The organism is Microcoleus sp. Aus8_D2, assembly GCF_036702665.1.
Lineage (GTDB): Bacteria > Cyanobacteriota > Cyanobacteriia > Cyanobacteriales > Microcoleaceae > Microcoleus.
Genome location: NZ_JAUBUN010000003.1, coordinates 118,622 through 176,292, shown reverse-complemented (window position 1 = coordinate 176,292; position 57,671 = coordinate 118,622). Strand labels below are relative to the sequence as shown.

At 44.8% G+C, this 57,671-nt stretch carries 48 protein-coding genes (1 of these 48 cut by a window edge); 17 read left to right on the top strand and 31 right to left on the bottom strand.

Annotated features, from left to right (window positions below; all coding sequences use genetic code 11):
• Positions 1-605: the final stretch of a hybrid sensor histidine kinase/response regulator gene (locus QUB64_RS03880; protein ID WP_333267802.1), read on the top strand. The gene continues 739 nt to the left of window position 1, outside the view; only the last 605 of its 1,344 coding nucleotides appear in the window; the start codon falls outside the window, past its left edge; the stop codon is at positions 603-605.
• Positions 606-913: 308 nt separating this feature from the next.
• Here QUB64_RS03880 and QUB64_RS03875 read toward each other — a convergent pair whose 3' ends face one another.
• Positions 914-1,453, bottom strand: coding sequence for a GIY-YIG nuclease family protein (locus tag QUB64_RS03875; RefSeq protein ID WP_333267689.1), 540 nt, complete (start codon positions 1,451-1,453; stop codon positions 914-916).
• 84 nt (positions 1,454-1,537) lie between these two features.
• Between QUB64_RS03875 and QUB64_RS03870 the strand changes: the two genes are divergently transcribed.
• Positions 1,538-1,714 carry a hypothetical protein gene (locus QUB64_RS03870; protein WP_333325205.1) on the top strand — a complete coding sequence of 59 codons (177 nt, stop codon included), beginning with the start codon at positions 1,538-1,540 and terminating at the stop codon, positions 1,712-1,714.
• On the opposite strand, the gene QUB64_RS03865 is transcribed toward QUB64_RS03870, so the two are convergent.
• The 3 genes from QUB64_RS03865 to QUB64_RS03855 all read right to left on the bottom strand — a co-directional run bounded on the left by QUB64_RS03865 (position 1,711) and on the right by QUB64_RS03855 (position 9,584).
• Positions 1,711-2,037: a hypothetical protein gene (locus QUB64_RS03865; protein ID WP_333267684.1), complete on the bottom strand. Its 327-nt coding sequence runs from the start codon at positions 2,035-2,037 to the stop codon at positions 1,711-1,713. The genes QUB64_RS03870 and QUB64_RS03865 overlap by 4 nt on opposite strands.
• Positions 2,038-2,116: 79 nt before the next feature.
• Positions 2,117-3,364 (bottom strand): hybrid sensor histidine kinase/response regulator, encoded by a 1,248-nt coding sequence (locus QUB64_RS03860; RefSeq protein WP_333267683.1) that lies wholly within the window; start codon positions 3,362-3,364, stop codon positions 2,117-2,119.
• A gap of 229 nt (positions 3,365-3,593) precedes the next feature.
• Positions 3,594-9,584 (bottom strand): protein kinase domain-containing protein, encoded by a 5,991-nt coding sequence (locus tag QUB64_RS03855; RefSeq protein WP_333267681.1) that lies wholly within the window; start codon positions 9,582-9,584, stop codon positions 3,594-3,596.
• Between the two features lie 83 nt (positions 9,585-9,667).
• Here QUB64_RS03855 and QUB64_RS03850 point away from each other — a divergent pair, with 83 nt between their 5' ends.
• Entirely contained in the window at positions 9,668-10,465 is a 798-nt protein-coding gene (locus QUB64_RS03850; RefSeq protein WP_333267679.1) for a hypothetical protein, read from the top strand.
• Between the two features lie 343 nt (positions 10,466-10,808).
• Here the strand turns inward: QUB64_RS03850 and QUB64_RS03845 are convergent, their stop codons facing one another.
• Both QUB64_RS03845 and QUB64_RS03840 read right to left on the bottom strand, forming a co-directional pair.
• Complete coding sequence (locus QUB64_RS03845) at positions 10,809-11,648, bottom strand: sulfite exporter TauE/SafE family protein (RefSeq protein ID WP_333267677.1); 840 nt, start codon at positions 11,646-11,648, stop codon at positions 10,809-10,811.
• A 109-nt stretch (positions 11,649-11,757) separates the two neighbouring features.
• On the bottom strand, positions 11,758-12,600 hold the full coding sequence (locus QUB64_RS03840; RefSeq protein ID WP_333267675.1) for a pentapeptide repeat-containing protein: 843 nt from the start codon (positions 12,598-12,600) through the stop codon (positions 11,758-11,760).
• 615 nt (positions 12,601-13,215) lie between these two features.
• On the opposite strand from QUB64_RS03840, the gene ilvD reads away from it, so the two are divergent.
• The 3 genes from ilvD (at position 13,216) to QUB64_RS03825 (ending at position 18,854) form a co-directional block, all read left to right on the top strand.
• Positions 13,216-14,901, top strand: a complete 1,686-nt coding sequence (gene ilvD, locus QUB64_RS03835; protein WP_333267673.1) for a dihydroxy-acid dehydratase — start codon at positions 13,216-13,218, stop codon at positions 14,899-14,901.
• A 436-nt stretch (positions 14,902-15,337) separates the two neighbouring features.
• Positions 15,338-16,348: an AAA family ATPase gene (locus QUB64_RS03830; RefSeq protein WP_333267671.1), complete on the top strand. Its 1,011-nt coding sequence runs from the start codon at positions 15,338-15,340 to the stop codon at positions 16,346-16,348.
• A 19-nt stretch (positions 16,349-16,367) separates the two neighbouring features.
• Positions 16,368-18,854, top strand: a complete 2,487-nt coding sequence (locus QUB64_RS03825) for a S8 family peptidase (protein ID WP_333267669.1) — start codon at positions 16,368-16,370, stop codon at positions 18,852-18,854.
• Between the two features lie 155 nt (positions 18,855-19,009).
• On the opposite strand, the gene QUB64_RS03820 is transcribed toward QUB64_RS03825, so the two are convergent.
• Complete coding sequence (locus QUB64_RS03820; protein ID WP_333267667.1) at positions 19,010-19,537, bottom strand: hypothetical protein; 528 nt, start codon at positions 19,535-19,537, stop codon at positions 19,010-19,012.
• A 150-nt stretch (positions 19,538-19,687) separates the two neighbouring features.
• Positions 19,688-21,619: a sensor histidine kinase gene (locus tag QUB64_RS03815; protein ID WP_333267665.1), complete on the bottom strand. Its 1,932-nt coding sequence runs from the start codon at positions 21,617-21,619 to the stop codon at positions 19,688-19,690.
• Positions 21,620-22,279: 660 nt separating this feature from the next.
• Between QUB64_RS03815 and QUB64_RS03810 the strand changes: the two genes are divergently transcribed.
• Complete coding sequence (locus QUB64_RS03810) at positions 22,280-23,911, top strand: YcjF family protein (protein ID WP_333267663.1); 1,632 nt, start codon at positions 22,280-22,282, stop codon at positions 23,909-23,911.
• A 404-nt stretch (positions 23,912-24,315) separates the two neighbouring features.
• Here QUB64_RS03810 and QUB64_RS03805 read toward each other — a convergent pair whose 3' ends face one another.
• Positions 24,316-25,449: an adenylate/guanylate cyclase domain-containing protein gene (locus QUB64_RS03805; RefSeq protein ID WP_333267661.1), complete on the bottom strand. Its 1,134-nt coding sequence runs from the start codon at positions 25,447-25,449 to the stop codon at positions 24,316-24,318.
• A 253-nt stretch (positions 25,450-25,702) separates the two neighbouring features.
• Positions 25,703-25,852, bottom strand: coding sequence for a hypothetical protein (locus QUB64_RS03800; RefSeq protein ID WP_333267659.1), 150 nt, complete (start codon positions 25,850-25,852; stop codon positions 25,703-25,705).
• A gap of 289 nt (positions 25,853-26,141) precedes the next feature.
• Between QUB64_RS03800 and QUB64_RS03795 the strand changes: the two genes are divergently transcribed.
• Positions 26,142-27,071: a phosphoribulokinase gene (locus QUB64_RS03795; RefSeq protein ID WP_333267657.1), complete on the top strand. Its 930-nt coding sequence runs from the start codon at positions 26,142-26,144 to the stop codon at positions 27,069-27,071.
• A gap of 146 nt (positions 27,072-27,217) precedes the next feature.
• On the opposite strand, the gene QUB64_RS03790 is transcribed toward QUB64_RS03795, so the two are convergent.
• Positions 27,218-27,733 (bottom strand): ARC6/PARC6 family protein, encoded by a 516-nt coding sequence (locus QUB64_RS03790; protein WP_333267655.1) that lies wholly within the window; start codon positions 27,731-27,733, stop codon positions 27,218-27,220.
• 190 nt (positions 27,734-27,923) lie between these two features.
• Entirely contained in the window at positions 27,924-28,139 is a 216-nt protein-coding gene (locus QUB64_RS03785; RefSeq protein WP_333267653.1) for a hypothetical protein, read from the bottom strand.
• A gap of 281 nt (positions 28,140-28,420) precedes the next feature.
• On the opposite strand from QUB64_RS03785, the gene QUB64_RS03780 reads away from it, so the two are divergent.
• Positions 28,421-29,401: an ABC transporter ATP-binding protein gene (locus tag QUB64_RS03780; RefSeq protein WP_333267800.1), complete on the top strand. Its 981-nt coding sequence runs from the start codon at positions 28,421-28,423 to the stop codon at positions 29,399-29,401.
• Between the two features lie 555 nt (positions 29,402-29,956).
• Here QUB64_RS03780 and QUB64_RS03775 read toward each other — a convergent pair.
• Complete coding sequence (locus QUB64_RS03775) at positions 29,957-30,655, bottom strand: hypothetical protein (RefSeq protein WP_333267651.1); 699 nt, start codon at positions 30,653-30,655, stop codon at positions 29,957-29,959.
• Complete coding sequence (locus tag QUB64_RS03770; RefSeq protein ID WP_333267649.1) at positions 30,656-31,621, bottom strand: ATP-binding protein; 966 nt, start codon at positions 31,619-31,621, stop codon at positions 30,656-30,658.
• A 396-nt stretch (positions 31,622-32,017) separates the two neighbouring features.
• Here QUB64_RS03770 and QUB64_RS03765 point away from each other — a divergent pair, with 396 nt between their 5' ends.
• Positions 32,018-37,072 (top strand): lipase family protein, encoded by a 5,055-nt coding sequence (locus QUB64_RS03765; protein WP_333267647.1) that lies wholly within the window; start codon positions 32,018-32,020, stop codon positions 37,070-37,072.
• 289 nt (positions 37,073-37,361) lie between these two features.
• Here QUB64_RS03765 and QUB64_RS03760 read toward each other — a convergent pair whose 3' ends face one another.
• From QUB64_RS03760 to QUB64_RS03740, 5 genes are all read right to left on the bottom strand, one after another.
• On the bottom strand, positions 37,362-37,760 hold the full coding sequence (locus QUB64_RS03760; protein ID WP_333267645.1) for a type II toxin-antitoxin system VapC family toxin: 399 nt from the start codon (positions 37,758-37,760) through the stop codon (positions 37,362-37,364).
• On the bottom strand, positions 37,751-37,951 hold the full coding sequence (locus QUB64_RS03755; RefSeq protein WP_333267643.1) for a hypothetical protein: 201 nt from the start codon (positions 37,949-37,951) through the stop codon (positions 37,751-37,753). The genes QUB64_RS03760 and QUB64_RS03755 overlap by 10 nt, the downstream gene beginning before the upstream one ends.
• A 445-nt stretch (positions 37,952-38,396) precedes the next feature.
• Entirely contained in the window at positions 38,397-38,579 is a 183-nt protein-coding gene (locus tag QUB64_RS03750) for a hypothetical protein (RefSeq protein WP_333267641.1), read from the bottom strand.
• Between the two features lie 9 nt (positions 38,580-38,588).
• Positions 38,589-38,840, bottom strand: coding sequence for a DUF2281 domain-containing protein (locus QUB64_RS03745; RefSeq protein WP_333267639.1), 252 nt, complete (start codon positions 38,838-38,840; stop codon positions 38,589-38,591).
• A 393-nt stretch (positions 38,841-39,233) separates the two neighbouring features.
• Entirely contained in the window at positions 39,234-40,250 is a 1,017-nt protein-coding gene (locus QUB64_RS03740) for an adenosine kinase (protein ID WP_333267637.1), read from the bottom strand.
• A 199-nt stretch (positions 40,251-40,449) separates the two neighbouring features.
• Between QUB64_RS03740 and QUB64_RS03735 the strand changes: the two genes are divergently transcribed.
• The 4 genes from QUB64_RS03735 (at position 40,450) to QUB64_RS03720 (ending at position 44,364) form a co-directional block, all read left to right on the top strand.
• Positions 40,450-42,009 (top strand): bifunctional aminoglycoside phosphotransferase/ATP-binding protein, encoded by a 1,560-nt coding sequence (locus tag QUB64_RS03735; RefSeq protein ID WP_333267635.1) that lies wholly within the window; start codon positions 40,450-40,452, stop codon positions 42,007-42,009.
• A 29-nt stretch (positions 42,010-42,038) separates the two neighbouring features.
• On the top strand, positions 42,039-42,419 hold the full coding sequence (locus tag QUB64_RS03730; protein ID WP_333267633.1) for a hypothetical protein: 381 nt from the start codon (positions 42,039-42,041) through the stop codon (positions 42,417-42,419).
• A gap of 472 nt (positions 42,420-42,891) precedes the next feature.
• Positions 42,892-43,686: a YdcF family protein gene (locus QUB64_RS03725; RefSeq protein WP_333267631.1), complete on the top strand. Its 795-nt coding sequence runs from the start codon at positions 42,892-42,894 to the stop codon at positions 43,684-43,686.
• A gap of 444 nt (positions 43,687-44,130) precedes the next feature.
• Positions 44,131-44,364: a hypothetical protein gene (locus tag QUB64_RS03720; RefSeq protein ID WP_333267629.1), complete on the top strand. Its 234-nt coding sequence runs from the start codon at positions 44,131-44,133 to the stop codon at positions 44,362-44,364.
• Positions 44,365-44,623: 259 nt separating this feature from the next.
• Here QUB64_RS03720 and QUB64_RS03715 read toward each other — a convergent pair whose 3' ends face one another.
• On the bottom strand, positions 44,624-44,857 hold the full coding sequence (locus QUB64_RS03715) for a ferredoxin-thioredoxin reductase variable chain (RefSeq protein ID WP_333267626.1): 234 nt from the start codon (positions 44,855-44,857) through the stop codon (positions 44,624-44,626).
• Positions 44,858-44,904: 47 nt separating this feature from the next.
• Here QUB64_RS03715 and QUB64_RS03710 point away from each other — a divergent pair, with 47 nt between their 5' ends.
• Positions 44,905-45,111: a hypothetical protein gene (locus QUB64_RS03710; protein WP_333267624.1), complete on the top strand. Its 207-nt coding sequence runs from the start codon at positions 44,905-44,907 to the stop codon at positions 45,109-45,111.
• Here the strand turns inward: QUB64_RS03710 and QUB64_RS03705 are convergent.
• From QUB64_RS03705 to QUB64_RS03695, 3 genes are all read right to left on the bottom strand, one after another.
• Positions 45,108-47,891: a DUF3536 domain-containing protein gene (locus tag QUB64_RS03705; RefSeq protein ID WP_333267623.1), complete on the bottom strand. Its 2,784-nt coding sequence runs from the start codon at positions 47,889-47,891 to the stop codon at positions 45,108-45,110. The genes QUB64_RS03710 and QUB64_RS03705 overlap by 4 nt on opposite strands.
• A gap of 534 nt (positions 47,892-48,425) precedes the next feature.
• Entirely contained in the window at positions 48,426-48,911 is a 486-nt protein-coding gene (locus QUB64_RS03700; RefSeq protein ID WP_333267621.1) for an ester cyclase, read from the bottom strand.
• Between the two features lie 61 nt (positions 48,912-48,972).
• A complete protein-coding gene (locus tag QUB64_RS03695; protein WP_333267619.1) occupies positions 48,973-49,767 on the bottom strand; it encodes an SDR family NAD(P)-dependent oxidoreductase in 795 nt (264 codons plus the stop codon).
• Between the two features lie 257 nt (positions 49,768-50,024).
• Between QUB64_RS03695 and QUB64_RS03690 the strand changes: the two genes are divergently transcribed.
• Positions 50,025-50,243, top strand: coding sequence for a hypothetical protein (locus QUB64_RS03690; protein ID WP_333267617.1), 219 nt, complete (start codon positions 50,025-50,027; stop codon positions 50,241-50,243).
• Between the two features lie 443 nt (positions 50,244-50,686).
• On the opposite strand, the gene QUB64_RS03685 is transcribed toward QUB64_RS03690, so the two are convergent.
• The 8 genes from QUB64_RS03685 to QUB64_RS03650 form a co-directional block, all read right to left on the bottom strand.
• Positions 50,687-51,628 (bottom strand): GNAT family N-acetyltransferase, encoded by a 942-nt coding sequence (locus QUB64_RS03685; RefSeq protein WP_333267615.1) that lies wholly within the window; start codon positions 51,626-51,628, stop codon positions 50,687-50,689.
• Positions 51,629-51,842: 214 nt separating this feature from the next.
• Positions 51,843-52,325 carry a hypothetical protein gene (locus tag QUB64_RS03680; protein WP_333267613.1) on the bottom strand — a complete coding sequence of 161 codons (483 nt, stop codon included), beginning with the start codon at positions 52,323-52,325 and terminating at the stop codon, positions 51,843-51,845.
• A 216-nt stretch (positions 52,326-52,541) separates the two neighbouring features.
• Positions 52,542-52,958, bottom strand: coding sequence for a VOC family protein (locus QUB64_RS03675; protein WP_333267611.1), 417 nt, complete (start codon positions 52,956-52,958; stop codon positions 52,542-52,544).
• Positions 52,959-53,108: 150 nt separating this feature from the next.
• Positions 53,109-53,399: an antibiotic biosynthesis monooxygenase family protein gene (locus tag QUB64_RS03670; protein WP_333267609.1), complete on the bottom strand. Its 291-nt coding sequence runs from the start codon at positions 53,397-53,399 to the stop codon at positions 53,109-53,111.
• A 4-nt stretch (positions 53,400-53,403) separates the two neighbouring features.
• Positions 53,404-53,943 (bottom strand): GrpB family protein, encoded by a 540-nt coding sequence (locus tag QUB64_RS03665; protein WP_333267607.1) that lies wholly within the window; start codon positions 53,941-53,943, stop codon positions 53,404-53,406.
• Between the two features lie 82 nt (positions 53,944-54,025).
• Complete coding sequence (locus QUB64_RS03660; RefSeq protein WP_333267605.1) at positions 54,026-54,571, bottom strand: GNAT family N-acetyltransferase; 546 nt, start codon at positions 54,569-54,571, stop codon at positions 54,026-54,028.
• 466 nt (positions 54,572-55,037) lie between these two features.
• Positions 55,038-55,751, bottom strand: a complete 714-nt coding sequence (gene nuoB, locus QUB64_RS03655) for an NADH-quinone oxidoreductase subunit NuoB (RefSeq protein WP_333267603.1) — start codon at positions 55,749-55,751, stop codon at positions 55,038-55,040.
• Between the two features lie 276 nt (positions 55,752-56,027).
• Positions 56,028-56,156 (bottom strand): hypothetical protein, encoded by a 129-nt coding sequence (locus tag QUB64_RS03650; protein ID WP_333267602.1) that lies wholly within the window; start codon positions 56,154-56,156, stop codon positions 56,028-56,030.
• 72 nt (positions 56,157-56,228) lie between these two features.
• On the opposite strand from QUB64_RS03650, the gene cax reads away from it, so the two are divergent.
• Complete coding sequence (cax, locus tag QUB64_RS03645) at positions 56,229-57,338, top strand: calcium/proton exchanger (protein WP_333267600.1); 1,110 nt, start codon at positions 56,229-56,231, stop codon at positions 57,336-57,338.
• Positions 57,339-57,671: the final 333 nt, after the last annotated feature.

The window sequence follows — 57,671 nt, the reverse complement described above, 5'->3', positions numbered from 1 at the left end:
TTAGCGAGATTGTGCTGTCTTTTCGCAACTTCTCCCGCCTGGGCGAAGAAAAGTACAAGCCCGTGGATATTCATGAAGGCATTGACAATACTTTAGTTATTTTGCAACACCGGCTCAAGGGAGCAAACAATGGCCGTGAGATTGAGGTGATCAAATACTACAGTCAACTGCCAAAAGTCACCTGTTACGCCAGTCAGTTAAATCAGGTGTTCATGAACCTGCTCACTAATGCTATTGATGCCGTGGAAACTCAACCGTCTCCCCGAAAAATTACGATCAGCACTTCAGTAAGTTCTGAGTCAGAACTTGCGCTGCACAATCCAGATTCAAAATTTGTAACTCAAAACTATGAATCCGTGGTGATTCTAATTGCCGATAACGGTTGTGGGATGAGCGAGGAAGTGCGCCACCAGATATTTGACCCATTTTTTACTACGAAGCCTGTGGGCCGCGGTACTGGATTGGGTTTGGCCATCAGTCACGATATTGTAGTGGAAAAACATGGAGGTCAAATCAGTTGTATTTCTGATCCAGACAGAGGGACAGAGTTTATTTTGCAGATTCCGATATCTGTTCAATGTGACTTATTAAATGTTAACATTTAAAGATGAAATATCTTAGGGAAACGGCACTACCTTTCGTGGTATCAACTTAAGTTCAAACGTACTCACAGACTACTGTCTGGCGATTAGGCCAGCTCCCCCCTAACCCCCCTTAACAAGGGGGGAACCGGAATTGATCGAAGTCCCCCAACAATCAGGGGGATGCGAGGGGGATCTAGACTCGGCTGTGAACCAGATATAAAAGGCTTTCAGTCTTAAGTTGATACTCCTTGGGAATTGCCGTTTCCCCGCAGGAATTGCGGGGGGGGGAATTGGCGTTTCCTCGCGGTTCGCAGTCAGGATTATTGTAGTTACTTTAAATCCAGCAATCCGCTAGTTTTTAGCTTAGGATTAAACCGGATTTCTTCAGTTACACCACGAGATTTGAGCAGCGCTAAAATTTCATTTTCTACGCGGCGAGCTACATTTTTCAACAATTTATCTTTGGCAAGTTCATCGGCGACGATACCTTCATAATTTGCCACTTCTTGCGCAGTCATCACAGTTTTGGTGTCAATAGGATCGTTCCACTTGGTGGCATCCGCACCGTTGCCCTGGGGCTGCGCACCGTTTTCGGCAATCCAACTCGATCGGATGCTTTCTAGTATAGTGCGGCTGGGCTTCTCGATAGTTTGGACTTTCAGCCAGTAGCAATGTTCGGGTTGGCGTACTAAATGCTGTTTGAGGCTGAGGTAAGTATCGCGAGAATAGCCGACAAATTGCAGCACTTTCTCGCTGTCAAAAATCGCGTAAACGCCAATTTTTCCCTGGAAAAATTCGGGCAATTTTCCCTCGGAGTCAATGTAAGGAATGAATTCTAAGCTGGTGAGAGGGTGAATGTCTTCTGTCATTGTTTGTTTGAATTATCTATCGTTAGTTTTCCTGACGTTTTCCTGATTTTTAAGTAAATCTACTTGATTGAAGGTAAAACACGGATGGCTAAAAAGCTTGCTGTGTATTTTTTCTTGCTTCTGTCAAGCGGTCAACTGCTTTCCTGTCAACTGCTTTCCTGTCAACTGCTTTCCTGTCAACTGCTTTCCTGTCAACTGTCAACTGCTTTCCTGTCAACTGCCAACTGCCAACTGCCAACTGTCAAGCGGCCAATTAACTAATTCTTGAAAACGCGATAAACGGCACAGAGGCGGCTGGGTTTAAATATTTTGGCTTGAAACATGAAATTAGGCGGGACGTTGACGATCGCAAAATCGCTCGATTCGTGATACTTTTCAAATTCCGCAGGCATTCCCTTTGGCGTCTCGCTGCTGTAAGGTACCGGCTGAAAAAGCAATTCTGTAAACTCCAGGCGCGAGCACTGCAATTGCAATGCTATTTGTTGCAGAAAGCTGTCACCAGTTAATAAACTCATCAGTACAGCTTTAGCCTCTGGTTCGAGGACAAAACTGCTGTCGTAGCTTTCGATAATCTTCAGACCCATTTGCTGTATCTCTGACAATTGACCTATCCTAAATTTTACCTTGCTGCGGCGCGATCGAGCTTGCGGTCGATCGACTGCTTCATACCGGCAGGGCGATGGTAAACTCCGTACCCTCTCCCAACACCGAATCGCAACTCAAACTCCCCCCATGCAGTTCTTCTACTATTTTACGACTGATGGATAATCCTAAACCAGTACCCTTTCCTAAAGGTTTAGTTGTGAATAAATGGTCAAAAATTTGCGGTTTCACATTTTGGGAAATCCCACCAGCGTTATCTTTAATTTTAACCGCATTTTGATTGCTTTCCGAGTTTAGAGTAGTAATCGTAATGACATATTCTTTGGCTGGTTTTGCCGCCAACATAAACCTTTTATTTTCTTCTTCACAAGCATCTATAGCATTAGCAAGCAAATTCATAAACACTTGATTTAATTTTCCAGAAAAGCAGTCTATTCGCGGCAGTTCTCCATAATTTTTGACTATTTTAATTCCCGCAGAATCATTGCTATATTTGAGGCGGTAGTGTAAAATCACCAAGGTACTATCGATACCTTGATGGATATCGCACAAGACCTTAGAAAGGGGAACATCGTAGGAAAAAACTTGCAGCGACCTGCCCAGATGAATCAGCCTATCTGCGCTTAAACTTATTCCCGAAATCATGTTCAGTAAATTATTTAAAATATTTTCTATCCTGAGCTTTTCAGCTTCGGTGTCGATTTCCCCTAGAGACGCAGTTTTTTCTCCGTCTTGTTGTACGTAATCCATCAAATCCTGCACCATGAGACTCAACAGACTAGAATAGCCGGAAATACAGGTAACAGGGTTATTGATTTCGTGACCGACTCCAGCAACTAATTGACCGAGAGTTGCCATTTTTTCCTGGTGTATGAGTTGCAACTGTGTCTGTTGCAACTGAGCGATATTTTCTCGAATTTCTTTGACATATTTCAGAGTTTTGTCGATCGTAATTGATAAATCTTCAAAATTAATCGGCTTGGTCAGGAAGTCAAAAGCACCAGCATTCATGGCTTTCCTAATATTGTTCATATCCCCGTAGGCTGACAGCACTACTGCTTTGAGGTTGGGGTATACTTCGCCCATTTTTCCCAGCAAAGTCAGCCCATCCATCTCTGGCATATTGATATCAGTAAGTACCATATCTATATCTCTAGCGCGATTTTTTGACAATATTTCTAACGCTTCATTGCCGTTGTGAGCAAAAACAAATTCAAGTTCTTTGGCATGGATTTGTTTCCTAAATCGCATTTTTAGCAGTCGCTCTAACTCTACTTCATCATCCACAACTAAAATTTGTGCTGGCATCGTCTTAACTCTCCTAAACTTCTACAAGTTCCCTGGACTTATTCAATAAGGTCGATCCCCTTAGGAGGTGTTTTCTCTCCCCAGAGATCCCCCCTAGCCCCCCGATCGAAGGGGGGAACTGGAGCCTTCTCAAAGTCCCCCTTTTTACCCCCTTGGGGGGGCTGGGGGGGGTGGGGATTTAGGGGGATCTAGACTTCAATACAAACGAAAGAGACAGAGGGTTTTTGTCTTAAGACGACCATTTTTGCGGCAACCGGATGATAAATTCGGTATAAACTCCCGGTTCAGTTTCTACCTGCAAAGTGCCGCCGTGCTGTCCCACAATAATATCATGAGTTAGCGACAATCCCAAACCCGTTCGTTCTCCAGCCGGCTTGGTGGTAAAAAAGGGATTAAAAATTTTATCCAGGATTTCCGCTGGAATCCCTTTACCGTTGTCGCGGATGCGGATCTGGGCAACATTACCTAGATTTTGTGTTTTTATACACAATTGGCTGGTAAATATTTGTGGCTGGCTATCGGCTGGCGATTCGAGATATTTCTGTTGCTCGCAAACAGCATAGCAGGCATTATCGATCAGGTTGATGAAGGCACGACTGAGATCTCCGGCTACCACATCCCATGTACCGAGAGTTCGATCGTAGTCTTTGCAGATAATGGCATTAAATCGATCGTCACTGGCTCGCCTGCTCTGATACGCCAAATCCACAGCTTGGTCTAGCAAAGCGTTGAGATCCGCTCTTTGCCGATGACCGCTATCGATCCGCGCGTGCTGCATCATACTGTGAATAATAGTATCAGCTCTTTGACCGTGTTCGTGAATCGCTGTCGCATTGTCTTTAATATCTGTCAGCATTTCTTTAATGTAGTCCCGAGTATCTGCATCTAAATGTTCCGAATTGCTCTCAATTTCTGCTAAAAGCTCTTCGGTTAACTCTACGGATAGTTCCGCATAGTTATTGACAAAGTTGAGGGGATTTCTGAGTTCGTGGGCTACTCCAGCAGTCAACATACCGAGAGAAGAAAGTTTCTCTTGAGCGATCATTTGTTTTTGGGCTGCTTGTAAAGCGGCAGTTCTTTCTTCTACTTTCTCTTCTAAAGTTTGGGAATAATCTTCAAGTTGTTGGTTTGCTGATGCTAAATCGTAGTTAACCTTCGAGAGTTCTTCCAAATACTTTTCTCTTTCAGCTTCGTGTTTTTTGCGTTCTGTGATGTCAGAAAAAGCAGCGCTCGCATAAGCGACGTTTCCGGCTTCATCATAGATGGGAGTTGCCAAAACTTCAATGGGAATATTTTTGCCACCCTGTCGAATTTCCATATCATCAATTTTGGTATTTAGCCCCTGCAAAGCTTTAGGCATAGGAGCGCGATCGTTAGGATAAATTTGGTCTGTTCCTGCGAGATAAGCTTGATAAACTTCGTGTAATTCGTCTAAATTAGATGTATAAACAATTCCTTTGCCGAGAATTTGTTTGCCAACTTCATTGGCATAGTATGGTATGCCGCGTTGATTGATGACGAACACTCCCACCGGTATCGCATCAAAAAATTGCCTCAGTTGGCTCTCGCTGGCGCGCACTTGTGCGTAAAGTTGAGCGTTGATAATCGCGATCGCAGCTTGCGAAACCAAAACGTTTAACACTTCTACCCTTTCTGTGGTAAAAGCCCCTACCGTCAGATTGTTTTCTAGGTAAATAATTCCTTGCAGTTGCGATTGATACAGAATCGGTACGCAAAGAATCGATCGGGTTTGATTTTTGTTAATATACGTATCTGCATTGAACGGTTCGGCAATTGTCGCATCATTTAAAATCAGATTTTCTTGACTGTGGAAGACATAATTAACAACAGATATCGGTAAATCTTGACTTTTTTCCACAGAAATTGATTGCAACACGCTCGCGACCTTCTCCGTCGCATTTCCCACAGCTTCAATATATAATTTTTCATCTTTTTGTAGCAGCAGTAAGGCTTTCTGAGCGCCAGCATTTTCTAGTAATATTTCGATCAGCTTGCTCAACAAATTTTCTAGGACAATCTCGCTGGAAATCGTCTGAGAAAATTTAATAAAAGAAGCTAAATCTAAAGCAGAGCTAAAATCGATACTGCTACTGCTTCCCGTATCATTGCGGAAGACATCTTGGATGGCGATTTCTGGGCTGTGGGTTTGCGACTCTAAAAAATCGTAGCGAGATTCTAAATCTTTAACTTTAGCGAGAGCTCCCCAGCGAATGTAAGCGTAGTAAGCGTCAGTCAAATAAACTTTAGCTATCTTCTCTTTACCGCAGGACAAATAAAACTGTCCGGCGAGCTCGTTGGCTAATGCTTCTTCGTGAATGTGTCCCTGTGCTTTTGCTCCAGCAATCGCCGAGTCATAATATTCCATTACCCCCAAATAATTTAACACGCGCGCTTTTTCTGCTGATACCAAGTCGTATTTGTGCTGAAAATTTTTCGGTGCGTGAGATACCCATTTTTGCATCTGTTTTTGATTGGCTTCGACTTTTTGGAGAGATGCTTTTTGGGCGCTCTTACTTTGGGAAGAATAGTTAGCTAGCAGCGCTAAAGAATGATATAAATTGTGTTCTGCCACATAAATCATTGCTAATGCTGCATCTAGTAACTCAATCGATTTGTCGGCTTCTATAATTGCTGATTCGTAATCTTTAAATAAATAAAATAACCTGGATTTAAACAGATGAAATAAAAATATTACCATTCGGTAATTTGCTTTTAGCAACACTGGTAGCATCGTCTCTTCACTGAAGCTACTGCCAGTTAAAATGCAATTATTTTCAGATTTTGCTGCTAAATTTAATACAGTTTGCCTGCAAACTCTCAAATAAAAAATTCCAAATTCTAGTTTGAAGTTATCAATTAAAAGTTCATAATGTGTCGTTTTATTTTCCACTTCTTGCAGATTTTCTCCGCTCAAAAACGAATGAATACAAAATTCAGCAATACCGTAATTCGTATACTCAATATTCCCGGCTTTTAACCCAGTTTTAATTGCTACCGTCAACTTGATGACAGATTGACGCAGCGGTTCTTTCCAAGGCTGGATGTGACTGCAAAAAACTTTATATACTTCACACTCGATCGGAGCACCGGGGAATTTTTCTAAAAGCTGCAAAGATAATTTGCCAAATTCATAACCTGCTTCAGTATCGTCAAATACAGAAGAACACAGTAGCAAACCGTAGAGGCAATAGCCGTAACTTGAGGATGGAGCATTGCCGTAATTAACTGCTAAATTTACCAGTGATAAAATCAACGGCCCTAGCAATTGTGGCATGGCAAAATAAACTGGTGGCAGGATACTAATTAAGATATTAGTTGCTGCTAGTTTAGTGGGATATTCCATCAGTGGCAAATCGACCAATTTAGCAATTTTGCTGGTTTCAAACGTCAATTGCGATCGCAAATCCTGCGACATATTGCTAATACCCTCTGCATCCGTTGGCAAATCAGTACCCAATATTGTCAGAATTTCGAGGCCGCTATCTATACCTGCTGTAAAATCACCTTGCATGGTATAAAACTGAATTTTTTTAGTATAAATTTTTACGCTATCCAGGAGGGTTTTTGCTTGGGCGATCGCAATATCGATCAAAACTTTAGCTTGCTGGTAATTAGTGTTTAAATATTCAGCTTCCATAGTTGCGACATACAGAGCAAGTGTCAGCTCGTAATCGCTAATCCAGCTATCTTCTGCCAGCAATCCCAATCCTGCATTTAAATACTTGACAGCAGTTTCATAAGCATTGGCGGATTTAGCTTTTTCACCTGCAATTAAATTTAACTCAGCTAACTTTAGTTTCATGGCATCATCGCTTAGCAAATCAGCACCAATATTTAAATGATTGACTATTTCAAAAATATTTTCTTCTATTTCGGCTGCGGTAGGAGCTGCGCCCCCTTCCCCGCCCTTGCTCAACAGAAGTTGACCGATTTTTAAGTGGGTTTGTTGTTTGTCAAATTCAGGAATCATGGAATATGCAGCTTGCTGCACTCTGTCATGCAAAAACTTGTACTTCACCCCGGAAATTTTAGATTGTATAGTAAAAAATTGAGATTGTGTTATTTGCTGGTTTTCTAGTCTTTCATCGCTGTCTAATACTTCTTCAAAAACCACCGGCATTTTATAATCCTGGTTTAGGGGTAGGAGCAACCCTATTTGCAAAGCGGCATCGAGTTGATGGGCGATCGCGCTGGGGGATTGTTCGCTGACAATTGATAAAACATTCAGGGTAAACTTATCCCCAATACAAGCAGCTAATTTTAAGGCAGACTGGGTAGATTCCGGGAGTTTTTGAAGCCTTCTCACTACCAATTCCACCACAGTGCGATCGGCAATTCCTACTCCCTGAATTTCTGATAAACTCCACTTCCAGCCCCCTTTTATCCCTGCCAGGCCCGACTGATTTAAGGAATTAAAATCAAATCGCAATAAATTTTCTTGATAAAGTCCTTGGAGGAGTTGCGTTATAAAAAATGGATTACCTGCCGTGTTGTGCAAGATTAAATTCGCTAAAGCTGCTACTCCTTCTGCATCATTTAATGTATCAGCCATTAACTGATTTATGCGATCTAAATCTAAAGGTTCCAGCACAATATTATCAACTTTAGTGCGTGTTTTTTCAATTTCAGCTATTGTCTGCATCAAAGGATGTATCGGGCTGACTTCGTTGTCTCGATCAGCTCCCACAAATAACAAATATTCACTTTCTGGATCTGTCACCAGTAATTCCATTAACTTTAAAGTTGCTGAATCTGCCCACTGCAAGTCATCCAAAAAAATCACTAAAGGATGCTCCTTTTGAGTGAAGACGCGGATAAATGCTTTGAATACCAGATTGAAGCGATTTTGCGATTCGCTGGGGTTGCTCGGGACGCGATTTATCGCTTCTGTACTAGATGGCTGTTTGCCGATAATTAATTCGACTTCGGGAATTAAGTCGGCAATTATTTGTCTGTTAGATTCTAAAGCGGTCAGAATTTTACTGCGCCACTCCTGGATTTGAGCGGTAGATTCCGTCAGTATTTGACGCATCAACGAGCCTAAAGCTTGACTGAATGAGGCATAGGGAATGTTGCGTTTGAATTGATCGAATTTGCCCCAGACAAAATAACCTTTGAGGCGGGTTATGGGTTTGTTGATTTCATTGACAAGGGCAGATTTCCCGATTCCAGAATAACCCGAGACTAAAATCAGAGGGGTGGCTTTATTGGCTTTTTGGTTGGCTCGATCGGATGTTTTTGAACCCGTCGCTATTAGTTCAAAAGCTGCTAATAGTTGCTTGACTTGTTGTTCTATACCGTACAGTTTTTGCGGCATCAATAATTGACTGAGGACATCGAAGCGGCCGGGGATGAAATCACTAATTGTACCAGGATTTTGTAAAGTATTCAGACAGATTTCTAAATCTGCTAAAATTCCGGCGGCACATTGATATCTATCTTCGGCATTTTTTGCCATCAATTTCCGTACAATTTCCGAAATAGCTGTGGGAATCTCCGGGTTTAATTGCTGCAACGGTATGGGTTCCCTGGCGATGTGATCGTAAACTATTTCTAAGGGGTCGTTGCTGTCAAATGGCAGTTGTCCTGTGAGTATTTCATAACAGGTAACGCCGTGAGAGTAAAAGTCGGTGCGGTAGTCGAGGGTGCGATTCATTCTCCCGGTTTGTTCGGGAGACATATAGGCGAGAGTGCCTTCAATGCAGTTGGGGTTGTTGAAGAGCGGGTTTTCTTTGGTGAGGCGGGAAGCGATGCCGAAGTCGGTGAGTTTAACTATATTTGTTTGGGGATTGATGATGATATTGCTGGGCTTAATATCTTTGTGAACGATCTGGTTTTGATGCAGGTAATCTAAGGCTTGGGTGACTTGAATTGCCACACTCAAAAATTGATAAATGTCTAGTTTTTTTGCGCGTAGGAATAGATTGAGAGACTTGCCGCCAATGTCTTCTAACAGCAGCGCAATCCGATGGTGGAAATTTTCTATACTCAGGAATTTAATAATCTGGGGATGGTTTAAGTTTTGGCGAATTAGATATTCGTGCTTGAGGCGGGTAATTGCTTGGAGAGTGGGATATTCAGCTTTTAGGAGTTTGAGAATCGTTAACTCTTGTCTGTCGGGAGTGTGTCCCCGATAGACTATGGTTTCGATACCTTCGTGCAAAGTCGAGTGAATTTCGTATTTTGATAATGTCTGCATATTAATTTTAAATTTTGTGTCGCTTTATTTGCCGATCGCTTTTATCATAAGCCTATTGAAATATACCAGACTACTAAAAGGTTATGCAGAAAATCGACGACGCATCATTCCCCACGATGAGAAGTTCTCAAAACCAGCCAGAATGGCTGGAATTGGCAGAATATGCCTCTATTGCCGGTTCGGCTATTGGCACGATTGTCGCGGGATTGTCAGGGCAAATTATCTACGCTGCCGCTCCCTTAACAGCCGCATTATCGCTGAATTTTGTCAATCGCCAACGTTTTGAACAAAAAATGCAACAAAAGGCAAATTCGGCGATCGCGGAGGTACAGGCCGCAGTAGAAGGTCGATCGCAGCAAGTTCAGAGACTACCTGGAGAACTTGCCCAACTCGACACCACCGTCTCCGACTTGCAGCAGAAACTCCGCATTTTGGAATCGGGCGCCATCGCCGACGTACAAGCTGCGGTAGCCTCTCTCGAACGCCAAGCCCAAGCGCTGCCTGCTGATTCTCAGGAACTCTACACCATCCTGTCGGATTTGCAGCAAAAACTGCGCATTTTGGAAAATAGCGCCCTCAGAGAGCATGATTGGGAAAATGTCAACGTCCGATTTTTGTTGATGGACGAAAGGTTAACTGAGGTGAGAACTATTACAGCTCAGTTGCAGGAGCGATCGAACGAAGTAGACTTCGATCAAATCCAAGGTTCTCTGAAGCAATTGCAGGATTTGCTCGATCGACCGACAATAAACACAGGGATGCTGCAAACCGAGATTCAGCATTTGCAGCAGCAAGTTTCCGAGTTGCAGCGGCAAAATCAAGAAATTGTCAAGCCTTATTTGCAGCGCCTGACTCGCGCCGTCAAGCAACTTAGTCATTAGTCATTAGTCAGTTGTTAGTTGTTAGTTGTTAGTTGTCAGTCAGCAGTCATTCCATTACAACTAAGTAGTAGGGACACCGCAATGCCTTTCGTAGTGACAACTTAATCCGAAATACTGCTCTGGCCCCAAATACCGCCAGGGGTTTAAACCCCTGGCTAATAGCAAAAGTCCTCGCTCAAGAGGACTGAATAATAATTCATTAGTCCTCTTGAGCGAGGACTTCAGCTCCATCGGCAGGGGTTTAAACCCCTGCCGGACTGAGGGTGTTGCCTTAAATTGACACTACGAAAGGCAATGCCGTTTCCCTACGGAGAGCTAATAACTAATAACTCATAACTAATGACTAATGACTAAATTTTTGCCAAGCTTGCCAGAAAACATAAATCGATAATACTGCCAAGAGCGATCGAAAAGCTAAACTAATAGTGCGATCGGGCAATCTCGGCAAAAACCGGGTGCTGATTTGGGCGCCCAACAAACCGCCGCCGCCCAGAATCAACCCCACAACCCACAAAACATTCCCGCGCGCCGCGTGTCCCGCCGTCGCCGAAATTGCCGTAATCACGATGACGCCCAAACTTGTTTGAATAGCGGTTTTAATGCTTTCCCCTAACAGCAAAATTTGCAGGGGAACCATAATTACGCCACCGCCTACGCCGAACAAACCCGCTAATAAACCCGCCGCACTGCCGGTAGCAATTTTAGCAAAAGTTGGATTGAATAAAATACTTGAATTATTTGGGGATTGGGAATTGGGAATTGGGAATTGGGAATTGGGAATTGAGCCTGATTCTTCCCCTTCCTTTTTCTTGGCTGTTAGGCGCTTGCGAACTTCAATTAAATAAATATTCAGCCACAACAACAACCCAAAAGTAACTAACAGCAAGTAAGGCGGAAATATCCCCGCCAAATAAGCACCGATTTGTGCTGTGATGACGGCGGGAAATCCGATACCTGCGACTTGACTAAAGCTGAGGTAGCCCATGCGCCAATTCTGGATGCTGCCAGAAATAGCTGTAATGACGATCGACAAACCGCTAGTAGCAACCGCTTGCACCGGGGCATACTTGAGAGCCACCAGCAAAGGCACCAGCACCGTACCGCCGCCGATACCCAAAAAACCAGCTAGAATTCCGGCAAAAAGTCCGGCCGCACTCAGAATCAATAATTCGCTGACAGTCATTAGTTAATTGTTATTAGTTATTAGTTATTTGTTATTTGTTATTTGTTACTCGCTTGGGCTGCTAATAACCAATAACGAATAACTAATAACATTAGTCAACAGTCAACTTTTAAGATTCATTAGTTGTGCCGTCCGGCATAATTGCCCGCCTCAAATCTGCATCGCGGAAGTTAGTTCGATTGAGATTAGCATCAATCAAAACAGCTTCCACCAAAACAGCCCCGCTCAAATTAGACCAGCACAGCTTAGCCCGGTACAAATTAGCACCGCTCAAGTTAGCACCGCGCAGCGTTGACCAACTGACATTGGCAACTCTCAAATTAGCATTGCTCAGGTTAGCTTCGCTGAGATTAGCTCCAACCATCGTTACCTGGCGCAAGTCTGCACCAGTCAGGTTGGCCCCGCTCAGCATCGCTCCGCTGAGAATTGCCTGAGTCAGATTAGCTCTTTCTAAAATCGACTCGCTGAGGATAGCATTTGTCAGGTTTACGGCTTTGAGAGTTGACCAACTCAAATTGGCCTTCATCAAATTAGTGCGAATCATGCTAGCTTCCGTTAAGTTGGCCGCAAACAAATTCGCTTCGGTAAAGTTGGCTTCAGTCAAATTAGCTTCCGTCAAATTTGCTTTGGTCATGTTGACTTCTCTCGCCATTGAGCCGCGCAGGTTGGCTCCCACCAGGTTAGCCCCGCTGAGATTGGCGCGGCTCAAATCGGTACCGATGAGATTTGCTTCGCTGAGGTTGGCTTCCGTCATGTCCACCCCAGCCAATTTCACCTCGCGCAAGTTCGCTCCCGTCAGGTTAGCGCCTTTGAGGTTTGCATCTTGGAAGTTGGCCCTAGTAAAGTTAGCCTCGCTGAGGTTTACCCCTTTTAAGTCGGCCCCGGCGAGGTTAATCTCTCGAAAAATTCTTTCTCCGGCCGCATATTGCCTCAGAATTCGATCGGCCTCCATGTCATTAGCCTCGCAATTTTTGTTTCAAACGTTAGAGTGATGGGTTTTACCACACACATCATCCCAGATAAGCACGGTATTCAACCTGCACAGTATAGTATCTGTATAATTTTTGCACTCTGCTGTCCTGACACTGCTGTGCGGCTCCCGAATCAAAGGCCTGACAAATATCAACGCTTCTGAGAAAATCAAAAATAGCGTAAAACTATCGGCACTGGGCAGTCAGTCAGTCGATTTTAGATTTTAGATTTTAGATTTTAGATTTACTCCACAGATTAATCTGGGAGCTGGAACTTTGGTCTAAAATTTGGGATCTCCACGATGATTGTCGGGGGCTTGTATCCATTTGTGTGGAGTCAACAGCCAGCAGCAAAGACAGGACTAAGGCCCAAAAATGTTTGACGCGCGCATTATAGCGGTAAGGTTCTTATGGCGCACCTTACTAAATATATAGGTTCTGCGTCCAGGACTGAAAGAAAAACAGACAACACAACAACAGACAACACAACAACTGACAACTGTCAACTGCCCACTGACAACTGTCAACTGACAACTGTCAACTGACAACTGCCCACTGACAACTGCCCACTGACAACAGACAAAGGAAATTTTAAAATGCCTGAAAATTTGAGAAGCCAAGCTGTGACTGGGGGCGTGCAGCGCGCACCCAACCGAGCAATGCTGCGCGCCGTCGGTTTTGGCGACGGCGATTTCACTAAACCCATTGTGGGGATTGCTAACGGGTACAGCACGATTACGCCCTGCAATATGGGATTGAACGACCTCGCTTTGCGGGCTGTTGCGGGTGCAAAAGAAGCAGGCGCGATGCCGCAGATGTTCGGTACGATTACTATCAGCGACGGAATCTCGATGGGAACCGAAGGGATGAAATATTCTCTGGTGTCGAGAGATGTGATTGCTGATTCGATTGAAACTGTTTGCAACGGCCAAAGTATGGACGGGTTGCTGGCTGTGGGCGGCTGCGACAAAAATATGCCCGGAGCGATGATTGCGATCGCCCGCATGAACATTCCTGCTATTTTTGTCTACGGTGGCACGATCAAACCGGGACACCACAACGAACGCGATTTAACTGTTGTCAGCGTTTTTGAAGCAGTCGGTCAATTCAGCGCCGGCAAAATTGACGAAACAGAGCTCACCGCAGTGGAACAAAAAGCTTGTCCCGGTGCCGGTGCCTGCGGCGGAATGTACACCGCCAATACGATGTCGAGCGCTTTTGAAGCGATGGGCATGAGTTTGCTCTATTCTTCGACAATGGCTGCTGAGGATGCCGAAAAAGCTGACAGCGCGGCCGAATCTGCCAAAGTTGTGGTGGAAGCGATTCGCAAACAGTTGTTACCGAGCCAGATTTTAACTCGCAAAGCCTTTGAAAATGCGATCGCGGTAATTATGGCGATCGGCGGTTCAACCAACGCCGTGCTACACTTATTGGCGATTTCAAATGCGATCGGCGTAGAGTTATCCCTCGACGATTTTGAAACAATTAGAGCCAAAGTACCCGTATTGTGCGACCTCAAACCAAGCGGCAAATACGTAGCCGTCGATTTGCACAAAGCCGGCGGCATTCCTCTAATCATGAAAATGCTTTTGGAACGCGGTTTATTGCACGGTGACGCCCTGACAATTACGGGTCAAACAATTGCCGAAGTGCTAGCAGATATTCCTGCCGAACCGCGCGCAGATCAAGATGTCATCCGCCCTTGGAACAACCCGATGTACGCCCAAGGACATTTAGCAATTCTGAGGGGAAATCTGGCAACAGAAGGATCAGTTGCTAAAATTACAGGCGTTAAAAACCCCCAAATCACCGGCCCAGCCCGCGTCTTTGAATCCGAAGAAAATTGTTTGGCTGCAATCTTGGCTGGCAAAATTCAAGCCGGAGACGTGATAGTCATCCGCTACGAAGGGCCAAAAGGCGGGCCGGGAATGCGCGAAATGCTAGCACCAACTTCGGCAATAATTGGTGCAGGTTTAGGCGATTCTGTCGGGTTAATTACTGACGGCCGCTTTTCTGGCGGAACCTACGGCATGGTTGTGGGTCACGTCGCACCGGAGGCGCAAGTTGGCGGCACCATTGGTCTGGTAAATGAGGGCGATTCGATTACGATTGATGCTAACAATCGGTTGTTGCAGCTCAATGTTGACGATGCAGAATTAGAGAAGCGGCGCGCTCTTTGGCAAGCTCCTAAACCCCGCTATACTAAGGGCGTTTTGGCTAAATACGCTAAGTTGGTTTCTTCTAGCAGTGTTGGTGCTGTGACTGATTTAGGCTTGGGTTGAAGAGGAAAGACTGTTTTTAACCGCAGATGAACGCAGATAAACGCAGATGAAATTCCATCTGCGTTTATCTGTGTTCATCTGCTCAGATCTGCGGTTAAAAAATTCCAATCTAACTAATGGGCTACAATCGGTATTTCATCAATGAACCATCAAAAGTCTGTCGAATCTTTATAATTAGTTAGTTAGTGTATTTTAAAACCCTTGAGTTGATTTTATTCAAATATTTTTTTTGCGCACAAACAAGATATATGGTAAAGCAATAAAATAGTTCACAATAAAAATCTAATCTAGCTATAAATAGAAAATTTTAATTGCTATGAAAGTAGATATTTAAGCTCTACAATAAATGGATATACTATATTTAAATGTTGACTTTTTAGGAAATATGCAGTATATTTAATTAAGGTATATAAACTGTTTAACTCCTATTCTAAGTATGGCGCGTGGCGAAACCCTCAGAAAACTCTTCAAAAGCTTCTCTCATAACGAGAGAGAAGGGTTTTTGGCTGCCGCTAGGGAAATTATTGAAGAAGAAAGAAATAAAAATCACCTCTTACTTGCTAGAGACTTGGAAAAGCTGCTTCAAAACGGCAATGGATACATCAAACCCCTAGCTGCTAACCCGACTCCCTGGAACCAATTTCCTGAGCCTCCTAAAGACAAGGATACTGGACTTGCCTTGCTTGAGGTCAAACAATTTGACCTTACTTGGGATCGCATCGTACTGAGTAAAAAAAATTTTGATGTCCTGCAAGAAATCGTCCTCGAAAATCGTAAACAAGATATCCTTGCAGCCTATAACCTCAAGCCCAAAAGCAAATTACTTTTTTGTGGCCCACCAGGATGTGGTAAAACTCAAACTGCAAAAATCCTATCTAGCACCTTGGGGTTGCCGCTTGTTTATGTGAACCTAACAGCGGTATTCTCTTCTTACTTGGGTCAAACTGCAACCAACCTTCAGAAAATTTTCACATACATTGAGAAGGGTGAGTGGGTTGTTTTGTTCGATGAGTTTGATGCTATAGCCCGCGATCGCGATAACTTAAATGAACATGGTGAAGTAAAGCGGCTAGTTAATAGCTTGTTACAGTTGATCGATAATGTGACCAATCAAAGTATATTCGTTGCTGCGACAAATCACGAGAAACTACTAGATAGTGCCGTTTGGCGACGATTTGATGAAGTTATTTTCTTCGATAATCCAACGGTTGAACTGCGGACGGCGCTTTTAAGTCACTATCTGTCTGCGATCCGTTATACTGCTATTAATCTATCTACCTTTGCCGAGCGGCTGGAAAATGCTACTGGAGCAGATATCGAACGGATCTGCTCTGATGCAATTAAAGCCGTGGTTCTGCGAGGAGAACGTACCCTGACTGCTGATGATTTAGAGGTGGCAATTGGGCGTTTTCTCGAAAGGCAAAATGTAATAGCAAACTCAAAATAATTATTTACGTCTAATCCTAATGGTAAGTCAGTTCGATCACCTGCAATTGCCGAGAATAATAAACATTGAATCACCTCGACGCTCGGCTCGTGGTTTTGGTGGTAAAAAACGTACTGATGTTACTGCACACGGTAAAAAACTATTAGGTCAAATCTCTAGCTTGATTGAGCCTATTCAGCAAAATGCTAGCCCCTTCCGTCTGGATCCAAAATTAATTTTTAAGATTAAAGTTGCTAAACAAGGCTATTTATCAGAAGACTTGGTGACTCAAGCAGAACTAAATTTACTAGCTTTGGAACCCAATAAAGCTATTGTTGTCTTTTCATCGGACAATCAGCTAACTGAATTCAAGAGACGGTTAGAAAATTACAGTCAAATTCAAGATGGCCCAAAGTATGAATACTTAGGAGCGATTGATGAGCTAGTTCCCCTCGAACGTGAAGATCGTATTGGTCGTTTGTTGGAGCTAAAGCCTGTACAATTAGGTGAACTTGCCGCCTTAGATTTGGAACTTTGGCACACAGGCGATCGCACAGAGATGCGAAAGTATTTAGATGATATCGCCGAAGTGCTAGAGAGCTTACCCAGCGATACTGCTCCTATGAGAATGAGCGATCGCTACATAGGTGAATATCTGTGTATTGCTCGAATTAAAGTCACCCACGAAGTTTTAGAGCTTTTGCTGGAAGAGACAATGGTTAAAGAAGTCGATCGCCCTCCCCAACCTGCGTTTGAAACAAATGCTGATTATAATCTGCCAATTTCTGATTTTCCCGAAGTTGTTGCCCCACCTGAAGATAATTGTGGCATTCTGGTTATTGATTCTGGTGTACAGCGCGGTCATCCTTTAATTGCTCCGGTGTTGGGTGACACTGAAGTATTCCCAGATGCGAAAAGGGAATTCATAAGAGGTGGCTCTGATGATGTAAATGGACATGGTACTAATGTTGCTGGAATTGCTATCTATGGGAATGTTGAAAACTGCATTAAACAGCGTTCATTCGATCCAACTGCTTGGCTATTTTCTGCCCGCGTGACAAACGAAAAAAATGAATATGATGAAGACCTCCTCGTAGAAACTCAACTCGATCAAGCCATTCGAGCTTTTGTTGAAAATTATCCCAATTGCAAAGTAATCAATATCTCGTTAGGTAACGCTGACCAGATTTACCGAGATGGGCTGAAGCAGTTTCGATTAGCAGCCAAAATAGATGAAGTTGCTTATTACTACCAAGATAAAAATATTATTTTTGTGATTTCAGCAGGAAATGCTTTTTATGAAGAGGCTAAATCAGACGAGCAACTACGGACTGATTACCCAAATTATCTGCTAAACAAAAGCGCTCGAATTATCGATCCAGCTACTTCAGCAATTGCCATAACCGTAGGTTCCTTATCATTGGGTCGCGGTAGTATTACAGAACCTTCTGATGTTCGTCGTCAGGCGATCGCAAAACTATCAGGATACCCCTCTCCGTTTACTAGAACTGGTTTTGGGGTTGATGGAATGATTAAGCCTGATCTTGTAGATTTTGGCGGAGATTTGGTATTAGATCTTAGTTATCGAGAAAGCCTGAATTTACCTAAAAGCACTGTATTGCCAGATAATGTAGCTGGTGTTTCTGTTGTGACTCTATCGAAAAATTTGAAAATTTCTTTATTTCAAATATGTAGTGGTACAAGCTTTGCGGCTCCTCGTGTTGCTAACCTTGCTGCTCAACTTTTCACAAAATATCCAGATGCCAGTTCTAATCTCATTCGGGCGCTTATTGTCAACTCGGCGATTCTTCCTAAAGAAATTCCGCCAGAATTTGAATGTAACAAGAAGCAGTCTCAAAGTGAAAATACAAAACAAATTAGAAAGCAGTTAGCCATCTATGGTTACGGACAGGCTGACTTAGAACGTGCAATGTATTCTGCTGAAAACTACGTTGTTCTATCAGAAGATAATATTTGGCTCAAAGTAGGATATTTTCATCTTTACGAAATTCCCCAGTTGCCACCTGATTTTTTTAAAGTAAAAGGCACTCGTAGATTGTCAATTACCTTGGCATTTGATCCGCCAACTCGCCCAACTCGTGGAGATTCATATCTAGGAGTCACAATGGAATTTGACCTTTTTAAAGGAATTGAGTGTGAAATTGTTAGGACGGCTTATGAATCTGCTAGCAAGACGAGTTCTCCTGATGAGTCCACCGATAATACAAAAGGAAAGTTAAAGGCAAAACATGGGGCTGGGATTGAAGTTAAATTGTCTCCAAGCTCCATTATTCGGAAGAAAGGAACAGTGCAAAGGGGGCAAGTAGAAATTTTTCCCAAGTCTACAAAATATGATGAAGGGCCGATGACTCTGATTGTTAGTTGTAATCGTAAATGGGCAAAATTAGATGAAATTGAAATGCAGCGTTATGCGTTAGTTGCTTGCATTAGCCATTCCGCTCCTGAAGTTGATTTATATAATCGTATGCAAATCCAAATTTCCCAGAGAGAAAGAGTAAGAGTTTAACTGATGATGGGGAGTCGCAGTCACCCCACTAAAACAGTATAAGATACAGAAATTACACCTTAATTTGTGTTAATGATGTGAGCAGACTTTCCATCATGTCAAACTCCGCAAAAGAGCGATCGCCCGCCAATCTCTCTCTCCCAAATTTAACGCAATTAGCGCTGATTCAAAAAGCGGCTAGCCATCGACATGGCGTCAGTAATATCTACGTCGCCGTCTCCATCTCCATCTAAAAACGCATTTAAAACGGGATTTGCGCCCTGGGCTGGATTTTGGGCGTTGCCGCCGGATTGCAGCAGGTTGAGGACGATCGGCACTAACACAGGTATCATCGCTTGGATTGTAGCGTTATTCAAGCCGGTTCTTTGGGCGATATCGGCTACTATCTGGGTCAGTTGGCCGGCCCCAAACAAACTCTGAACAGCTTGCAGATTGGGACTTGTGCCGCTAAATTGGTTGACAACTTCTTGGGCTTGTGCGTCTCCAGATTGCGATCGCACGTCTTGTAATGCCGATCGCACGTATCCGCCCAAAACCGACATCGCTAGCTGAGTCGTCCCCGCATCGACGCCCTGGTTGCCGCTCAACTGCTCTACCGCACCCAGAATGTTGCCCAACTGATTGGGACTGGCTTGTTGGTTGGGATTGTCGATCGCGCTCAAAATTTGGTCAAAGAGTCCCATAATTTTCGCTCCTAGCTGTAATTGCTCAACTTTAAATTATAGCAAAGCCTGTTTTTCAAGATTACCGAAAATAGTTGTGATTTGGGTATTTTCACTCATCGAGCCACGTAGCCACAGCGAATCAAGAAGCAATATAAAAACTGATAATTTTTAAGTTTTTACAGTTCCTCTCACCTCAGACTTGGTTGGTGCGTTCCCGTTGGAGAGGGAATTATAATCGCGAGGAGTTGGGAGTTTTAACAGCGAATTGGGCTTTAAATCCTCATGTTTAATCGGCAGGGCGATCGCAAATTCCGTCCCCGTTCCCATCTGGGACCAACAATTAATCGTCCCGCCGTGTTTCTTGACGATAATTTCGCGGCCGATTGCCAATCCCAAACCAGTACCTACACCTCTCGGTTTAGTAGTAAAGAATGTTTCAAACATTTTTGCTTGACTCGCCGCAGGTATTCCCGTTCCGTTATCGGAAATTCGCACTACCACTGACTCGTCGTCCAAGTATTCTGTAGCAATCACAATCCTCGGCGAAAAACTCGGTGCTTCCTGCTTGATTGACTGCGAACCCGATTGTTTTATCGCCTCATCAGAGCGGGTTTTCTCAATTTTTGCTTGCTCTTCTACAGCATCTATTGCATTGTTCAGAACGTTGAAAAACACTTGGTAAAGCAAACCCATATAGCCTTCAACAGTCGGAATATTCCCGTAATTGCGCACCACTTCAATGCCCTGTTTGATCCGGCTGTTGAGAATCAGCAAACTGCTGTCTATGCAGGCGTGCAGATCGACCGAATGAGGCACCGTATCGTCGAGGCGAGAAAAATCTTTCAAACTTAAGATAATAGATTTGGCTCTTTCAGCACCCACTTGCATTGAGTCAAATATTTTCATCACATCTTTTTTGAGAAAATCCATGTCTATGTCTTCGGCTTTTTCCTTCACTGCGGCAGGTGGCTTGGGGATTTCTGTTTCGTAAGTTTTGAGCAAATCTAAAATATCTTGAACATGATTTCTCGCCGGAGCGATATTGCCATAGATAAAATTGATTGGGTTGTTAACTTCGTGAGCAACCCCGGCCAACATCCGCCCCAAAGTTGCCATTTTTTCATTTTGAAGTATCTGCCTTTCTTGTTCTAATTTCAATTCTTCTAGCAAGTAATTTACTTTCAGAATCAGTTGATTCATCGAAGCAGCTAATACTCCCACTTCATCGGTGCTGGTAACTGGTACTTGCAACTGAAAATTAGACTCTTGGGTGACTCGCTGAGCGATATTGGTTGCAGCGGCGATGGGTTTGGCGATCGCCCGACTGGTGTAGCTCGCCAGCAGTGCTGCAACTACGATCGACAGTGCCATGCTACCAATAATGATTTGTAGGCGCAGCGCCTGCGCTCGCAGCAGGGCTTCCCGCGCTGCATCTTCTTGCAATGCGGCGCGATCGATAATTTCTGCTAAATCATTGACCGCCCTATCTAGTTGCAACCCAATTTGATCTCGCTCGAAATTCGACAGCAACTTGCGTTTTACACTTGTTTGAGCGCGGTTGGCTGGCAAATTACTGATTTCTTCATTAACTATTTCTAGCTGCATAATGTAATTAGACAGCAGCGAATCGTAAGTTTTTATAAAATCTGGAAATCCGGCAATCTTTTTTTTACCTTTGTGACTTTGAACTTCAGATAGCGACAACTTCAAACTGTAGATATTGTTTTGTAGCTGTTGGTATTGGTTGTCAAATATTTCGGGTCGGTCGAGCCTGTCTATCAGCCGCTCTTGGCTGTTTTGCGTCCGCAGTAAAGCCACCTGCAAATTATTTAAAAGCCGACTTTCTCGATCGATGTGTACTTGATTGTTAGTTCTGCGATAGTAATGATTCCCCGCCAGCATCCCGACAGTCGTTCCCCCAATCGCAACACAAAGAGCCAGTGCGTAGCCGCGGCAGATTTTGTCGCTAATACTGAGGTTGCCGAAGGAACGGGCTATTTGAGCGAAATAATTGGGCTGTGCTGGCTGGCTCTCTTTGATGTGATGCTCGCAAGAGGTAGGGATCTCTTGTGAAGGCTGGTTCAGATTTTTGAGCTGCATAGATGTGAACCTGTGAATAATTCACGCACTGAGAATTAAGTCTAACTTAACTCACGGCTGATTTGAGAGTACCGCATCTATACTTAATGTGATATTTCTTTGTAATTAGGACTCTCCCCCTCGCCCCTCAGCAACCCGGTTTCTCGTTTCCGCTTTCGGAGCTTCCAGGACGCACTTATAGGATTTTAGATTTTCCATTTTTAGATTTTAGATAGGGAATAACTGATTCCGTAAGGGTTTGGAACACGGGCAAAACAGTTGCATTCTTTTGGGAAACAGGTATGACGTTAAAAAACCGTGTTTTTACGTACTTAATATGATATTGTTTTTTTATAAAACAATATTGCTCGACTCGCGATCGAATAAATCACCGCATAAATAATTAGGTGTAAATAAACCGCCAAAGACTTTGGGGCGGGTAGAGTGCAGCACTAAACTGCCTGAAGTAGCTACAATTGCAGACTCAGGCGCGATCCTCTTCGAGGGCTTCGCTAACGCACTTGTCCGTCTGGCACCCAAACCCGCTTTCATCGCCCCCTACCGACAAGCAGCATCGGGATTTGCTGGCTAAGCAGTACGATCGTCGCGTGCTTCATCAGTTCCGAGTTCTCATGAAAATGTAAAAATCAAAGCATAGCCCTTTTATTTGCCGCTCCCCTCATGCCTTTGCCGCGCCTGTTAACATTAATTGCCGCTTTCTGCCTCACCCTGGGGCTGATTATTGGGCTGGTGAGTTCCTTAACAGGGCTTTACAGTCAAGTTGCGTGGTCTGCTTCTCCGCTGCTGGCTAATTTGCTGATTTTGCTGATAATTGTACTTTTGGGAACGCTAATTTTTGCGTTGTTTTACTATTTTAGGCTGCTGCAACGCCCTGGAAAAGTTAAGGGAAAACAGGCGATTAATCCCAAGGTTCCTGTTGTAAAAAGTGAAGCTGCTTCGGAAAATCTCAAAGCAATTAGGCAGCAAGTCGATCGCATTCAAGATGAAGTAGCGCGGCAAGCTTTGCTGTTGAGAGCCCGCGAAATAGAAGCTAGCATGGCTCGCGGCAGCGTTAGAGTAGTTGTTTTCGGTACCGGTTCTGCGGGCAAAACTTCCGCTGTGAATGCGCTGGTGGGGCGGATGGCGGGACAGGTGGGCGCGCCGATGGGCACTACCGAAGTAGGAGAAACTTACACTCTGAAATTAAAAGGAGTCGATCGAGAATTAGCAATTACTGACACCCCAGGCATCTTGGAAGCGGGAGTAGCGGGGACTTACAGAGAGGAATTGGCGCGGCAGTTGGCTGCCCGGGCTGATTTGATATTATTTGTTTTGGACGGCGATTTGCGGAAATCTGAGTACGAACCGCTGCGGACTTTGGCCCAAATTGGCAAAAGGTCGATCGTGGTTTTTAATAAAGTTGACCTTTATCCCGACAGCGACAGAGACGAAATTATCGATCGACTGCGGCAGCGAGTTAAAGGTTTTGTATCAGCAATGGATGTCGTTGCAATTAGCGCCAATCCGCAAAAAGTTGTACTAGAAAGCGGCACAATTTTTCAGCCAGACCCGGATATTATGCCATTAATTCGGCGCATCGCAGCAATTTTGCGAGCCGAAGGCGAAGACTTAATTGCTGATAATATTTTGCTGCAATCCCAGCACTTGGGAGACCAAGCGCGCAAATTAATTGACGCTCAAAGGAGGCGCGCCGCTGATAAAGTAGTAGAGCGATTTCAGTGGATCGGAGCCGGAGTAATTGCCGTCACGCCTTTGCCAGTTGTGGATTTACTGGCGACGGCAGCAGTTAACGCTCAAATGGTAGTAGAAATTGCCAAGATTTACGGTTGCGAATTAAATATCGATCGCGCGAAAGAATTGGCATTGTCTCTCGCCAAAACCCTAGCAAGTTTGGGAATAGTTGAAGGCGTAATTCAAGTAGTGTCGAGGGCGTTGCAGTTAAGTGTAGCTGGGTTTGTACTTGGCAAAGCAATTCAAGCAGTCAGCGCCGCTTATTTAACCAGAATTGCCGGAAAAAGTTTTATTGAATATTTCCGACACGATCAAGATTGGGGCGACGGCGGCATTGCCGAAGTCGTGCAAAGGCAGTTTCAGTTAAATCGGAAAGATGAGTTTGTCAAAGCTTTTGTCAAAAATGCGATCGCCCGGGTTGTCGAACCTCTGAACATTTATCAGCAAGAAGAATCGGAACCAGAATTAGAAATGCCAGCAGAATTGGAACCAGAACCATTGTACCAGCAACCGGACGATGATTGGGAAACTCACAGCAACAAGCACAAACATGAATGGTAATTAGTCATTAGTCAGTGGTCATTTGTCATTAGTTAACAGTCAATAGTCATTAGTAGGGTGCGTCTAAGAAAGAAAATCTCCAATAAAACAGCGAAAACCGAGCGCGCGACGCACCTGATACCAATCGCAATATTTGGGCGCTTGGTGCGTCGCGACTAGATTGTCGATTTGCTCCAAATATCGTCTGCAAGCCACACACCCTACGGCATCTAATGACTACTGGCGATTGGCGATTCTCAATTGCCAATGATATCAAGTCGGGTCAAGCGATCGCAATATTTGGGCGCTTGGTGCGTCGCTACTAGATTGTCGATTTGCTCCAAATATCGTCTGCAAGCCACACACCCTACGGCATCTAATGACTAATGACCACTGACAAATGACAAATGACCAATGACAAATGACTAATTTCGCCCCAACAACAAATAAGCCATCATTTCTCCTTTACCTTTAATCTCAACAGCACCGCGCATTTTAAACGAAAATTTATCTTTCAAACGCTCGTAAACCGCAGCAGTTACCTGAATTTCCCCCGGAATACCGTTTGATTCCATCCGGTGAGCAACATTCACGGTATCCCCCCACAAATCGTAACTAAATTTAGTTAAACCAATGACTCCCGCCACCACCGCACCTATATTTATCCCAATGCGCAGACTAAAGCTTTGATTGTTTTTGACATTGAAGCTAGCGAGAGCAGCTTGCATATCTAGTGCCATTTGGGCGATCGCCGAAGCGTGATTTTCCTGCGGTTCCGGCAAACCGCCGACTACCATGTAAGCATCGCCAATAGTTTTGATTTTCTCTAAACCGTGTTTTAACGATAACTGGTCAAATTGACTAAAAATTTGATTGAGAACTTTCACCGTTTCGGCTGCATTTTTTTGAGATGCAAACTTCGTAAATCCCACCAAATCGGCGAATAAAACGCTAACATCCGAAAAGCTGTCTGCAATTATGTTTTGTCCTTCCTGCAATCGTTCGGCAATCGGTTTAGGCAAAATATTTAAGAGCAATTCTTCTATTTCTTCTTTCTGAAATTTGGTTGTTTCCAACAGCAACCGCGTTTCAATTTCTGCCTGTTCCCGAAAAGCGATTTCCCGCTGCAATATCTTATTTTTCTCCGTAAGTTGCAGTTCGAGTTCCTTCAGCCGCAATTGATTTTCAACTCTAGCCACCACCTCTACGGCTTCAAAAGGTTTAGTAATGTAGTCCACCCCGCCAGCATTAAAGCCTTTCAGCTTATTAGAAATTTCTACCAAAGCAGTCAGAAAAATAATCGGAATGCCACGAGTGCGATCGCTCGCTTTCAAGCAACTGCAAACTTCATAGCCATCGAGCCCGGGCATCATAATATCCAGCAAAATCAAGTCAGGCTGAGTCAAATTGACAGAATCGAGCGCCAGTTGGCCGTTAGACGCAAGTCGTACTTCATAGCCTTTCCTCGATAAGATCCGCTCCAGTAACGCTAAATTGTTAAGATTGTCGTCAACAATTAAAATACTGCCCCTAAATTTTTGAGAATATGCTTGATTCATCAGCTTGCTATGGGCTTATACCATTTCAGATTTTAGATGTTAGATAGACTTAGATGATTAGAACGATTTTAGATGAGGCATGACTTAGTGGATAGGGGTGTGGTATTAGTTAAACTTAAGATTTGTTGATATTTATAACTTACGCACAGGTGCGTCGAAATCGGGTTTATTCACGAAGATGCTTCATTGCAGCAGGTCAGAAAGAGTAAAAAGAACTGGTTTCTGAGGGCGGGAGTACATCCTAAACTCAAATTTATCCTAATTTGTCAGGCACAGCGAAAGCTTTGGTTAAAACTTCATATTGCGGGTAAATTCGATCGCCCTCCGTGTCGATTGGCTGCCCGTTTTGAAACCCAAAATATCCCATCACTCCCACCGCTGGTGCTATTTGCACTACACTCATAGACGATCGGGACACTTGGTGGGGCTAATTTTCCCTAAATTCTGAGTAGAGCCGGATTTAAAAGTGCGATCGACTTCGCGGGCGATCGAGAAATGGGCGTGATTTTTTCATCAGATGCTCTCTGAGTCTCCGATGCCGCATTTTATTAAGAAATAATACAATAATTTTACTGATTGGGGAGGCTCCGGGGGAGCAAGTCAAACCATGCGACTAGCGATCGGATCGAACCTAATTTTGATAAGATTTAAGATTAACCAAAAATTTGCTATTGTCCGTCGGGGTAAAAACAATGAGCGATCGACCAATAATTCTCGGTATTGTCGGAGACAGCGCAGCGGGCAAAACCACCCTGACACGGGGAATTGCCCAAGTATTGGGGCCAGAAAATGTCACTGTGATTTGTACAGACGACTATCATAGGTACGACAGAAAGCAGCGGGCCAAAATCGGGCTCACAGCACTGCATCCCGACTGCAATTACCTCGACATCATGCAGCAGCACCTCAGTCTGCTCCGCACGGGCCAAGCAATTCTCAAACCCATTTACAACCACCATTCAGGTACATTCGACCCGCCAGAATACATCAAACCAAGTAAGTTTGTAATAGTTGAAGGTTTGCTTGGTTACTCAACCAGAACCATCCGCGATTCTTACGACGTAAAAGTGTATCTTGCTCCCCCAGAAGAGTTGCGAACTCAGTGGAAAGTTAAGCGCGATATTATGAAGCGCGGTTATACTGAAGAACAGGTACTTGCCGAAATGGAAAAGCGGGAACCGGATTCCGAAGATTATATTCGCCCCCAGCGCAAATTTGCCGACGTTGTAGTTAGTTTTTACCCGCCAGAAGCCGATAAAGAATCAAATTTGAGCGTCCGTTTAGTCTTGAGACCGACAATTCCTCACCCTGATTTTACTGAGATTTTAGGTAGAGGCAGCGATAATTTGCAACCTGCAATTCGCCTAGGACTCGATCGCGATATGGGCAAACCAGTTGACGTTTTAGAAGTAGATTCCCACGCTACGGGCGAACAAGTAAACGAACTAGAAAAGATTTTGTGCAACGAAATGCCCCACCTGCGGGGATTTTGTAGTGCCCAAGGCAACCCGGAAATTGGTAAACTAATCGGCACAACTGGCGAAGTTTTGCAAAGTTATCCACTAGCTTTGACGCAGTTGCTAGTTGCATATCACATGATGAAAGCAATTCATGTTTATTAATTGAAAAGACTCGGCGGTTGAAACCGATCCTATACAAGCGAAGTCCATCTTCACGGACTAAATAGCAGTAAGGTGCAGATTGTGCACCTTACAAATAGAGTTTGTGTGTAGTATTTAGCGCGCACCTGAAGAGAGGCGGTAGCTGACTATTGACTCATAACTTGGGAATCGGCGATTTTCCAAATGCCGTCCCAATACTCTAAACTGTAGCGAACTAACTTGGTGTTAAAAGTGCTACTATCGACTTTGCCGTTGCGGTAAAGGGTAGCATCTTCGGTGATTTTGACTTCAATGGTGGCTTTGTTTCCCGATGCTGCAAAGCGTTCGACGGATTCAAGTTTTTGGACGCCGTACCGGTAGTGAGAGTTGCTGGTTGTCAAATAGTCGATCGCCTTTACGGTATCGCCATACAGAATACCTGTAGTCATTTTAGCCAACAATTGGCGATCGAACGGAGCAGCAAATATTCTCGGCTTCGCATCAAGCCACTTACTAATTAAATCCGATGCTTGTCCGAGAGTAATATTTTCGCTTTGACTGATATAATTTACGCAATCATTGGTAGCTAGCCGTTGTGTGGCGCAAGCAGCAAAATTTTGCGATTTCGCGGGCGCAGCAAACAACAAAGGAGTTACGATTGCGACTAGCGCGATAGATTTCATATCTCAATTCCTCCATTCCTCAATCATCATAAATTCTCTCGATCGCATTTCGCTAATTACCGTTCGTAGTGCGGACTTCAGTCCGCTCTTCTGCGGACTGAAGTCCGCACTACGAACGAATTTTACTACGGTTAATCGATCTAACTCGATCTACATAATTTACTGACGAAATTGCGGAATTTGATTGAGATTATTTTTGTAATAATTGAGGAGTAATGCTCAGTGAGGGCAAAGTCTGACGAACAGCAGCCAATTGCTGAACTTGCAGCGATACTGGTAACTGACTTTGAGGTGCGGGAACCATTTCGCCTCGAAAGTCGAGGAGGGTGACGAGCAGCAGATAGCCAAGTGCTAATACTATAGAAAATACGCCGGTGATAATAGCAATAATTTTTGAACGTTCCATATTCAGCAATAATTAAGTGCAGCTCATATTAGTTTAACATTAAAAAGAGCCATTATGACTAAACTTATGCAATAGAATATAATCCAGTACGGTTCAGATAACACTGTTTATTGCCCGGATATCCCCCTAAATCCCCCTTAATAAGGGGGAATTTGAGAATACTCTTGTCCCCCCCTTTTTCAAGGGGAGTAGGGGTCGAGTAGGGGGCAAGCTAAGGGGGGATCGGACTTAACCCAAGCGTATTAGAATATAATCAGGTGCTACTTATTTATATGACGAAAATGGAACCTGTTATAGATGCGCCAACTCCCACCCAGATGCCCGGGGCTACCCCAGTGGTGGAAACATTCGATCTGGGGAAGTTCTACCGTACTGGCTTCTGGATGAACGAAAAGATTGAATCGCTCAAAAGTTGTACTCTGACTGTTTCTGAGGGGGAAACTTTCGGGCTGTTAGGGCAGAATGGAGCGGGAAAAACTACGCTGCTGAAGACTTTGCTGGGGATAGTGCGGCCGACTTCTGGGAGGGCGCTGTTGTTGGGGAGGCCTTTGGGCGATCGCACTGTGAAGCAACGAGTCGGCTATTTGCCAGAAAATCCCTATTTTTACGATTATCTCACGGGCTGGGAATTTTTGCAATTTGCGGCGGGCTTATTTCAAATCCCCCCCTCGATTCAGCGGCAGCGAATTCCGCATTTACTAGATTTAGTTGGGCTATCTCAATCGGCGGCAATAAAAAAACAGTTGCGCCAGTATTCTAAGGGAATGCTGCAACGCATCGGCATGGCTCAAGCTTTAATTAACAATCCCGATGTGGTATTTTTGGATGAGCCGATGTCGGGTTTAGATCCGATGGGGCGCTATCAGATGCGGGAGATAATTTTATCGCTGAAAAATCAAGGAAAAACGATTTTTTTTAATTCGCACGTACTCTCGGATGTGGAGAAGATTTGCGATCGGGTGGCAATTTTGGCTCGCGGTGAGTTAATCTGTGTTGGTGCGATCGATGAACTTTTGGGTAATACTAAAACTTACCGAGTTCAAGGTAAGGGTGGCCATTTGAATATTCTGCAAAAATGGATCCCGGATATGGAAGTTGATAATGATTTGTGGCACGGTCATTTGCAGGGGAATCCGAAGGAGTTTATGGCTAATTTGAGCGCGATGGGAGGGCAGCTAATTGGGATGAATTTGGCTAAGCCTTCTTTGGAAGAGTTTTTTATGCAGCAACTGCAAGAAAGAGGGATTTATTCGAGCAGTTGAAGTAGGGAAACGGCACTGCCGTGTCCGGCACTGGGATTGTGGACACGGCAATGTCGTACATTTTTATTTATGGTGAGGTATGGCTTCATAAAAAAACATCCCAAAATCTTGTAGGGGCGGGTTCACCAATGATTTCAACTAGGACAAACAGATTCATAAACCCGCCCCCACTCCACGATAATACCGGGGCGGGTTTATAGGATTTATTGTTTTTTTCAAATACCTTGGTGAACCCGCCCCTACGGGAATTACGTCTAGATTAAATATCACTATTCAATTGGTGTCAACAACCAGGCTAAAACCATTTGTATATCTCGTTTACCGCCGAGGCCTGATCCCCCTAAATCCCCCTTAAGAAGGGGGACTTTGAGAATACTATTGTTTCCGGCGCGGGGATTATGAACACGGCAACTAACTGGTTCCCAGGCTCCTGCCTGGGAACCTATATCCAGAGGCTCTGCCTCGCTTGTAAAAATGGAAATGGAGGCAGAGCCTCCGGATCTGCGTTACCAGGCCAGAGCCTGGTAACGAGTAGATAGATTTAATTCAACTCTATTAAACATCACTATCCTGCGGCAAATATTCTGTAAGATTTTGCACATCAGCCAACAATGGTAACTGAGGATGACTGCAAATCTGCTCTTGACAATTCCACACTCTCAGATATTCATCAACTCCAGAAATAGCCGTCGCTGCTGCATCCAAATCCCCAGCTTGACACCCATGATAATGTGCTCTCATCAACGGCTTAATATCCTCGATATCTTGCCATTCAGATTCAGGTTTGAGGGGAATGCTGATAAAATAGCGGTAAGCTTGGCGGTGTGCGGTGCGAAAGTTTTCGGGATTTTGATTCAACAGGCGAGATCCCTTTTCACGCACTAACGGATGCAACTGGTAAGACGATCGCTGAAAATCATAATACAGCAATTGTCGGCGTTTGAGAGCGAGGATAATATTTTCTTTGAGTTCGTACCTGCTAACTTCTGGCATTTGAGCGGCTATTCCCGCAAAATTCAGCGGATATTCTCCGGTTTGATAGACAGAAATTCGGCTCAAGCAAGTTCGCTCCATGTCGCTAAGACGGACTATCATTTCATCGAGCAGACTCTCAATCGGTCGAATTAGCAACCAGTCTCTATCTTGCAAGAATTTGCTGACATTGCCTTGATATTCGCTGTCATCGCGAATCAATGAGGCTACCAGTTGCAAAGCTTCGGGATGTCCTTGATAGCGCTGGGCAAGTTCGGTCAATTATTCAATTGTAGCGATTAAATTAAATGATGTCAATAGGGCAACAGCGCCATTTTTTGTAAGTCCATCGAGCGTCATTTCGCGAGTAATTGTGGGCGGCAATTCTGCTAAGGTTTCGCGGCTGATAAGTACGATCTTACTTTGATGTGCTGTTTCTATAAGTAGTTTGAATAACCAAGCGTATTCGGATTGGGTTTCGGAAAAATATCCGGCTGTTTCGGCTCGCCCAAATTGCAAAATCGTTTCTAGGCGATCGCACACAATTAAGCAGGGTTTACTTTTGAGCAATTTTAGCAGTTTTTCGATCTTTTGGAATGAGTGCACTGGGGCGGCAGTTGGTGTATTTTCGATCGGAAAAGTTGTATCTACGGAGGAAAGTGCAGATAGGAGGGAATCGAGAAACCAATCAAATTGAGGTGCTTGGTTTTTGACAAATTCCAAAGATTGCCAAGCGACGGCGACAAAGGGATTGTTTTCTGTTTGAAGTTGGCGGATGAGTTGACTGATCAGGGTTGTTTTGCCGATTCCGGGTAAGCCGACAAGGGCGATCGCCTTTGGGGGTGGATTTCGGTTGTCGAGGTTGAGTAGCAGGGTTTTGAGGGTGTTGAGGTGGGATGTGCGATCGAGCCAATTCCAGACTGGGGGTATGTTGTCGGGAAGTGCGAATGTGCGATCGGTTTGGGTGTCTAGGGCGATATCTGCGATCGCTGCGGCTAATAGTAATTCTGTTTGTTTGATATCATTGCGCTCAATAATATCTTCCCAGTTATTGATTCCTACAACTTTGCAAATATCGATAAATGTTTCGCGTCGAATTCGGTTTTGCGCCCAAAATCGCTTTAAAGTCGCTTTTGAAGTTAGAGCCGCTTTGCACCAGGTATCTTCACTTTTATTCCATCCGAGATTGCGTCGCACTATATCAATAATTTTCAATCCTTCTTCGGATGCTCTGAGCAAACCTGCCATTTTTACTCCTTTACCATAATTTTGCCCCAATGGAATTATAGATTACATCGGAGAGCCGAAAGATGAGCCAAATGAGCTAAATGAGCTAAATGAGCCGTTTATGCTGAGCCAAAAAGTGAGCCATTAAACGTAGACAGATTCAGGAATCCAGAGTAATTTCAAATGATGAGTCCTGTTTGGGGCTACAGATCTAAGTTTTAGGGTGCGGATTGGCGATCGGGCGATTCCCTACGGGATAGCTCCGCTTCACGGCTGTTGGAGCAATGTAAAGTTTTGTTACAAAAATTGGGCGATTTGCATAAAAAAAGTGCATCTGCCCTGAGAGATATATAGGAAGGCTTGCAAGGCGGGCTTTCCTGGTTTTCACGCAACTATATTTTTGAGGAGATGGGATTTATGAAGTTACTCACAGATGATGTGTTGTTGGGTGGTGCAGTGGATGCGAGTGCGGTATCAGATGAGGGAGTTGTTCGGATAGCGAAGGCAACTACTGATTTGGTAACAGGTGGCTTTGAAGGAAGTCAACAAACTCTCAAGTTAGATTCAAACGGAGGAGGAACCGCCGAATATTCCTATGAGTTTTTCGACATTCCAGACGAGCTAATCCTTCGTTATGATGGCAAGGAAATTCTGAATACAGGGTTTGTTTCAGGTAAAGGAGAAGGCAAAGTTGATCTACCCTTGGGAAATTCTGATAACTTGCAGGTAATCTTAGCGACTGATAATGTAAATACTGCGTGGGAATATACGATATCGACAACACCACCAGATTCGACCACAACCCCACCAAACTCGACTACTACTCCTACCACAACCCCACCAAACTCGACTACCAACCCGAATACTTCTCCTACTTCGCAAAACATTAGCAAGGATGCTAAATATGAGTTTTTCGCCAAAGATGTTGCCTACAAAAATGGTAAAACTGTGGATAGTAATGGTAAGAACATAGTAGAGCAAACGTGGCAGCAATTATTAGGGCAGGATATCAGTAGTATTTACGATGGAAAGCGGTTTCAAGATATCGTTAACGGCTACAAAGTAGACAGAGTTTTTGACGATAAAAACACAACAAATAAGGGTACAGGCTTTTTTGCACTGGGATTGACATCCACTCGCGGGGAGCCTCCACTTTTAGCAATTCGGGGAACGGAACCAACGGCTGACTTATTTGCAGATATTTTCTCAGATATCAAACCCAAAAGTGTTGGTTTTAACCAATACGAAGCTAACCGAGAGGTCAACACTGCCGATGACAGTATACGAGTCACTCCTCTTGAATGGTTATCCCAAGTAAGTAGCGATCGCAATAAAAATCCCAATCTTTTACCTCCTGACATTACTGGTCACAGTTTGGGAGGTGCATTAACCCAACTATTTGCGGCTGACTTTACAAACCGAGGTGGCAAATTAGGAGATGTAGTAACCTTCAATTCACCTGGAATTGACAGAAGTTTAGTAAACGATTTTAAGCCACAGAATGTCTCAAATGTTAATCATTACATTGTTTCTGGGGATATTGTCAGTTTAGCAGGTGAAGCGTATATACCAGGTAAGTTTCAACTAAAAGATTTTTTTAACTTTAATCCTCTTAACAATCATTTACTACCAGTTTTAACTCAGGAGGTAAACTACGACCAACCAACCTATGACAAACCATCTGCTGATGGCAAAAACAAAAATTCAGTTAAGCCAGGGGATGTAAGGACAGTAGTTAATAACGGTTCTACAAATTGGCTGAGTGACCCTTTCTTTGCTTACGTAGATCCAGAATATACATCTTCTATAGGTCTGGTTACAGGGTCACTTGCTGGTTTAGCCCCAGGAAAATTCAAATCATTAGCATTTGTGCCACCATTACTACTATTTCGAGGAACTACTGAAGCCGCTAGAAAGACAGTCGGGACTGTGACTGATCTTACGGGAGGAGGTATTAACAACTTCGGCACAGGAGTGTCTGAAATTGTAAAGATTTTCAAAGAAGCTAGTTCTGATTTTCAATCTCGTCTGAGTGAGAGTGTTCTCTTACCAAAGCTTGATTTGAATCTACTAGATCTGATTGATATCAAGCCGATCAACTTGGCCATGAGATATGTACAGCCTAATGATACATTGAAGCTCAAAGGGGAAGTCACTCTGCCAGATCTGTTTAACGTGAGGGCTAATTTTACAGATGACAACTTTATCCAGATTAGTAAGAGCGGTATTGATGTCAAAGGTGAGCTTTATATACCAGAACTACCAATTATACCTAATCTCCTTAAACTTGAAGAAACTAAGCTATCCATTGATACAATAGAGAAAAAAGTTGAAGGGGAAGGGGTAATATTTTTTCCCGTTATCGAGAAAGGAATCGTTGCAGGGATTGGTTTAAAAAACAAAAAACTTGACTCTGCTACTCTAGGTGTAAGTGGTCTTAACATCCCCATTGGGACAACAGGCTTATCTTTGCAGAAATTGAAGGGTACTATTGGCAATATTGCTGATATTGAAAAACTAGATCTTGACGAAATTAAGAAGCTTAAGTTTGGTTTGCAAGCTAATATTACTGATAAGCTTCCAAAGCAAAAATTAGAATTACCTGATTGGACAGGTGGTAATTTTGTTGGACAACTTATTGACATTGATGCAGGCTTCAAAGTCAACAAAGATAGTTTCACCCTAGAGGGCGGTATAAAACTTATCAGCGATCAAGTGAGAGGCAAAGGGGCAATTGAACTAAATGGAGAGTTAGAATTAAATTGGAATAATAAAACTCTAAGCAGTGGTGATAAAGGTCTTAATATTTCTGTATTCGGAGATTTTGTCAAGGGTAAGTCAGATTTTAAACTTGATTCAAACTTTAACTTTAACTCGCAAGGAAAGGGAAATGTAAAATTTCCTCAAATTAGTTTAGATGCGCCTATCCTGGGTAAAGTGAACTTTGGAGGTGTACCCTTAGCAGAGGGTGAATTTAGAATAGATTACAGTAATAATAATGATTTGTCTGATGATGTTATCCAAGCCTATGGTAAGTTACCGTCAGTGGTAATTCCTATTCCTTTTCGAGATCCGATAGTAATAACACCTGACGCTACAGTGAAAGTTTTTCTTGCACCTCCAAAAGATGGTGGCCTGCAAGTTCAGGCTTCTCTTGGCAATGCCTTACCTAAAACGAGTAGCTTCACCATTACTCCTAATACCCAATGGCTGATTATGAATGCCAACTGGGATGCTGCAAATACCAACGTACCTGTTCAAGTTAAAACACCTAGCGGCACAATCATCAACGAGTCAGAATTTGCTGCTAACAACATTGCGATTGTTGACTCTCTCACCACTTCCACAACTAAAGCTGTTATTGTACCGAATCCTACATCAGGAATTTGGGATATTAAGGTAGCAAACCCCGCTGGTTTAGGTAACGTACAGTATAACGCCTTCCGAGATTCCAAAGCTCCTACTGTTCAAGTCACTAATGTTGCGACAGATGTTAAGGAACGAAACCTCAGTAATTTGCCTACTGATAACAGCGGGCAAAATGTTACCATTAACTACAACGCTTTTGATGCCGACTCTCAGGCGAAAGTCAGCTTCTTCTACGACACTGATAACCAGGGATTTAATGGCATCTTAATCAAAGATGGTCTTGATGAAACGGATGGTACTGGTAGTTTCAATTGGAACACTGAAGGTGTACCCGCCGGAGATTACTACGTCTATGCAATGGTAGTAGATGACAATAACCCACCTGTTTTCAGCTACTCTCCGAATTCTGTGCGGGTGAGTGAAGCAGCAGATTTATCTGTTACCAAAACAGCTAATGCAGATACCGCAACAGTTGGGAATAACTTAACCTACACTGTCAGTGTCACCAATAAAGGAACGAGTAACGCCAAAGAAGTAACTCTTATAGACACATTGCCAGAGGGAGTAGAATTTATTTCTGCTAGTGTCAATCCTAGTCAAAAATCAGGAAATGAGCTCACCTTTGACCTCGGAAACTTAAACAACGGTGAAGCTAAAACTATCAAGGTCACTGTTACTCCGCCAAAAACAGGAAATATCACTGGTAGTGCTCAGGTGACGAGTAAAACTTTCGATTCTGATGCTACAAACGATATTGCTGTTCTCACTACATCAGTCAAGCCAGTTTCTACTGATCTTAGCATCACGACAACAGGAACTCCCACCACAGTCAATCTAGGAGATAAACTTACCTACAACCTAACAGTCACGAACAATAGTCCCACGAAAGCCACAGATGTCACCCTTACCAACGAATTGCCATCTGGATTGAAAGATGTTTCTATCACGTCTAGCAAGGGTGGAACCACCAAAAACAACAATGGAATTGTTACTGCTGAATTGGGAAATTTAAACACCAGTGAATCCGCAACAGTAACTATTAACGCCACTTCCATCGCTGCGGGAACTTTCAGTAATACTGCCAGCGTTACCAGCAAAGAAGCTGATTTGGAATCAGCTAATAATACTCTCACTCAGCGGACAAGAGTTAATTCCAAAAATCCTGACCCGGCTGATCTAGAGTTGATTCAGACAGTGGACAACCCTAATCCAAATGTTGGAGAGCAAGTTAATATCACTCTAGCTTTGACAAACAAGGGAGCGGGTATTGCCAGTAGCATCAATATTACCAACCTATTACCTCCCGGACTGAATTTTGTATCTGCTACACCTGAACAAGGTCGTTATGACAATAGTAAAGGTGTCTGGGATGTAGGCAACATGAAAGATAATCTCACCCGAACTTTAAAAATTACAGCAATTGTTACTGCTCCTAACTCAACGACTAATCTAGCAGCAGTCACGGCTGTTAATGAACCCGATCCAAACCCTCTCAATAACCAAGCTTCACTTACAATTAATCCGATAGGGAATGGCGGATCTACTCCTGGCCAAAAAGTTTCGATTTTGGGGACTTCAGGAAATGATAACTTGGTCGGCTCTTTTGAGCCTGATGTCATCTATGGCTTGACAGGAAATGACACCATCGGTGGGATGGGCGAAACCGATACCCTCTATGGAAACAAAGATGATGATGTTATCAACGGCAATCAGGCTAACGATCTAATAATTGGCGGAAAAGGCAATGATTTACTTTTGGGAGGAAAAGGTAACGATCAAATATATGGCGACATAGGGAATGACACTCTCATTGGTGGTTTAGGTCAAGAGATCTTAGTTGGCGGGCCTGGTGTTGATACTTTTGTTCTGCCTACTAAGGGTGCAGTATCTACTGATTTTCTAGCAGATACTATCCTAGATTTTCAAGTGGGAGTTGATAAGATTGCATTAACAGATGGATTAAAATTCTCTAATTTAATTCTAACCACAGTTGACAATAAAACTGTCGTTAAGATTGCCGGAAATAATCAAATATTAGGTGTTGTTGCTGGTGTATCACCTAGTCAGTTAAGTAACAGTTTTGTCTCATCAAATCTACCATAGATTTAAGTTCCTGGAAGTTAAGCGAGATCCCTTACGTCAAAAAGAGCGATCGACCTTTCCCCCATCCGCGTCCATCAGCGTGAAGGAGCGGTTCAAAAGAGCGAGATCCCTTACGTCAAAAAGAGCGATCGCCTTTTCCCCCATCAGCGTCCATCAGCGTGAAGGAGCGGTTCAAAAGTGCGATCGCCCTTTCGTCAAAAAGAGCGATCGACCTTTCCCCCATTCGCATCCATCAGCGTGAAGGAGCGGTTCAAAAGTGCGATCGCCTTCTCCATGCTCACGCTCTTGATTAAGGGGTGCGGATAACTTGAATCAGCCCCGTATAAAAAGCTGTATCGTAGGTAATAACAGGCAAATTTTCGAGTTCAGCTTGTGCCATAATCATCCGGTCAAAGGGGTCGCGGTGAGCAATGGGCAGACTGCCAGCATGGAGGGCATGGGCTGAAGTTATAGCTAATTCCATAAATTGGGCTCGGTGGAGGATTTGCGAATATTCCTCAACAATCTGTTTGGCTTCGGGAAGTTTACCGATGCGATATTTGGTGGCTATTTCCCAGGCTGAAACAGTGCTGACAAGGATATTAAAATCGGGGTTGCGAATGATATCGCGGCATTTGGCATTGAGTTTAGGGTCGTCAAAAAGCCACCACAGCAGAATATGAGTATCGATTAGGTAGTTTATTCCCATTGTTGGAGTTCTTCTTCTGGTAGCGGCTCAAAAAAAGCATCACCGAGTTGTCCCGTCAGTAAACCAGGGGTGCGAGGCTGTGGGCGTTCTCGTCTTAATCCGAGGCGAAAGTAGTGAATCAAATCATAGATTTCTGCGAGTTTATCTTCCGGGATGTCTTGTAATTCTTGAACGATTTTCTGAATTAGCATAAATCAAGCTGTCCGATAGTTGCTGATTAATCGATCGCACTACAAGAGTTGCGGCTTAGTCTATTATGGCTCATCCTACAGAGGCACAAGTCGGCGACGGGCGTCCAGAGGGCGAGATTCCTTCCCCCTACCCGCGTCCATCCGCGTGAAGGAGCGGTTCAAAAGTGATCTCGCCTCCTCTCCTCTACTAGATTTACTATATCGAGCGATCGAGCAAATACAAGCCGCACTTGATGACTCATATTCAATACCAATCCGCGATCGCAAGTCCTGAAACCCTAGAAAATTCCTTGACATTGTGGGTAACAAGAGTCCCTTGCAGTGATACGGCTGTCCCTACAATTAAAACATCCATCGGGCCAATGGGAGTACCTTGTTGCTCCAACTGAGCGCGGATTGTGGCCACAGCAACAGCAGAATCGCGATCGAAAGGAACAAGATTAACTCAGCTCAAAAGTTGCTGAAGTTGTTGGGTACGTTTTGCAGGCGAAGTAGATTTAGCAATACCGACTTGTAATTCAAATAGGACGATCGTAGAAATGCAAATTTCTTCTGGAGATACATTGGCAAAGTTTTGGACAACTTGTCCTTGTCCTTTGAAGTAGTAAATTAGCGTGTTTGTATCCAAAACCTACATCTAAAAGCTCTCCCGCAAAATGTCTTCCCCCGACTCGGTACGAATCTCCTCCAGAGTAGGAAAATCTTCTGCCCACGTTCCAGCGAGGGAATAAACCAATTCCTGCCAAGGAGTCGAAGCATCTACTATATTGATGGATTCCTTCGCATTCAAATGCTTAGCACGAATAAATTCAGCGAAAGTTAGAATTTCGCTAGCTTGGTCTTGAGGAAGGCTTTTGACGATCGCATAAATCTGTTCAATGATAGTCATAATCGGGTTATACGTAAAGTACAATTTTAGAAGGAAGAAGAAAGAAGGAAGAAGGAAAGAAGACATACACAGGAATCTTTTTCGCGAGCCGTATTTTACGTTTAATTAAGTGGATTTAATTAAAACTAAGGCTCTCATCAACCCGGTTTCTACGATAAATCTTCGTTTACCAACGATAAATCTACATAGAAACCGGGTTTTTGACCCCCTGTAGGAGCATTCTGAATTAGTACATTTTACTGCGCTTCACGCCGTTTCTTCCCTCTGCATCCATTGTGGCACAGGCATCTTGCCTGTGCATTGATTGTGGCACAGGCATCTTGCCTGTGAATCATCAGTTAAAAAAGTATATGAAGCGCAGCCATCCCCCAGAGAATCTTCCCTTTTCAACTACTAACCAGAAATCACCTGATTCAGTAAATGAGCCTGAGAACCTTCAAGACGGGGGCCGTGAATCTGCACCACCAAAGAAGCTAAATAATTGCCCCAACGAGCGGCTTTTGCAGCACTCAAACCATTAGTAATTCCAAACAAAACACCGCCCGCAAAAGCATCGCCAGCACCCACAGTATCGATCGCCTTTACGGGAAATCCAGCCACATCCACAATCTGTTTGTTCTCCACCACCATGCAGCCCTTATCCCCATTCGTGATAAAAGCCAAATCCGAAATCTCGCTCATCTTCCGAGCGCACTCTTCCAGAGATTCCTCCTTAAAAAAGCTCCGCACCTCGTCAGCATTGCAAAAAATGACATCGCAATATTCCGAAACCACCTTGTGAAAATCATCCGCAAATCGATCGACCAAAAAGCCATCCGAAAAAGTAAAAGCCACCTTCACACCCAGACGCTTAGACTGTTCCATCGTCTCAATACTAGCCTTTCTGGGCTCGATCGCATCCCAAAGATAGCCCTCAACATAACTGTACTTGCAGTGAGACAGGCGATCGACATCAATATCAGTCGCCGCCAGAGTAGTAGAAACCCCCAAATTAGTACACAGCGTGCGTTCCGCATCCGGCGTAGTCAGCACCACACAAGTACCAGTGGGCCCATTCGACTCAGTAGCAGGATGCACGTTAAAATCAATCCCCGCCTCCAGCAAATCTTGTCGGTAAAATTCGCCGTTAGTATCCTTAGCAACCTTCCCCGAATAATAGCCTTTACCGCCGCTCTGAGCCAAACCAATCATCGTATTGGCGGCAGAACCCCCCGATCGCATTTGCAGCGAACTGTGTTCCAAATCGTGCAAAATTCCCCCCTGCGTTTCCGAATTCATCAGCGTCATCGCGCCGCGATTCAGCCCGTGCTTGACCACAAATTCATCTTCGACTAATGCTAAGATGTCTACCAGGGCATTGCCCACGCCAAACACATCCACGGAACCGGATTCTTGATTATTTTGAGTCATTGCTACTTTTTGGTTTACGCTAACTATCAACTCTATAATAAATCGGATTAAAGTCAACATCCCAAATCACAATCCCCAGTCCCCAATCCCCAATCCCCAATCCCCAATTCTCAATCTAAAAATCCCCAATCTCCAATTCTCAATCTAAAAATTTAAAAATCCCCAATCTAAAATCTAAAATCTAAAATCTAAAATCGATATGGTTTCTCTCCCACCTTTGATTCAGCAGATGTTGCAGCCGGGGTTCTATCCCCACAGCGTCACACAACCAGTCCAGCTAGTTCAGACTCACATTTCCTTTATTCTACTGACTGGAGATTATACTTATAAAATTAAGAAACCCGTCGATTTTGGCTTTTTGGACTATTCAACTGTGGAAAAACGGCAGCATTTCTGCAATCAAGAATTGCAAATGAACCGACGCACCGCACCAGAAATTTATCTCGAAGTTTTGCCAATTGTTCAAAGCGGCGATGCGTTTCACTTTGGCAGCAATGCACCAGATGTAACTTCAGCACAAGTTGCTGTAGAATACGCGCTTAAAATGCGGGAGTTTTCTCAAGATTCGCTGTTGCTTAGTTTGTTAGATCGCGGACTGTTGACCGAGCAAATTATGGCAGACTTAGGGCGCGAAGTTGCCAAATTTCACCGCACGGCAATTACTAATAACTACATTAGCACCTTTGGCGAAGTCGGTCAGATTCGCACAGCCATAGATAACAATTACCGGATTTCCCAAAAATATATCGGCGGGCCGCAGACTCCGAGTCAATATCAGGAAACTAAAGATTATAGTGATGCGTTTTTTGAGGCAAATCAAGATTTGTTTGAGCGACGGATTGCTAACAATAAAATTCGCGAGTGCCATGGAGATTTGCACTTGCGGAATATCGCGCTGTGGCAAGATAAAATATTGATATTTGACTGCATTGAATTTAACGAACCTTTTCGCTTTGTTGACGTGATGTACGATGTCGCTTTTACAGTCATGGATTTGGAATCGCGGGGGCGCAGAGATTTAGGCAATGTTTTTCTCAATACTTACGTCGAACAAACAGGCGATTGGGAAGGACTGCAAGTGCTGCCGCTGTATTTGAGCCGTCAAGCTTATGTGAGAGCAAAAGTAACTTCGTTAATGTTGGATGATGACTCGGTTTCAACTGATGAAAAAGCGCAGATTTCACAGACTGCCGCTCATTACTACAAATTGGCTTGGGAATACACAAAGCCGCGCCCGGGAAAGTTAACTTTGATGTCTGGTTTGTCGGGTTCTGGGAAGAGTACAGCGGCTCGATATTTGGCCCGCCGCACTGGGGCGATTCACATTAGATCCGATGCTGTTCGCAAACATTTAGCGGGAATTCCTTTAAATGAACGGGGTAGCCAAGATTTGTACTCGGATGAGATGACGGCACGGACTTATGGTAGATTGTTAGAGTTGGGGATAATCCTGGCCCAGCGAGGTTGGAATGTGATTTTAGATGCTAAGTTCGATCGCCAAAACTTGAGAACCGATGCCATAAATCTCGCTCAATCCCGCGGCTTACCGCTGCAAATCGTTTACTGCACCGCACCAATGGCAGTATTGCGAGAACGACTGCAACAGCGCACAGGCGATATTGCCGACGCGACAGCAGAACTATTGAGCTCGCAGCAAGCAGAAGCAGAACCTTTTACAGAATTAGAGCAAATTTCTGTAAAGATTGTAGATACCGCGACCGACTTAGAGGTACAATTAAATTTGATTTGTGGGGAGTAGTTGCAGCGCGATCGCCCTTGCAAATTTGATTGTCTGCTAATATTGTCAATATCTTTCTGTATTATTACAAAAATAACTTGCAGCTCATGGCAAAATTTAACGGAGACTCCAAGGGGTTTAACCCCGCGCTGATCTGGTTTGTGTTGTTTACCGTTGGGTTTCGCTTAGTAGGATGTAGTCTGCCCGTGAGTATTGGCCTTGGTGTCCTCGGCGGTGTGGCAGCAGGTTTAATGGTCGCTTGGTGGCACAACGAACTACTACTCAACCCCAATACAGGTTCTAAGGATAAAAAATCTGATGCTATCCTCAATAAAGAAGTAGTGGAAGTAGACGGCCATAAATATAAAACCTCCAGGCGTGAAGCTACTTCACTGTTTGACTGGTTCTCGACTCCTGAAGACCGCCGCTAGCAGCGAATTTTTTTATGATTGAGTTTTGAGCTTTAATTTTAACAGTGTAAAATTCACAACTCAATCATGAAAATTAAACTTTTAGGTTAAGATAATTGCCAGCTCCCTGGCACTCCCAACCTTGCCGCTCTTGAAATCATCTGCGTTTATCTGCCTTGAATTTGCGGTTTTCGTATTGAGGAAATATTGGCAATAAGTCTACCAATTCCCAATTATCAATTACCAATTATATTAGGTCCGATCGATTCCCATGACAAAAACAGTTTGTAGTGCGGACTTTAGTCCGCAGGCTAAGAACGGACTAAAGTCCGCACTACGAACGAATCTTAAAGTTTGTAGTGCGGACTTTAGTCCGCAGGCTAAGAACGGACTAAAGTCCGCACTACGAACGAATGTTACTGCGGTTAATTGAGCAGACACGGTATTACAAATTACAAATTATCGCTAACGAGCAATTTGAATTACTTGCTGAATGTTTCTATTTCTGTCTAAACTTCTGCCGCTGTTGATTTATCCTTTGGGGTTGAGTTGCTTGTTAATGATGGCGGCTTTAATCACCCTTTGGAAACGTCCCAAATGGGCGGCGGCGCCAATGGCTGGGGCTCTAATTATTTTACTGCTTGGAAGTACCGGTTGGGTGTCGAAATCGTTAGTACGATCGCTCGAATGGCAAAATTTACCAACCGCCGAACTCCCCCAAGCATCCGCGATTATCGTCTTGGGCGGCGGTGTCAAAGCAGCGTTACCTCCCCGCCCTTGGGTAGAATTGGGGGAAGCGGGCGATCGTATAATATACGCTTCCCGACTTTACCGTCAAGGCAAAGCTCCCCTGTTAGTTCTGACTGGCGGTAGAGTAGATTGGAAAGGCGGGGGCTCTCCCGAATCGGCAGATATGGCAGAAATTGCCCAAACAATGGGCGTACCGGCATCAGCCATTCTGCAAGATCCCGACTCCAACAACACCTATGAAAATGCCGTCAACGTGAGGAAAATCTTAGATGCCAAAGGTATAAAAGAGCCTGTATTATTAGTGACATCGGCGATGCACATGACTCGATCGCGTTTAATTTTTCAGCGTCAGGGAATAAAAGTTATTGCCGCACCAACAGACTTTCAGATTACGCAGCAGGATATTGCAGCATCCCAGAACAACTCGCAAGCATTCGCGCTGGATTTATTGCCTGATACCTATTATCTACATCAGTCAACTAAAGCTTTGAAAGAATACATCGGCTTAATCGTGTATCGCCTGCGCGGATGGCTTTAAGAGATTTGAGATTTGAGATTTGGGATTTTAGATTGAATATCTTAAGCTAAGAAGGAAGTTCGGCAGCGAGCAATGTGCGGAATGTAACGAATGTAACGGATGCAAGAATTCCCAATGACAACTGTCAACTGTCAACTATCCACTAACAACTGTCAACTGTCAACTGTCAACTATCAACTATCAACTGTCAACTGCTATATAGCGGTTCTCAAGCGTGGTGAGGATAGCCCTATGCCCTATGCCCGGTTTGGCCTATGCCCTATGCCCGGTTTGGCCTATGCCCGGTTTGGCCTATGCCCTATGCCCATGCCCTATGCCCTATGCCCTATGCCCTATGCCCTATGCCCTATGCCCTATGTATAGTACCTCATCTTTCTGAGAAAGGCTATATGTTAGCTTAAAGTCATTACAGCCAATATTTGCCACAGTCGCCCCCAAACAATCATGTTGCCCCACGAGTTGCAAAACGTTGTCCCAGAATCGACCCCAGCAGCCGAAATTTTCCAACAAAACCAAATTGTTCGCGAGTTTTACGGCGAGATTAAGTACCGTGAAGAACTACAACGTCACTGTCAGTGGTATTATGCTACAGCTAAGCAGCACCAGCAGGAATTGCAGAAAATGCAGGGAGATTTCAACATCTTCGGTTGGTTCTGTCGCGGACGGTCTAAAAATTAAGCATTAAACAAAAAAGATGGTTTGTAGTAAGGACTTTAGTCCTGCCGACAGACTAAAAGCCCAAGAAAAAACATAAGTCCTGACTACAAACTCAAGCATGGTTACAGCGCCGGATTTGATACAAGTTGGCAAAATTAATGCCTGTTTATAAAAGCTGCAAACCCATATCTCATCGGTCATTCCCAATCCAAAATCTCAAATCTCAAATCTCAAATGGTATGAGATTATCTTTGGATTCCGGCTGCAACTTTTGAGAGTCCTAGGCTTGGGAAGATATCAATTCGACTTCATCTTCTTTGAAGTGAGCTCGAAATTTTTTGTCAAACTGAACTAAAACCGGCCAGTTAGCACTGACAGGTCTGCCATGCCATTCGTGAACGATCGCCACGACTTCTCCTTCCAGACCCTTAATATCAACTGGTTGACTGCGATTTTCCGGGTGGTGGTAGACAACAACAGAGTTTTTAACGCAAACGCGATCGCCAATTTTCATAGTTAAAAATTTAGTGTTCTTTCTTCAAAACTCTACAAAGCCTGCAAGTGGATAACACCTGCAGGCTTTGGGGACAGTCTTTTCATCTTCCCACAGAAGTAGAGCGAAAACTTAAAGAAAATTGGCGGTTGTCTGTCGGTACTTCGATCGCCCGTCCGCCTGAATGCCGATCGACTCTGATTCGATCCCCACCGCCCGATCGGCATTTAAACAGATCGGGCGGATTCTGGTGCGCCGGAATTGATGCAGGCTAATCGACGAGCGATCGGCTTAACTGATCCAACCAACACTCAACATCAACGGCGAGAGTTTGACCCAACTCCAGCAACTGCCGGATCGAAGGCAACTCCCAGCCGCCGTCTGAGCGGGCGATATCTAAGGCAACGGGAGCGACCTTATTGTTGCCCGCCGCCGCAGCTTGCCGTTGCAGCCAGCCCAAACACAGAGGCACAATTTGACTGTACAGAGAATCGAAATACAGTTCCTGCGATTTGTCCAAACACAAACCCAGACTCAGCCGATCGCCCACAGCAATCAAACGCTCGATGTAGCGGATATCAGCTTCCAACTTGAGGGGCGATCGTTCGTCCGCGTCCGATCCGGCTTGCAGCAGCGCGTCTAGCGATCGCCAAACCAGCCGTTCCAAAATTTGCTTAACTTCGGGAACCTTCAACCGGCTGCGGAGGTGGCCCGCTTCAGTGGCGAGATCCTCAATTTCCGCCAGCAGCGACTCCGCGTCCTCTGTTTCCACATCCAACGCCTTCGCCGCCGTCAAACAGCGGTGTCCCAAAGCCACCTCAGCGGCCACCTGCAACTCTACCGGCACCGGCAACTCGTCGCGGTGGAAAGCCATCATCACGCCGTAATTTTCGCGATAAACCTGAGTGTAAAGCTGATCCAAGCGAGTCAAATTTTCTTGACTCAGCAACTGCACGATGCGGTGGCGTTCCTCAGCGAACAAATCCCGCAAGCTAAAGGACTGATCCCCAAACAACCGCACCATTTCCAGAATCGCGTGGGCCGCCGAAGCTTCTTGGAGAACTCCAAACAACCGATCTTTGAGCATGGTGTAAGACTTGCGGCTCCCAAAAGGCTGAATGCAGCAGTGGAAGTCCCAGCCGCCGAGGTGGAACGCAGCAAACACAAAAACCTCTGTTTCCCGCGTAATTTCTGAGGTTAACTCCAATTGACCCACAGCCAGAGTCATCGAGCCCATGCGCTGAATTTGAAAATCTTGCTGTTCGGCCTGATAGCAGTAAATCCGCTGTTCGCGAGGATATTTGGCAAACAAAGAACTGATTGCGTAGTGGGCGGCCACTTGTCTGAGACTAATTTGGGCCGTCGTGACCAATTGGCGGTAAACTTCTGCCCCTGTTTTGAAACAGTCAACGTTGCTGGGTACGAGGGCCAGCCGATCGATAAAATCCTTTTCTAGCTGGACGGCGGCGACTTCCCCCGCCAATTCCACCGCCCGCGCCGCGTAGCGGAGAATTTGCACGCCTTCGGGGCGAGAGACTTCTTCAAAAAACCAGCCGCAGCTAGTGAACATTAACAAAGTGTGGCGCTGCATTTCCAGCAGGCGCAAGGCGTCTACCTGTTCGGCGCCGTCGAGTTCGTGACTTTGATGGCGATCGAGAAAACGGTCAACATTAGCGGGCGATCGATCGCGAATCACATCAATGTATTCATCTCTAGCTTTCCAGGGATCGCGAAACAGCTTGCGTCCCGCTTCCTCATAAATCGGAATCAGCCGATCGCGCAGCCAGTTCAAAGTCTCCCGCAAAGGCTTGCGCCACAGGAGATGCCACCCGCCGCCACCACCGCACCCACAATCATCTTGCCAGCGATCGACCCCATGAGAGCAACTCCAGGCCGTCACCGGTTTGAGTTCCACTTCCCAAGTGCTGGGATTTTGACTTAAATAATGAGCATAATTCGTCACCGTCCAGCCGCGCCGGGGGAACTCTTCTGTGAAGGCGTAGGCGAGACATTTTTCGGTACTGTTTTTGTGGTGTCCGAAAGTTTCGCCGTCTGTCGCCACGGAGATTAATTGAGCCGGTCTGTGGTCTCCCCGCACTGCTTGACCCAAGCGCCCCGCCAAGTGGTTGCTGCTGCTGAGAACGTCGTTGAAACCCATATCCCGCGAGATCGGGCCGTCGTAGAAAAAGATATCGATGTAGGGAGTGTTGGAACTCGGGACTGGGGAAGGCTGGCCGTGTCCGCGCCCCAAGTAGTGAGAGCTCAGCGGCGAAAGTTGGTTGGAAGCCATCAAGCGCATTTCCGGCTTCAAATAGCAGCGGTACGGGCGAGTCGGATCGATTTGACCGCCGCCGACTTCGTGCCATTCTCGATCTGTTTCTGATTGGTTTTCTTGGTTTTGCCCGATTAGCGGGCGGCAGCGTTCGGCTTGGGAGGGGGCCAAGACAATGAAACGGATGCCTTCCGCCGCCAAAACTTCCAGGGTGGCGTAGTCTACGGCGGTTTCGGCGAGCCACATTCCTTCGGGATTGCGATCGAATCTGGAGCGGAAATCTGCGATCCCCCAGCGAATTTGGGTGTATTTGTCTCGCTCGTTCGCCAACGGCATGATGATGTGATTGTACACTTGGGCGATCGCGTTACCGTGACCGTTGAGGCGCTGAGAGCTTTTGCGATCGGCTTCCAGAATCCGCTGGTAAACTTCCGGATCGTAGCGTTCCAGCCAGCTCATCAGGGTCGGGCCGATGTTGAAGCTGAGATACTCGTAGTTGTTGACGATCCCCGCTACGAGGCCGCGATCGTTGAGTATGCGCGCAAAGGCGTTCGGGCGGTAGCACTCGTTGTCAATGCGTTCGTTCCAGTCGTGGAAGGGAGAGGCGCTCCCTTGGCGTTCGATCGCGTCCAGGTAAGGGTTTTCTCGCGGTGGCTGGTAAAAGTGACCGTGAACTGTGATGCACACTCCCGTTGCAGTAGCCGCGCTGCTTTGGCTTGCAGCCGTCAAGCTGGGCGCAGATACAGGGAGTACGTCGGACTGAGTTTTAGAAATCGAAACCATGCGATCGAATCCTCAAGTAGTTAAAGACAAGAAAATCAGCCTAATCGGGAACTGAAACCTTACGCAGCATGGGTTTCAGTTAGGCCTCTGTAGATGTTAAATTTTGGAAGCAAAATTTTGCTTCATTTGTTGTATTGCCAGCAAAGCATTCGTTGCAATGTATCAACCATCGATCCCTGAGTTTTTCTGCCAATGCTTTGCTGTTCAAAGAGTTAAAAAAGGTAGCTGTTGCTGCTTTCTGGCACTTGCGACCCATTTCAGGTTAGTGCTTGCAGGGCTGCTGCTTAAGAGTTTTGATTTACATTGCTGGATCTTAAAGTCTTCTTGATTAAATAGCAACTTTTCCCCGGAAAAATTTAATCTTTGGCGATCGACAAGCGGGCAATTGTGCGGGTAAAATTTAAGAACAGGGCGAAACCCCTCAGCAGGCAAAACTTTGGCAGAGGGGTCTGTTGCACCCGCGGCCAGTAACTTAATCCCAGTCAACAGATAGCCTTGATGCGATCGGGTGCGTGGGCATTTTCAGATATCACCTCAACGGGAGGCAGACTTCTGAAACAGCCTCGATGCAAAACCCTTCAAAATGTGCGGAATCAACTTCGGGCCCGGCAGAAAAACAATCCCTAGCTGCTGCATCAATCCAAGTGCATCGCCTTGCCCCCAATGCTCCACAATTTTACCGTCTTCTAGGCGATCGATGTGCATAATTGACAGCTTGATTTGTTGGCCAGTGGGAGGCAGACTCTGAAACTCTCCCAGATGCGTCGCTGTAAATATCCCACAAGTGACAATTCTATCTCCTGCCACAATCACTTCCTCAAAGACGTGTTCGCCATTGGCAAAGGCAAGATAGAATGCCATGCCAAATCGCTTGAAGCCTTCACTATCTAAAGGCTCAGGAATACCAGCCAGATGAGCAACAAAATTTGGAGCCAGCACGTTTAAAGCTCGCTCCATCTGGCGATCGTCAAATGCTTTGTAGAAATCCAGAACCGTAGCTTTGTTTTGTTCGGTTAACATTGACAGCTTCGTTTTGAACAAAATTGTAACCGATCGATCGCGCACAAAGACCTAATTCAAGCTAAACGATCGATCGCACGACACCGCCTTCCACTCGCAAAGCAGCCCCGTTAATAGCAGAAGCAACTGGACTCGCAACAAACGCCACAAGTGCAGCCACCTCCGAAGTCTCAGCAAAACGCTGGATCAGCGACGAGGGGCGCATCTTTTCAAAGAATTCTTTCTCCACCTGTTCGGGAGTCACCTTTTGGTTTTTTGCCAATCCTTGAATAAAATCTTCTACTCCTTCGGATCGCGTCGGTCCCGGCAGCACAGAATTAACAGTTACATTGCTACCGACAGTCATCTCTGCTAAACCCCGGGCGAGGGAAAGTTGCGCCGTTTTCGTCACTCCGTAGTGAATCATTTCTGCTGGAATATTGATTGCAGATTCGCTAGAAATGAAAATAATCCGCCCCCAATTCTTAGCCAGCATTAATGGCAGATATTTTCGAGAAAGTCGCACTCCACTGATGACGTTGACTTCCAGAAAATTCATCCACTCATCATCATCAATCGCCTCAAAGGCTTTCGAGCCGTAAATTCCCAGATTGTTGACCAAAATATCTACCTCTGGAACTCGATCGAATAATTCGCCCGCGCCGCTGGCAGTTCCCAAATCCGCAGCGACGCCTTGCAGCTTGGCATTGGGAGCAATTTCTTTGATTTGGTCGATCGCCCTTTTCACCCGTTCTTCCGTGCGTCCGTTAACAATCACCGTCGCACCTTCTTGAGCGAGTTGGGTAGCAATTGCCAAGCCAATTCCGGCTGTTGAGCCGCTAACAAGTGCTATTTTTCCCGATAGTTTTAATTCCATTGTTGTCATCCTCCAAAATGAGTATTTTTGATTCGCTTGACGAGATTTGTTTAACTATAAATAATTACACAAAACCTCTAAATGTAGAGTGTACAGTGCGATCGGCGGCGGCTGTTCTCCCGAAAGTTGATAGAGACCCTTTTGGGGGCGATCGCTGACACATGGCGGAGGACAGTAGCAAACTAATCCAGAAAATAGTTATAATGTACTATCTAATTGCATGACTGTAAATACTGCAAGTCCGTACTTACAAAACAATGAAAACATCAACTCCTATAAACGATATTTTGCAAGCTATATCTGACCTTACTTTGGAGGAACAATCTTTTATAGCTGAAATTCTCACAAAAATGGCGATCGAATTAAAAAGAAGTCAAATTGCCTCAAGAGCTAAAGAAGCTGAGGATAATTACAGATTGGGCAATATTAATACTGGTACTGTTGACGATTTAATGATGCGTTCAAGCGAGGATTGAGCTGATTTATGATGAGCCATTCCTACGAATATTAGACAAGATTGCATTCATTCACAAATTATATTGAAACTATCTGCGTCGCTCTGTGTTCATCTGCTTTTAATCTGCGGTGACTGTATTAATCAAAAATTTATGCAAGAGGTCTATTGAAAAAAAAGGCGCAAGAAACACCCTGAACTCGTTGAAAGATTTCAACAGAAAATTTCTATGTTTACCAAGGAGCCATTTCATCCATCTTTCAAAACACATAGTTTAAGCGGAAATCTCGAAGGTTACTGGGCGTTGAGTATTACCTAGGAGTATCGGCTTGTCTTCAATTTTATCTCGGACAGCAAAGTGCTACTAATTGATATTGGGACTCACGATGAAGTTTACTAGCAGTTCCTAAGAATCTGATTAACAGGTGGGTAAATGTCTGTTAAATATCGCCAAACAAGCTTGCATTAGCGCCAATCATCCAATACAAAAACCTCTGGTCGATTGTAACCGGGATCGTTGGGGCTGTGCATTGCTACACCTGTACTTTCAGTGCGAAAACCGCGAGAAACCATTTTACCATAAGCGACATCGTGGCTCGTATTCACTCCAGCCCTCAGATGCAGCATTTTTTGACTCGCCCCAAACGCTTCACAGACATCGAGCAACCGTTCAAATAGCTCGCCTGCGCGCGCTCCGGGCCGCACAGCTCCAAATTTGACATAGCATACATCAGTACCAGCTTCGGTACCAGCACCGCAATGACAAACCGCAAATCCCGCCAAACCTTTGTCATCCCAAAGCAACACCGTATCGCCCAAATTTTGAGCCTCAACTGCCAAAATCTCCCGCGATAAGTCCAGCCCTGGATAAATAGCATTCGTCAGGTGGTAACATTCTTTCAGAAAGTGCGATCGCTCCTGTGAATTTAGTTCAGAGTATTTTATTACCGGAAAATCCCACTCAACTGATTGAATTGGTTTTGCCATGATAAATGTCAAAAAACGCGGGTAAAACCCGAATTTTTGATAAAGCCCGTGGTGTTTTGGGCTGTTGGGAAAAGTAAATAAACCCGCCTGTCGCGTGTCCCATTCCGAGAATTTGTCGATCGCACCTTCAATCAAAAGTTTAGCAACACCTTGACCCCAGAAGTCAGGATGAACGCTCAGCGGCCCAAAAAAACCGACACTGCCCCAACAAACAGCTATATTCGAGCCAACTAGCTGCCCGTCAACCTCCGCTGCGAATGCGGCTGTCGGATCGATTTGCGATCGAGTTTGAACATAGCTCGCATCACCACAAAAATCAGTCGGTTGAGCCAATCCAATAAAAGTACCAAAAGCCAGTCGAAAGATATTTTCAGCCGTCGCCAACTCATTTTCTTGAAGCAGTCGAATAGAGATGTTCATTGGGTGCGAACTCCGTTAAAAATGCGAAAAATGTTAATTGGAAAAACTGCCGTTTCAGATATCAGAGTATATGTAGGGTGCGTCGAAGAAAGAAAATCCCTTGCATAAAGATCGAAAATCTCATAGCGACGCACCTAACAAACAGCGCCAAGCGAAAGCCACCTGAGTAGTCGATCTGCTCAGGTTGGCCCCTAGAATTTGCCCCTGTCAAAATTTAAGCGATCGCCTCAGCGGGTTCCGCTACAAAGTTCCCGAGCACCTCCGGCTGTTGAGTGAATGCCAAATATTTCGCGGTCATTTCTGGTGTCAGGAGCTCTAACATCAAATGGTTTTCTACCCAGAACTCAATCACATCAAAGAAAGATTCGCGATCGCAGCGGACAACCCGCCAACCTTCGCGCACTCCAATTTGTTCAATCTCGGTTTGACGGCTAGGGACGGAGACGGCCGCATGAGTTGCTGTAAATTGAGACGCCTGAGGATTCTGCATGAAACCGCACCCATCCGGCCCGGAGCCGGGAATGAGTTCAGATCCTGAAGGATAGACTTCAATGGCTGTCCCGTGTTCATCCATCGCGACCACTATGTAACTGCCGGGATGAGGTGGAAAAGGCACCACTTGACCTTTGAGGATTTCTGCCAAGACTTGGGCAACGTGCTGGGGGTTTTGAGCGGAAATGGAAATATGATGGATCATAAAACCTCTCTTGATATCTGTAGTTGTGGACTAAATCGGAATGTAATGACGCTGCCATGATAGCAACTTTGGGGATACAAGAAACGGTGTAGAGTTGCGTGCTGCATGGCACATTTACCGTTCAGGACTATTCCAATTATATGCCACTGTCAGACGGTTCCTTTCGTCCGCCCACCCTGCTGTGCAAGTGCAGTTAAGCCTCTGTACAGCCTATTTTCAGCCAACCTTCTCCACCGTAAATCCAATTTCTTGTCCGTAGGACAATTCCAGAGTATGACCGTCCGGGTCTCGCAAAAACGCCCAATAGCCGATCGGATATCCAGAATCTTTTGGTTCATCAACCAGCACGCCTTCTTGACGTGCGTTATCGCAGAGAGAATCCACATATTCCCGACTCTTGCAGCCAACTCCCAGGTGTGCCAGCCCAGACAAAACCGGATGTACAGAGTCGGTCTGAATTAGCACAATTACAAAAGGACGAGTGCGATCGGAAAGCCATACCACAGCAACACCTGCTGCTGCATCAATCCGGCGGTGAACGACCTGCATTCCACCATATTTCGAGTAGAATTCAATACTTTTCTCAACATCAGAAACTGGGAGTGCGATGTGAGTCAGACCGATGTCAATCATTGCTTATATTGCTCCTTGCTGAGACTTCAAATTTTACAAATACTCCCGGACACAGGAGAGGTTAGAAACCAGTTTTTTTTACTAAAATCTTTCGCTCTAGCCTTCAGATCGGGTAAATAACCCGGTTTCTTTAGTCTTAATGCGTAAATTCTAAAAAATAACTTCGTAATGTTCCACTGTCGGAAATGGATCGTAAAAGCGATGCAATAACGAACGCCACGTTTGATAATCTGGCGATTGTCGAAATCCCACAATATGGTCTTCCAAACTCTGCCACCGCACCAGCAGAATATAGCGATTTGTTTTTTCTATACAGCGTTGCAGCTCGTGAGATATATACCCCGGCATAGAAGATATAATCGCTGAAGCTGTTTTGAAAGCGGTTTCAAACTCAGCAGCCATCTTAGGTTTAATATCAAGAATTGCAACTTCTAATATCATAGGTTTAATCAGATGCTCTCCACTGGGCAGCCTTCATATCCATCGCTTTAATAAATCCAGCTTTTCCGTCCATATACCCCTGAATATTATCATAGTATTTATTTGCGAGTTCTTGTTTGAGTTCGCTGTATTGCTGTGCATCTTCAGGATGGAAAATCATATAATCTCGAAATATTAGGTGGCGCCCTATTTGTGGTGAACTCACTTCAAACGTGTGAATGTGGTGCGTTCTAATCCCTGCTTGATTCACCTTGCGAAAAAAACGCCTACCTGATATCCCAAACTCACCCATTGCTTGATAACCTAATGCCTCAAGTGCTGAGTTTTGTGTATCCACTTTGATAATATCTTTGACTACAACTAGCATATCGATAATCGGCTTTGCATGAATTTGTGAAATTGCTGTGCTACCAATATGATGTATAGCGATCGCATTTTCGGTAAGTGCAAGTGCAATCTGTTTTGACTCAGCCTCAAAAGCATCTCGCCAACTTGGATCGTGCGGGACTACTTCTACTTTGATAAAATCTACTTTTTTTGACATGATTGATAATTATTTGCTACTTTTGTGGTTTCAGATTGGTTGGCGATCGCATCTAACCACCACTGATTGAATGGTTACTCATTTATCGGCGCGCCAAGCTCTTAAACATACGGACAACCGGGAGAAACTGACTGTTTGGGAGCCCAATTTCAAACCGATCGCCCGCCCGGTAGCCAAATTTTGTGTAAAATGGCTCTCCCGCCAGCGTTGCGATCGTCTCAACGTCCTTAAATCCAGCACCCTCAGCAGCCTGTTCGCATACTTGCATAATCCGAGTCCCAATTCCTCGGCGTGCCCGTGCTGGATCGACAAAGAATGCACGAATCTTGGCTGAGTCGCTGTCGGGATTGAGCAGGCTGTCTTCTTGATTATTTTTGCCTGAATCACCTCCATAAAGGGTTTTTCGCTTGCTCCAACCACCGCAACCGACTATTTTGTTATTGTGTTCAGCAACAAAGTATGTTTTGTCTTGAATTAGTTGGCTGTCAACTCCAAAAACTGTGCCGATCGCACCTTCAATCTGCTCAGAAGTGTAGTATCCTGCTTGCAAAGCTCTAGCAGAATCTGGAATTAAAGTTGTCAGCTTAGGAATGTCTTGTAAGCAAGCTAATCGAATACAAAAATCCATTTCATATGGTGTCCGTTTAATTAATCGCAGTCAAAATGGTTCGTAGTGAGGACTTCAGTCCTGATTTTTGCGGACTTCAGTCCTCACTACAAACCTAGTTTATCATTGATTTGTAGTGAAGAATTTAGTTTAATTAACCGCAGTCAAAATGGTTCGTAGTGAGGACTTCAGTCCTGATTTTTGCGGACTAAAGTCCTCACTACAAACCTAGTTTATCATTGATTTGTAGTGAAGAATTTAGTTTAATTAACCGCAGTCAAGATGGTTCGTAGTGAGGACTTCAGTCCTGATTTTTTTTGCGGACTAAAGTCCTCACTACAAACCTAGTTTATCATAGGTTTGTAGTGAGGACTTCAGTCCTGATTTTTTTTGCGGACTAAAGTCCTCACTACAAACCTAGTTTATTATGGTCTTGGCTGCGGAGTTGATATTAGTCGGTGAGACTCGTGCAAGATGTGAGTTTCAATCACGATCGAGCTTCGATCGCCCGAATCGATTCCAACTCCCGTAAAGCCGGCAATCCCGAGGCGACAAGTTCAGGTGGCGGAACCTGATGGGTTTCCAGGTATTTTCCGTCGTGAATTACCTGCACCACGTTCATCCGGTGAGGGCGGGTGTAGTAACGGTGGGTTGGTTCTGTCTTTTGCCGTTCTTGCAAGCTGTCGTTGGCAATTTTCTTGCGTAATTTGACGATCGCATCCATGATTGCTTCTGGCCGCGGCGGACATCCGGGTAAATAAACATCCACCGGGATTAATTTGTCCACACCCCGCACCGCGGTAGGAGAATCGGCACTAAACATTCCGCCCGTAATCGTGCAAGCGCCCATCGCAATTACATATTTGGGCTCCGGCATTTGTTCGTAAAGCCGCACCAAAACCGGAGCGTACTTCATCGTAATCGTGCCTGCGGTAATCATCAAATCTGCCTGTCGGGGAGACATTCGGGGAAATACACCGAATCGATCCAAGTCGAAGCGGGAAGCGAGCATGGCGCTAAACTCAATGAAGCAGCAAGCAGTGCCAAACATCAGCGGATACAAACTAGACATTTTTGCCCAGTTGCAGAGGTCATCTACTGTTGTAAAAATCACGTTTTCCGATAGCTGTTGCGTGACTTCGGGATAAGCGGCAGGATTGGCGATCGATAAATCTTCTAATGTAATGTCAGGTGAATTCATGTTAACAAAAATCCTCCATCGATCTAGCTGTTGGTTCTTAGTTGACAGCTTTACACTGTCCGAGCCATGTTTGACAGAGCGATCGAACCCGTAGAAAAATTTATGAAAATGTCCGTGAGATTATCTGATTTAAAATTGGGTTCAAAAACTTGAATGACAAACACAGTCTCTGCTCAATTATGGCATCGCATTTTAGCTCCCGCCACTAACTGTCAGATATCTTGACACTCCCGCAGTCTCTCATCTTGATAACAGGCAATTTATCTTTGTAGCAGCTTAGTTTTCGGCTGAGTCATTTTCAAAAGCTTTGGCAAGCTTTTCCATCTTTATTAAGTTATGTTCGCAAAATTTTGACCAAAAAACGTGAGTGCGATCGCCCGCCCCCAGCTTTAAAGCAACACTCAACTCATTTCCACTTCCATTTGCTACACTTGATGGCAGGCTATGATTGACGGTTGGGAGCTTTTCAGAATCTAAATGCTAAACACAACCAACGTAATTTCCAGCCTGCTGTTATTTATCCCAGTTTCGATCGCCGGACACTTTCTCGGCTGGGAATCCTCCACAATCTTCATCACCTCCGCCCTAGCCATCATCCCTTTAGCAGCCTGGATGGGTACGGCCACCGAAGAAATCGCCGTCGTCCTCGGCACCAACTTGGGGGGTTTGCTGAACGCTACCTTTGGAAATGCCACGGAATTAATTATCGGTATCGTCGCCCTCAACGCGGGACTAATCGATGTTGTCAAGGCCAGCATCACCGGTTCAATTATCAGCAACTTACTGCTGGTGATGGGATTTGCGATGCTGCTGGGCGGCGTGCGCTACAAAGAACAAGAATTTCAGCCGACTGTCGCGCGGTTAAACGCTTCCGCGATGAACTTAGCTGTGATTGCCATTTTGGTGCCGACGGCAGTTCATGTCACCTCTATTGGCATCCCTTCAGAAACTATGCAGAACCTCTCTAGCGCTGTTGCTGTAGTCCTGATTGTTGTCTACGTGCTGACGCTGCTGTTTTCGATGAAAACCCACAGTTATCTGTACGATGTAGGGGTGGCAGAAGTCGAAATGCTCGAAGAATTAGCCGAAAGTAATTTAGCACCAGACAGTCCCGACCACAAGGTCAATCTGCCGTTGTGGATTGCGGTACTGTTAGCCTGTACTGTCATGGTGGCGATCGAGTCAGAACTTTTGGTTGGTACTCTAGAAGAAGCAACGGCGCGTTTGGGGCTGACATCACTATTTACCGGGGTGATTTTAGTGCCGATTATTGGCAATGCGGCCGAACACACGACGGCGGTGACGGTGGCAATGAAAAATAAAATGGATTTGTCGGTTTCTGTGGCTATGGGTTCGAGTTTGCAAATTGCTTTGTTTGTTGCCCCGGTGTTGGTTTTGGTGGGTTTTATCCTGGGCAAACCGATGGACTTGAACTTCAACCCGTTTGACCTGGTAGCGGTTACGGTGTCGGTGCTGATCGCGAATTCTATCAGTTCTGATGGCAAGTCTAACTGGCTCGAAGGTACTTTGCTGTTGGCTGCTTATGCGGTTTTGGCGCTGGCGTTTTTCTTCCATCCCGTAATCTAAGGACTCGTTTAAAAGGCCAAAGAAGGAAGTTCGGCAACGGATTCGGTAGCGGATGTAGCGGATGTAACGGATGTTAGGAAGAAGGAAGTTCGGCGTACTCGCAATGTGCGGGATTTAACGGATGTAACGGATAGAATTCCCGATTACTCATCATTGATTACTGATTATCCATCAGTTCTGCCGTCATGGGGAAGAGGGAAGAAATAAGGAAGGAAGAGGGAAGAAAGAAGAAGGAAGCAAGAGGGAAAAAAGAAGAAGGAAGGAAAAGGGAAAAGGTATTAGGCAGATTTTTGTCCCCCACTCTCCCCCTCTCCCCATCTCCCACTCTTCCCC

Coding starts and splice junctions, on each gene's coding strand:
- QUB64_RS03705 (WP_333267623.1), bottom strand. CDS start 47,891: ATGGTTTCGATTTCTAAAACTCAGTCCGACGTACTCCCTGTATCTGCG.
- QUB64_RS03745 (WP_333267639.1), bottom strand. CDS start 38,840: ATGACTATCATTGAACAGATTTATGCGATCGTCAAAAGCCTTCCTCAA.
- QUB64_RS03800 (WP_333267659.1), bottom strand. CDS start 25,852: ATGAGTGTAGTGCAAATAGCACCAGCGGTGGGAGTGATGGGATATTTT.
- QUB64_RS03810 (WP_333267663.1), top strand. CDS start 22,280: ATGCCTTTGCCGCGCCTGTTAACATTAATTGCCGCTTTCTGCCTCACC.
- cax (WP_333267600.1), top strand. CDS start 56,229: ATGCTAAACACAACCAACGTAATTTCCAGCCTGCTGTTATTTATCCCA.
- QUB64_RS03815 (WP_333267665.1), bottom strand. CDS start 21,619: ATGCAGCTCAAAAATCTGAACCAGCCTTCACAAGAGATCCCTACCTCT.
- QUB64_RS03715 (WP_333267626.1), bottom strand. CDS start 44,857: ATGAAAATTGGCGATCGCGTTTGCGTTAAAAACTCTGTTGTTGTCTAC.
- QUB64_RS03820 (WP_333267667.1), bottom strand. CDS start 19,537: ATGGGACTCTTTGACCAAATTTTGAGCGCGATCGACAATCCCAACCAA.
- QUB64_RS03830 (WP_333267671.1), top strand. CDS start 15,338: ATGGCGCGTGGCGAAACCCTCAGAAAACTCTTCAAAAGCTTCTCTCAT.
- QUB64_RS03665 (WP_333267607.1), bottom strand. CDS start 53,943: ATGTCAAAAAAAGTAGATTTTATCAAAGTAGAAGTAGTCCCGCACGAT.
- QUB64_RS03685 (WP_333267615.1), bottom strand. CDS start 51,628: ATGAACATCTCTATTCGACTGCTTCAAGAAAATGAGTTGGCGACGGCT.
- QUB64_RS03780 (WP_333267800.1), top strand. CDS start 28,421: ATGGAACCTGTTATAGATGCGCCAACTCCCACCCAGATGCCCGGGGCT.
- QUB64_RS03700 (WP_333267621.1), bottom strand. CDS start 48,911: ATGTTAACCGAACAAAACAAAGCTACGGTTCTGGATTTCTACAAAGCA.
- QUB64_RS03675 (WP_333267611.1), bottom strand. CDS start 52,958: ATGATTGACATCGGTCTGACTCACATCGCACTCCCAGTTTCTGATGTT.
- QUB64_RS03795 (WP_333267657.1), top strand. CDS start 26,142: ATGAGCGATCGACCAATAATTCTCGGTATTGTCGGAGACAGCGCAGCG.
- QUB64_RS03870 (WP_333325205.1), top strand. CDS start 1,538: ATGGCTAAAAAGCTTGCTGTGTATTTTTTCTTGCTTCTGTCAAGCGGT.
- QUB64_RS03680 (WP_333267613.1), bottom strand. CDS start 52,325: ATGATCCATCATATTTCCATTTCCGCTCAAAACCCCCAGCACGTTGCC.
- QUB64_RS03840 (WP_333267675.1), bottom strand. CDS start 12,600: ATGGAGGCCGATCGAATTCTGAGGCAATATGCGGCCGGAGAAAGAATT.
- QUB64_RS03735 (WP_333267635.1), top strand. CDS start 40,450: ATGGTTTCTCTCCCACCTTTGATTCAGCAGATGTTGCAGCCGGGGTTC.
- QUB64_RS03670 (WP_333267609.1), bottom strand. CDS start 53,399: ATGATATTAGAAGTTGCAATTCTTGATATTAAACCTAAGATGGCTGCT.
- QUB64_RS03765 (WP_333267647.1), top strand. CDS start 32,018: ATGAAGTTACTCACAGATGATGTGTTGTTGGGTGGTGCAGTGGATGCG.
- QUB64_RS03825 (WP_333267669.1), top strand. CDS start 16,368: ATGGTAAGTCAGTTCGATCACCTGCAATTGCCGAGAATAATAAACATT.
- QUB64_RS03850 (WP_333267679.1), top strand. CDS start 9,668: ATGCAGAAAATCGACGACGCATCATTCCCCACGATGAGAAGTTCTCAA.
- QUB64_RS03860 (WP_333267683.1), bottom strand. CDS start 3,364: ATGCCAGCACAAATTTTAGTTGTGGATGATGAAGTAGAGTTAGAGCGA.
- QUB64_RS03805 (WP_333267661.1), bottom strand. CDS start 25,449: ATGAATCAAGCATATTCTCAAAAATTTAGGGGCAGTATTTTAATTGTT.
- QUB64_RS03865 (WP_333267684.1), bottom strand. CDS start 2,037: ATGGGTCTGAAGATTATCGAAAGCTACGACAGCAGTTTTGTCCTCGAA.
- QUB64_RS03660 (WP_333267605.1), bottom strand. CDS start 54,571: ATGGATTTTTGTATTCGATTAGCTTGCTTACAAGACATTCCTAAGCTG.
- QUB64_RS03855 (WP_333267681.1), bottom strand. CDS start 9,584: ATGCAGACATTATCAAAATACGAAATTCACTCGACTTTGCACGAAGGT.
- QUB64_RS03690 (WP_333267617.1), top strand. CDS start 50,025: ATGAAAACATCAACTCCTATAAACGATATTTTGCAAGCTATATCTGAC.
- QUB64_RS03720 (WP_333267629.1), top strand. CDS start 44,131: ATGTTGCCCCACGAGTTGCAAAACGTTGTCCCAGAATCGACCCCAGCA.
- QUB64_RS03875 (WP_333267689.1), bottom strand. CDS start 1,453: ATGACAGAAGACATTCACCCTCTCACCAGCTTAGAATTCATTCCTTAC.
- ilvD (WP_333267673.1), top strand. CDS start 13,216: ATGCCTGAAAATTTGAGAAGCCAAGCTGTGACTGGGGGCGTGCAGCGC.
- nuoB (WP_333267603.1), bottom strand. CDS start 55,751: ATGAATTCACCTGACATTACATTAGAAGATTTATCGATCGCCAATCCT.
- QUB64_RS03695 (WP_333267619.1), bottom strand. CDS start 49,767: ATGGAATTAAAACTATCGGGAAAAATAGCACTTGTTAGCGGCTCAACA.
- QUB64_RS03725 (WP_333267631.1), top strand. CDS start 42,892: ATGTTTCTATTTCTGTCTAAACTTCTGCCGCTGTTGATTTATCCTTTG.
- QUB64_RS03845 (WP_333267677.1), bottom strand. CDS start 11,648: ATGACTGTCAGCGAATTATTGATTCTGAGTGCGGCCGGACTTTTTGCC.
- QUB64_RS03785 (WP_333267653.1), bottom strand. CDS start 28,139: ATGGAACGTTCAAAAATTATTGCTATTATCACCGGCGTATTTTCTATA.
- QUB64_RS03790 (WP_333267655.1), bottom strand. CDS start 27,733: ATGAAATCTATCGCGCTAGTCGCAATCGTAACTCCTTTGTTGTTTGCT.
- QUB64_RS03770 (WP_333267649.1), bottom strand. CDS start 31,621: ATGGCAGGTTTGCTCAGAGCATCCGAAGAAGGATTGAAAATTATTGAT.
- QUB64_RS03740 (WP_333267637.1), bottom strand. CDS start 40,250: ATGACTCAAAATAATCAAGAATCCGGTTCCGTGGATGTGTTTGGCGTG.
- QUB64_RS03755 (WP_333267643.1), bottom strand. CDS start 37,951: ATGCTAATTCAGAAAATCGTTCAAGAATTACAAGACATCCCGGAAGAT.
- QUB64_RS03760 (WP_333267645.1), bottom strand. CDS start 37,760: ATGGGAATAAACTACCTAATCGATACTCATATTCTGCTGTGGTGGCTT.